Raw genomic sequence first — 55,922 nt, forward strand, 5'->3', positions numbered from 1 at the left:
GCCTCGGCGCAGCCGGGCCTGCCCGGTGTCGCGGCGGAGGAGGCCCCGGCCGCCCCGGCGAAGCGCCGGCCCGGCCGGCCGCGCAAGGTGAAGGTGGAGGACACCCCCGCCGAGCCGTCCAGCGGCGAGTAGATTTCCGATCCGAACCGAAAGCCCGGCACTCCGCCGGGCTTTCGTCGTTTCGGGGAACCGCGCCGCCGGACCTCCTGTTGCTCAGGTATCCCCATGAGATCCTCCAGGAGGACCGATCATGCGCAAGACTTTGATGGCCGCTGCCTCCGCCGTCGCCCTGTTGGCCTTGCCGGCCATCGCACAGACGACGACGCAGCAGCCTTCTGCCACTACGACCGCACCGGCCACCCCGTCCACGACCGCGCCGTCGGCGGCGACCTCCGGCAGCACGGTTCCGGAAGGTCAGCAGCAGCTTCCGGAGTCGCACATCCTCGGCTCCGACCTGATCGGTGCCAGCGTCACCAATACCAATGGCGATTCGATCGGCAAGACCTCGGATGTGCTGGTCGACAAGAGCAGCAAGACCGTAGATGCCGTGGTGATCGATGTCGGGGGCTTCCTCGGCATCGGCTCGAAATCCGTGGCCATTCCGCTTGACAAGCTGACCATCGGCGCCCGGCCCGATGAGGGTGTGAGAACGGCCATGACCAAGGAGCAGCTGGAAGCGCTGCCCGCCTTCGAGGGCCGTAAGGCCGAAGCGCCGCCGCCGGCGGCACCGGCCACCGGCACCACGGGCGGGACCACCGGCACCACCGGCTCGGGCAACTAATACGCCCGGCTGATTCGCCGCCGGCAGGGGCGGTGAAAGAGCCACCCCGTCGGTCCGGGAGAGATCCCGGCGGCGGGGTGGTCTCGTTTTGGGGTGGCCCTCACCGCACCCGGAACAGCGGCACCAGCGGCTCGCAGCGCAGCGCGGCCCGCACCCGCTGCTGGCCGATCGCCGCCGACAGCAGGGCGAACACCTCGTCATAGATCGTCAGCACGCGGTCGACATCGGTCCGGCTGTGGGCATAGCTCATATTGTGGCTGCCGAGCGAGAGCAGGCCGCGGGCGAAGATCTCCTGCAGCCACAGGGTCTTGATCTCGAAGGCGCTGGCGTCCGGCTGGTCCTTGATCAGGAGGAAAGTCCAGGACGGATGGCCGGACAGCGACAGCACCTCGCCCAGCTTGTGCCGCTCGATCAACGCCGCCGTGCCGTCGCGCAAGGCCGTGCCCAACTCGGCCATATGCCGGGTCACCGGCTCGCGCACCACCTTGTCCAAGGTGGCCCGCGCCGCTGCCAGCGACAGCGTCTCGCCGCCCATGGTGAAGGAGAAGAAGATCTCCTCCATCTCCATCATCAGCTCGCGCCGGCCGCACACCGCCGACAACGGATAGCCGTTGGCGATGCCCTTGCCCAAGGTGGTCAGGTCGGGGGTGACGCCGAACAGCTCCTGCGCGCCGCCATTGGCGACGCGGAAGCCGGTGATGGTCTCGTCGAACACCAGCACCGCGCCGTGCCTGGTCGCCCGCTCGCGCACCCCTTGCAGATAGCCCTCGGCCGGGAAGGCGACGTTCATCGGCTCCATCACGATCGCCGCCACGGCATGCTCGTCCAGCAGCCGGTCCAGCGCCGCCAAGTCGTTGTAGAGGAAGGTGTGGGTCAGGGCGCGGGTCGATTCCGGCACGCCGCGGTTGCGGGCGGTGGCACCGATATACCAGTCCTGCCAGCCGTGATAGCCGCAGACCAGAATGTGGTCGCGGCCGGTGTAAGCCCGCGCCACCCGGACCGCGCCGGCGGTGGCATCCGACCCGTTCTTGCCGAAGCGCACCATCTCGGCCGACGGCACGATCGCCACCAGCCGCTCCGCCACCTCGGCTTCAAGCGGACTCGACAGGCTGAAGATTGTGCCGTGGTCGACTTGCGCCTTGACCGCGGCGGTGACGTCCGGGTCGTTGTAGCCCAGCGTCACCGACGCCAGGCCGTTGATGAAGTCGATGTATTCGTTGCCGTCGACGTCCCACAGCTTGCTGCCCTGGCCGCGGGCGGCGAAATAAGGCGACACGCCGAGCGGATACTGCGTGATGCTCTTGCTGAAGGTCTGGGCGCCCAGCGGGATGGTCTGCCGGGCCCGGTCGAGCATCGCCTCGGATGCCGCATAGCGTTCTGCCACTGTGGTCCTCACGGTTTGGTGGCGTCCTGGGCGAGCGAGCGCTCCAGGCCCTCGTTCCGCCGGTGGGCGCGGTTGAGCGCGGCGATCTCGGGATGCGCCGCCACGAAAGCCAGGATGTCCTCGGTGCCGAAGGCCGGGTTGGCCGGGTACAGCGCGGCATAGACCGCCCGCACCATCGCCAGGTCCTCCGGCGTGTCGACGGTCCAGCGTTGGTCGGACAAGTCGGTGTCGCCGACCAGGCTGCCGAGGCGGAACCGCTCCGGCCGCGTGTAGATGAAGCGGGTGACGTGCTCGCGTTCGGACGGCAGGGTCGCCTCGCGCCACGCCGTCTCCAGCACCTCGGCGCGCATCACCTCGGCGTCCAGCCCGTCGGGCCAGCGCGGCGTCAGCGTGTTGCAGGAATGGTCGTAGCCGCCAGCGACATGCAGCTCGACCAGCCGGTCGATCAGCCCCGGGTCGATCAGCGGGCAGTCGCCGGTCAGGCGCACGATCTGGTCCGCGCCCTGCCCTGCTGCGGCGGCGTGGAAGCGGTCCAGCACGTCGTCCAGGCTGCCGCGGAAGCACTCGACGCCGATCCGGCCGGCCAGCTCGGCCAGCGCGTCGTCGGCGGCATCGGTGCTGGTCGCCAGCAGCAGCCTGTCGAGCGTCCGGCAGCGCCGCAGCCGTTCGACCTGCCGCGCCAGCATCGGTTCGCCGAGCAGGTCGGCCATCACCTTGCCGGGCAGCCGCGACGAGGACATCCGCGCCTGCAGGATCGCCAGCACCGTCATGTCCGCTCCCAGTAGCTCTTGTCGTCCAGGATGAAGCGCCCTTCCGCCCGGGTCCAGCCGGCGCGCGCGAAGGGCTCCGCCTCGACCGCGGTCAGGCGGCGGAGCCCAAGCTGCTCGAACGCCAGGCGGGCCGCCAGCGCCACCGCCTCATCCTGCCAGGCACCGGGCATGTCTCCCGCATCCTGCAGGGTCAGGACGGCCTCGCCCGCGGCTCGGTCGACCGGGCCGATCCGGACGGCACCTCGGGAATCGCCGCCCTCCTTCGGCTGTACCGCCAGCACCATGGTCTCGCCGGAGGCTGCCGGCCGCAGCGCCACGGCGGTGCCGGTCAGGATCGCAGCCGGGCGGTTGCCGGAGGGCCACAGCGCCGGGTTCAGCACCAGGTCGTCGATCGATCGCACCGGCGCCGCCAGCGGCGGGGCTGCGGCCGCGGCCCGGATGATGCCGGCCAGCTCCTCCGGCCGGGTCACGCCGACCAGGGCGGTGCCGATCTCCGGCCGCCCGATCACCGCGCCCAGCGCCGCGGCCAGCGGCTCGGCGCCTGAAGCGGCGACGGCGTCGCGCCAGCGCCCGACCAGCGCCGCGGCCTGTGGCGAGACGCCGGCGGCACGGCCGGGCGGGGCCAGCAGCAGCCCCTGCAGGAAGACCGACCGGGCGTGCAGCTCGATCCCCCGCTGCGCCAGCGCGGCCAGACGCGGCGGGCCGATGCGGCCGTCCACCGCATTCCAGGGCAGCTGCACGATGTCGACCGGATAGCGGTTCAGCACGGCGTCGAGCTGCCCGGCGCTGTAGATCGAGGCGCCGATGCGCTCGACCTCGCCGGCCCGCTTCAGCTCTGCCATCGCCGCCCACAGCGCCGGGCCGCCGGGCCGCAGCAGGTCGTTGGCGTTGTGGGTCAGCAGGCCGGCCAGCCGGTCGCGGCGCAGCTTCGTCCGCGACTGGGCGAAGGCGTCCAGCACGGCGTGCCGGATGTCGCCGTCATCGCGCAGCCCGGCCAGATGCGGCGTCTTGGTGACGATGCGGAAGCGGTGCGCCGCCGGCAGCACCTGGCCCAGCACCTGCTCGGCGCTGCCGTAGGCCGGGGCGGTGTCGAGCACGCCGATGCCGGCTGCGGCCGCCGCCTCCAGGATCGCCGCCACATCCTCGGGCGGACAGATGCCGCGGTCGTTGGCGATGCCGTAGTCGAGCCCGAACTGGGCGGTGCCGAGGCCGAGTGCCGCGGCGCCGCGCCAGGGAGGCGAGGCGTGCGGTGCGGCGCTCAAGATTCGGCCAGGCGGCGTCTCGGCGCGGCCCCGTCGCTCTCGCCCGCCAGGACGCCACGCTCGAACGCCTCGATCTCAGCCTTGTACAGCGGCAGCTCGCGGTCCAGGAACTCGGCGAGCCGGCTGGCGAAGCCGTGCTTCGGCATCGCCTTGACCAGCCGCAGCATGGCGTCGTTGCCGGGCCAGAGCTGGCCGCCGCGCCGGGTCCTCAGCGCCGCGTAATCCTCGTACAGGCAGCTGATCATCACTGCGTTGTCGACGGTCTCGCGGCCCTTCACGAAGCCGCGCCGCATCACGCCGTCGGTGAAATAACCCAGCAGCTCCAGCCACTGGTTCCAGCGCGCCAGGCCGGGATGGGCCTGGCCGGCCCAGATCCGGTCCAGCCCCATGCGCTGGAAGGCATGCTCGGTCACCCGCGCCATGGCCTCCAGCTGCACCAGCTGGCGGCCTGGCGGCGCCTTGCCGACCACCAGCGAGATCTGGGCCGAGCGGGCGATCCAGTCGATCGCCGACAGCGAGATGATGCCGTAGAGCGGCCCGCCGCCCTTGCCGCAGATCAGCACGGCGAAGCGGTCGCGCTTGCGGATCGATTCGAGGAAGCTGCGCTGGTCCTCGACATGGTTCGGGTAGATGCCCTGGGACAGCCAGCGCGTCGTCCGGGCGTCGTTGAACCAGTCGGCCCAGCCGTCGGTGATCGCCTGCTCGGACGGGACGCAGAGATCGACGGTCTCGCCCTCGATGAACGGGGAATAGCGCGGCGTCTCATCCGGCATCCGGCCGAATCCTCCTGCTGCTCAGCGGTCGCACGTGCTGGGGTTGCGCGCGCGCGGGCCGGCCCGGCGCCTGCCGGAAATCCCTTGGCTCTGGCGCAGCACATTCTGCAAATCGGCGATCCGCAATCGGTGGTCGAAACTTGGCTAACAGCAGCGAACAACCCGCCGGTCCTGTCAAGGGGAACCGGCAGCAAAAAGGCGCATCCCGAAGGATGCGCCTTATGCCTCGACAGGTGGCCGGGCGGCCGCTCAGCTCTTCTTCAGCTCGGCCTCGAGCTCCGGGATCAGCTTGAACAGGTCGCCGACCAGGCCGTAATCGGCGACCTGGAAGATCGGCGCCTCCTCGTCCTTGTTGATGGCGACGATGACCTTCGAATCCTTCATGCCTGCCAGGTGCTGGATCGCGCCGGAGATGCCGACCGCGATATACAGGTCCGGCGCCACCACCTTGCCGGTCTGGCCGACCTGGTAGTCGTTCGGCACGTAGCCGGCATCGACCGCGGCGCGGCTGGCGCCGATGGCGGCGCCGAGATGGTCGGCGATGCCCTCGAGGATCTTGAAGTTCTCGGACGAGCCCATGGCGCGGCCGCCCGAGATGATGATCCGGGCCGAGGTCAGCTCCGGCCGCTCGGACTTGCTCAGCTCCTGGCCGACGAAGCTCGACAGGCCGGCATCGGGCTTGGCCTCGACCGCCTCGATCGCGGCCGACCCGCCCTCGGCCGCCGCCGCCTCGAAGGCGGTCCCGCGCACCGTGATCACCTTGATCGGGTCGCTCGACTGCACCGTGGCGATGGCATTGCCGGCATAGATCGGCCGCTCGAAGGTGTCCGGCGAATCGACCGAGGTAATCTCGGAGATCTGCTGCACGTCGAGCAACGCTGCGACGCGCGGCAGCAGGTTCTTGCCGGCGCTGGTCGCGGTCGCCAGCACATGGCTGTAGCCCTTGGCCAGGTCGGCCACCAGCGGGGCCACGGTCTCGGCCATCTGGTGCTCCAGCGCGGGAGCCTCGGCCAGCAGCACCTTGGCGACGCCGGCCACCTTGGCCGCGGCCTCCGCCGCCGGGCGGGCACCGGCGCCTGCGACCAGCACATGGATGTCGCCGCCGATCTTCTGCGCCGCGGTGACGGCGTGCAGCGTGGCGGCTTTCAGCGTGGCGTTGTCGTGGTCGGCAACGATCAGGATCGACATGTCTTTGTCCCCGCCCCTCAGATCACGCGTGCTTCGGTCTTCAGCTTGGCCACCAGCTCCTGCACGCTGGCGACCTTGACGCCGCCCTTGCGCTTCGCCGGCTCGACCACCTTCAGCGTCTTCAGCCGCGGCGCGGGGTCGACGCCCAGATCGGCCGGGGTCACGGTGTCCAGCTGCTTCTTCTTCGCCTTCATGATGTTCGGCAGCGAGGCGTAGCGCGGCTCGTTCAGGCGCAGGTCGGTGGTGATGATCGCCGGCAGCTTGACCCGGATGGTCTCCAGCCCGCCATCGACCTCGCGGGTCACCAGCGCGGCGCCGTCCTCCAGCACCAGCTTCGAGGCGAAGGTCGCCTGGCCCCAGCCCAGCAGGGCGGCCAGCGCCTGGCCGGTCTGGTTGGCGTCGTCGTCGATCGCCTGCTTGCCCAGGATCACCAGCTGCGGCTGCTCCTTGTCGACCAGCGCCTTCAGCAGCTTGGCCACGGCCAGCGGCTGCAGCTCGACATCGGTCTGCACCAGGATGCCGCGGTCGGCGCCCATGGCCAGCGCGGTGCGGATCGTCTCCTGCGCCTGCTGCGGGCCGATCGACACGGCGATGACCTCCGTCGCCTTGCCGGCCTCCTTGGCGCGGATCGCCTCCTCGACCGAGATCTCGTCGAAGGGGTTCATCGACATCTTGACGTTGGCCAAGTCGACGCCGGACCCGTCGGCCTTGACCCGGACCTTGACGTTGAAGTCGATCACCCGTTTGACCGGGACCAGGATCTTCATCGGCTCGCACTCCATCGGACGGCGCTTTTCGCGCTGCAGAAAGACGCTTTTAGTGCCCGCGGACGGGATCGGCAACCGGCCCGGGGCAGATAGCGGACAGAGGCCCGATTTTCAGGCCCGGGGTCCATCCGGTCCGCGACGGTTTGTGCTCCGCCGCCGACGGCGGGCCGATTACGGCTTCGGCTGGCCGGGGTCGAAGGTCGGCCCGCCCATACAGGGCGCGACGATGTCCGAGCATTGGGCGGTGCGGAGGTAGCCGCCCGAGGTGCGGTAGCGGACCTCGGCGACCCGGCCGTCGACCAGAGTGAAGGTGGCCTCGCAATAGTTCGGGTCCAGCGCGCTGGTGCCGATCTTCTGGCCGACGCCGGAATTGACCGGCTCGATGCCCATGCCGCTTCCGGCCGAGCCGCCGAAGGCGCCGATGCTGGCGGCCTCGTCCGCGGCCATGCCGGCGCTCTGATAGGTCAGGTAGTGGGTGTTGCCGCTGCTGCGGCTGCGGGACGGCGCGCCGGCGCAGGACAGGAGGCGGGCCTCGCTCAGCCCGACCAGGTCGTTCTGAGCCGTCAGCGCCTGCTGCTGCCGGGCCTCGCGTTCGGAGCAGCCGTTGAGGACGAGGAAGGCGATCCCGGCCAGGACGGCGTGGCGAAGGGTCATGAGGCAACTCCCGAGAAACGAACGACAGGGTGCGGCCACGATAGCACGCCGGGCAGGATCGCAACCTTGTTCGTGCCGGTCAGAGCTGTTTCGAAATTCTCTGGGCCATGTCCTGCGGCGACAGCTGCGGCGGCAGGATGTCCAGCACCTGCCAGTCCGGCCCCATCATGTAGATGAAGGCGGAATGGTCCATCGAATAGGCGCCGTCCTTTTGCGGCGCTTTTTTATAATAGACGCGGAAGGCTTTGGCCGCCTGAGCGATCTGCCCGGCCGAGCCGGTCAGCCCGACCATGCGGGGGTGGAAGGCCTGGGCGTACAGCCCGACCACCTCGGGCGTGTCGCGCTCCGGGTCGACAGTGACGAACACCGGCACCACCCCCTCGGCCTTCGGCCCCAGCGTGTCCAGCGCCGCCGCCATGGTCGACAGCTCGGTCGGGCAGACATCGGGGCAGTTGGTGAAGCCGAAGAAGACCAGCGCGTCCTTGCCGGCGAAATCCTTCTCGGTGACCGGCTTGCCGGCCTGGTCGACCAGCGCGATCGGGCCGCCGACCGACCCGAACCCCTGGCCGACGACGCCGCGGCTACCGGGGGGGCCGAGCCAGAAGGCCACGGCGGCGGCGATGGCGATCGCCGGCACCGCCAGGGCCAGGATCCGCAGGATCCGCTTCGTCCACATCTCGACCGGCCTTCCCCCGTGAGTCATTGTCCGCCGTCATAGGCGCTGCGCCCTTCCGGTGGAAGCGCGCGCGGCGTCGCAGAACGGACGGACGATATCATGGCGGACAAGGTGCAGCCGGGTGCGGCCGGCGGCGATGCGGATGCGGAAAGCGGCTCGGTCGGCGACGACAACCGCGGCCGGGCCCTGGTGGCGCTGGAGATCATGCGCCGGCGCGGCCTGATCGACCCGGCCACCTACGAGGCGCGGAAGCGGGAGATCGAGGAAGGGTAGGTTGGGGCGCGGCCGCGAGCGCAGGTCTTCGACCTGATCCCCTTGCTGTCATTGCCGGGCTTGACCCGGCAATCCAGAAGATGTCGATATCCTCTGGATGCCCGGGTCAGGCCCGGGCATGACAGTATGGGTTAGGGATTACCCAGGCTAACAACCTAGCCCATCAATACCGCCAGCAGCACCGGCAGGGTCAGCAGGCTGATGATGGTGCCGACGACGACGGCGCCGGCCACCTCCTCCACCGGGCCGCCGTAGCGGGCGGCGAACAGGTAGTTGAACACCGCCGGCGGCATCGCCGATTGCAGGATCAGGATCGCCGCGGCCGGCTGCGGGATATCGGCCAGCCAGACCACGCCGTATCCGGCGGCGAGGCCCAGCACCAGGCGCAGCCCGGCCAGCCACAGCGCATGGCCCAGATTGGCGATGCGCAGGCTGGCCAGCGACACACCCAGCGCGATCAGCATCAGCGGCAGGGTGACGCCGCCCAGCAGCTCGGTCGCATTGGCCAGCCAGCGCGGCGTGTCGATGCCGCCGGCGGCGAAGGCGATGGCCAGCAGGATGGCGTAGATCGTCGGCGTCTTGAGGATCTCGGTCCAGCGGCTGTGGCCGGAGGCGCAGGAGACGCCGACGGTGAACTGCAGCAGCGTCATCGCGGCGGAGAAGGGCAGGGCCAGCGCCAACCCCTCGTCACCGAAGGCGAAATAGGCGATCGGCAGGCCGAGATTGCCGGCATTCGGCAGCATCACCGTCGGCAGCAGCGGCCGCACCGTCCGGCCGGTCGCGTACAGCGCCAGACCGCCGACCAAGCCGCAGGCGAAGACCGACAGCATGGCCAGCCCGGCCTGGCCGATGATCTCGCCGGCCGGGACGTGAAACCTGGTCAGGGTCGAGAACACCAGGCAGGGCGATCCGACATAGGTCACCAGCCGGGTGACGAAGCCGAGGTCGAAGGGGTGGCGTGACCGGGCCCAGACATAGCCGACCCCGGCCGAGGCCACCACCGGCGCCAGCACCGGGATCAGGGCGGCGATCATCGCGATCATCGCCGTCATCGCGTGATCGCGACCGGGCCGCCGGTCGCCTCCAGGCAGCGGCGCACGGCCAGCGCCATCACAACGCCCAGCCAGGCGCCGGCGACGATGTCGGCCGGATAGTGCGAGGTGACGACCACCCGGCTCAGCGCCACCAGCCCGCCCAGCAGGGCTAAGGCCCAGCCCCAGCGCGGGAACAGGATCCACAGCGCGGCCATCGCCGTGGCCATGGTCTGGGCGTGGCCGGACGGGAAGCTGTTCGAGAACAGGTCCCAGCCGAAGGGGTGCGGCACGAAGGCGTCCTGGCGGAACAGGTGGCGCGGCCGCGGCCGGCCGATCGCCGCCTTCATCAGCCAGTTGGTCAGGGTCGTGGCGACCAGCGCCGCCAGCATGAAGCCGAAGCCGCGGGCCTGCCGCAGCCGCCGCGCCCGGACATCGCCATAGGCGGCCAGGAAGGCGGCGAAGCGGTATCCGAGCCAGCCCAGGATCGCCAGCGCGTACCACCAGATGCCGAGGCCGATATCGGTGAACACCTTCACCGCGGCGATGATCTCGGAGCCGCGATGCGCCTCGAACCACAGCGCCGCCGGGCGGTCGGCGAAGGCGACCAGCAGCAGGCAGACGACGGCGACGGCCAAGCCGCTGGCCAGGATTGGCCGGCCCCCAACCGCGCGTCTCGCCGCGATGTTCTCGGATCGACCCACTGCCCCTCCGGATTCGTCCGTCGTTTACGACGAACCGCGGCCTCCACAAACGGCAATCCGGGCATCCGAGGGTCCCGGTTCTGTAATCTCTGTCGATGAACGTGGTTTACGGATATTGATCCACAGAGAAACGTAATATCTAGTGATGCCCAACGCCGCGACGTGAATGAACAGGAGCACAGCATGGGCGACCTCGACCTCCGACCGATCGCCGGCCGCATCGGCGCCGAGATCCGCGGCTTCCGCCTCTCCGGCGACCTCGATCCGGTCGCCCTCGATGGGCTGCGCGCGGCGCTGCACCGGCACAAGGTGATCTTCCTGCGCGGCCAGGATCTCGACGATGCCGGGCAGGAGGCCTTCGCCCGGGCGCTGGGCGACCCGGTGGCGCATCCGACCCAGCCGGTGGCGACCGGCGCCGACTTCCTGCTCGAGCTCGATTCCGCCCGCGGCCAGCGCGCCAACTCCTGGCACACCGACGTCACCTTCGTCGACGCCTACCCCCAGGCCTCGATCCTGCGCGCGGTGGTGGTGCCGGAGTTCGGCGGCGACACCATCTGGGCCAACACGGCGACCGCCTATCTCGACCTGCCGGCGCCGCTGCGCGGCCTGGCCGACCAGCTCTGGGCCCTGCACAGCAACGACTACGACTATGCCGCGTCGCATCCGGAGGCGACGCCGGAGCGGCTGCGCTACCACCGCGACGTGTTCGCCTCGACCGTCTATGAGACCGAGCACCCGGTGGTGCGAGTGCATCCGGTGACCGGCGAGCGCACTTTGGTGCTGGGCCATTTCGTGCGCCGCTTCCTCGGCCTCTCGGCCAATGAATCGGCCCAGCTGTTCACCACGCTGCAGGCCTATGTCACCCGGCCGGAGAACACGGTGCGCTGGCAATGGCGGGYCGGCGACGTGGCGATCTGGGACAACCGCGCCACCCAGCACTACGCGGTCAACGACTATGGCGACCAGCGCCGCGTGGTGCGCCGCGCCACCATCGCCGGCGACATCCCGGCCGCCCTCGACGGCCGCCGCAGCACCACCCGGGTCAAGGCGGTGCGGGAAGCGGAGGCGGCTGCGGCAGCCTGAGGAGACGCGTAGCCTCTTCCGCCAGCGAAACCTTTTCACAACACCCATCCCTTGCCGTCATTGCGAGGAGGCGAAGCCGACGAAGCAATCCAGGGGCCGGTGCGTGCGACCCCTGGATTGCTTCGCTGCGCTCGCAATGACGGTGTTGGGAATTCCGAAAAGGTCCCGCTTGCGGGAGAGGCAATTTAAGGCCCTGCGACCAGCCGTCGCTTGCCCCATCCCCTCCAGGGGGATAGGTTATTCTCATGAGCCATGCCAACAATCCCGAGATCCTCGGCCGGCTGAAGCGGGCCCAGGGGCATCTCGCCGCCACGCTGCGCATGGTCGAGGCCGGCGAGGACGGCCTTGCCATCGCCCAGCAGCTCCAGGCCGTGGTCAAGGCGGTGGAGAAGGCGAAGACAATGCTGATCCTCGACCATGTCGATCACTGCGTCGCGCATCTGGCGAACGGAGCCGAGGGCCGTGACGCTCGCCTCGCCTCGCTGCGCGAGATCACCAAATATCTGTGAGAGCATCGAGACCATCATGTGCTGTCGCGTCGCCGTCGAACGGGTCTATCGCGAGCTCTGCGCCCGGGCCGAACCGCCGGAATGGGCCTTCGAGGCCGCGCTGACCCTGTATCGCCACAACCATCCCGAGGTGCCGGTCGCGGTGGCCACGCGCGACGTCTGCGACTGGACCGGCCACCCGGCCATGCTCCTGCTCCACTGAACCCCCGGGAGGCGGCGATGCACAGCCATTCCCTCGACGACTGGCGTCACGACCATCTGTTCCTCGGCGCAGACCACGCCCGCAACGAGCGCCGCACCCGCTGGGTGGTGATGCTGACCGCGGCGATGATGGCGGTCGAGATCGCGGGCGGCCTCGCCTTCGGCTCGATGGCCCTGCTCGCCGACGGGCTGCACATGGCGACCCATGCCGGGGCGCTCGGCGTCGCCGCGCTGGCCTATCGCTATGCCCGCCGCCATGCCCGCGATCCGCGCTTCGCCTTCGGCACCGGCAAGCTGGGCGATCTCGCCGGCTTCGCCAGCGCCCTGGTGCTGGCAGTGGTGTCGATCGGCATCGGCTGGGAATCAATCGTGCGCCTCTTGAACCCGGTCGCCATCGCCTATGACGAGGCGATCGCCATCGCGGTCGTCGGCCTCGCCGTCAACATCGCCAGCGCCTGGCTGCTGCATGATGGCGACCATCACGGCCACGGACATCACGACCATCACCATTACGGGCATCACGATGCCCATGATCACGGCCACCACCACGATCACGGGCACCATGCCCATGACCGCGACCACAATCTGCGAGCCGCCTATTTCCATGTGCTGGCCGATGCCGTGACCTCGGTCGGCGCCATCCTCGGCCTGCTCGCCGGCCGGTTCTACGGCTGGGCCTGGATGGATGCGGTGATGGGCATCGTCGGCGGCATCATGATCGCGCGCTGGTCCTGGGGCCTGCTGCGCGATTCGGGGGCCGTGCTGCTCGACACCGTGCCCGATCCGGGCCTGGCCGACTCGATTCGCGATCGGCTTGAGACTGGGGGCGACCGCATCGCCGACCTGCATCTCTGGCGTGTCGGCCCCGGCCACGCCGCCGCCATCGTCGCCCTGGTCAGCGACCGGCCGCTGCCGCCGGCACAGTACAAGGCCCGGCTCGGCGGCCTGCCCGGCCTGTCGCATGTCACGGTCGAGGTGAACCGCTGCGAGCACGCCGCCGCGTGATGCGGCTGCGGCGGATTGCCGTGGCGCCTTCCGGCCGCACTGCAGCCATCCTGCCGGTCCTGAGATGAGGAGATCGATGGTGCGCCGCCTGCCGATCGTCGCTGCCGCTGCCGCTTTGGTGCTGACCGCGCCGCTCGCCCGAGCCCGGGCCGAGGTGGCGGCCAATCAGGAGGCCGGCACCGCCGCCTTGTCCGACCGGCTGGCCTTGACCGCCCTGGTGCAGTCGCTGCGTGCCGGGCTTGGCGCCACCGACAGCGCGACCCTGTTCCTGGAGGATTGGTGCGGCCGCTACGGGCTGGCGCCGACGGCCAAGATCGTGGCGAAGCGCGTGCCCGGCGAGGTGCCGCTGACCGAGGCGCAGCGCCAGGAGCTGGAGATCACCGACGCGGCCGAGCCGGTGGTGTATCGCCGGGTCCAGCTGGTCTGCGGCGACCAAGTGCTGTCCGAGGCCGACAACTGGTACCTGCCGAACCGGCTGACGCCGGAGATCAACGCGACGCTGACCGGGACCGACACGCCCTTCGGTCGCGCCATCCGGCCGCTCGGGCCGTCGCGCCGGACCCTGTCCTCGACCGTGCTGTGGCAGGCCCTGCCGGAGGGGTGGGAGCGGATGCCGTCGGCGCAGCTGGCCGGCTGGGCCGCCGCGGCGCCGGCCCCGGCTTATGATCCAACGGCCGCGCTGTTCGAGAACCGCGCCATCGTGCTGCGCCAGGACGGCAAGCCGATCTCCGAGGTACGCGAGACCTACAAGATGCCGCTGATCGCCTTCCGCTTCCGCTGAAACGCAGAAGCCCGGCTGCGGGAGCAGCCGGGCTTCGCGTCGATCGGTCGTTCGGCCGGCCTTACTTGACGTCCGCCGCGACCTGCAGCTTGACGATCTTGTCCGGGTTGGCCGGCGGCTCGCCGCGCTTGATCTTGTCGACGAACTGCATGCCCTCGACCACTTGGCCCCAGACCGTGTACTGGCCGTTCAGGAAGCTGCCGTCGGCGAACATGATGAAGAACTGGCTGTCGGCGCTGTTCGGGCTCTGCGCCCGGGCCATGCCGAGGGTGCCGCGCTTGAACGGCGTCTGGCTGAACTCGGCGTCGATCTTCTGGCCGGAGCCGCCCATGCCCGTGCCGGTCGGGTCGCCGGTCTGGGCCATGAAGCCCTCGATCACGCGGTGGAAGACGATGCCGTTGTAGAAGCCCTGCCGCACCAGCTCCTTGATCCGGGCGACATGCTTGGGGGCGAGGTCGGGGCGCATCTCGATCACCACCCGCTCTGTACCGGCCTGATCCAGGTCGAGATAGAGGGTGTTTTCGAGGTCGCGGGCCGAAGCCCCTTGGGTGATGGCCATGGCGAGGAGAAGACTCCCGAGAAGTTGCAAGAAACGCGTCATGCGCTGGGCGCTCCGGACGGGTCGCGAAAGGTGGCCAGAAACAAGCACGGGTCGCGCTCCGGGGCAACCCGGTGCGGCATGCGGCCCCGATCCAGGCCCTCACGGCGCGGGCGGCAACGGCAGCCGGCGGCTGTCCTTGATGGTGTCGAGCACGATGCGCGAGCGGATGGCGGAGACGCCGTCGATCCGCATCAGGCTGTCCATGATGAAGCGCGACAGGTCCTTCAGGTCCGGCGCCACCACGCGCAGCTCGTAATCGGCGTCGCCGGTCACGGCGCAGCATTCAACGATCTCCGGATGGCGTTGCACCGCCTCGCGGAAGGCTTCCGCCGTGAAGGCGCCGTGCTTCTCCAGCGTGATCGAGATGTAGGCGGCGACCGACAGGCCGATGCGGTCGGGATCCAGCAATGCCGCATAGCCGCGGATCACCCCGGTCTCCTCCAGCCGCTGCAGCCGCCGGGCGCATTGCGACGGCGACAGCAAGACCCGCTCGGCCAGGGCGATGTTGCTCATCCGGGCGTCGTCCTGCAGCGCCGCCAGGATCCGCCAGTCGAAGCCGTCCAGCGCGTCCGTCGCCATCTCCGGGCATCCTTGCCGTGACTGATGCGCGAATCGCGCATGCCGCGGACCATACGCCGGGCCGCCATCCTCGTCAGCCCGGCGGCTCGGCATGGTTCCGTTCCCCTTGGGTTCTCATCGGGGCGTGCCTACATCTTGCGACACGGGACGCGCCGGCCGGCGCCGTCCCTTCCGCTCCCGAGGTCCTGCCATGCCCGGCTATGAAACCCGCTTCCTCCTCGACGCCTCGGCGCCGGGGACCGAGGCCTCGACCCCTTCCTCCACTCCTGCAGAGGCCGCCGCGCTCGACGCCTATTCCCGCACCGTGATCGACGCCGTGCGTGCCGCGGCGCCTTCGGTCGTGCACCTTCGTGTCTCCGGCAAGGGGCCGGACGGCGCCCTGGTGCCGCAGGGCAGCGGCTCCGGCGTGATCTTCACCCCGGACGGCTTCGTGCTGACCAACAGCCATGTGGTGCATGGTGCCGTGTCGATCACTGCTACGCTCAGCGACGGCCGCAGCGTCGTCGCCTGGCCGGTCGGCGAGGACCCGGACACCGACCTCGCGGTGCTGCGCCTGCATGACAGCGTGCCGGGCTGGGCCCCGCTCGGTTCCTCCGCTTCGCTGCAGGTCGGCCAGTTGGTGGTCGCCATCGGCAACCCGCTGGGCTTCGAGGCGACGGTGACGGCCGGCGTGGTCAGCGCCCTCGGCCGGTCGCTGCGCGGCCGGTCCGRCCGGCTGATCGACGGCGTGCTGCAGACCGACGCGGCGCTGAACCCCGGCAACAGCGGTGGCCCGCTGGTCGACGCGCTCGGCCGGGTGGTCGGCATCAACACCGCGATGATCGCCGGCGCGCAGGGCCTGTGCTTCGCCATCGGCAGCGACACCGCGCTGGTGGTGGCGTCGGAGATCATCCGCCACGGCCGGGTGCGGCGCGCCTCGCTCGGCATCGCCGCGCAGACCATCCGGCTGCCGCGGCCGATGCAACTGGCGCTCGGCCTGCCGGCCGCGGGCGGGGTGCGGGTGGCGGAGTTGCTGCCCGGCGGCGCCGGGCCGCGGCGTTGCGCGTCGGCGACGTGATCCTGGCGATCGACGGRCATCCGATCGACGGCGTCGATGCGCTGCACCGGCTGCTCGGCGTGGATCGGGTCGGCGTGGCCACCGCGCTGCGCCTGCTGCGCGATGGCGGGGCGCGGGAGGTGTCGGTGACGCCGCGCGAGCGGACGGGCTGACCGGCCTTATTCCAGCTTTGTCGCCATGGTGACGCCGTAGCCCAGGATGCCGCCGCCGGCAATCACCACCGCCGGGATGTCGTGGCCCTCGATGTTCCCGAAGTCCTTCTCGCGGGTGTAGAAGCCGGCGCGAGCGTATTGGGCGTCATAGTACTCGCCCAGCCGCTTGGCATAGGCCAGCTGCTCCGGGCCGTCGGTCGGCTGCTTGGCTTGTTCCTGGATGTAGCTCTGCAGCGCGACATTGACCTCGCGCTGCGAGGCGATGGCCGTGCCGGGATATAGCTTCACCCGCTCGGCCATGAAGCCGGCGGCCTTGGCCTCGGCCGCGTCGTTCTGCTCCGCCGACACCCGCTTCAGCCCGTCCCAGGCGTCGGCCAGGTCCGGCCAGGCCATGCCGGCTTGGCGGTACAGGCTCTTGGCCTCGCCGGGGTTGCGGGCCTCGGCGGCCTTGGCCTGGGCCAGCAGCGCCTCGCCGCGACTCTGGTCGAAAGCGGCTTCGCCCTGGACGGCGCCGCTCTGCAGCACCGTCGGCGGCAACGCAGGCTGATACGGCTCGGCGGCGCAGGCGGCGAGAGCGAACAGGGCCAGCGGGGTGAGAAGGCGCAGATGCATGGCGCATCCATAGCGCAAAGCGGCGCGCGCCGCCACGGACGCGTCAGTAGCCGCGCGGCGGCTTCAGGCCGCAGCCGCGCAGGATCAGCCCGGTGACGTGCCGGCCGGCGACCAGGAAGACGTCGTCATCCATCGCCTCGCGCCCCAGCACGGCCCGGATCTGGGCCTCGAAATCGGCATAAGTCTGGGTTGCGGCCCACAGGGTGAAGACCAGGTGCCGGGGGTCGACCGGCGCCATCCGGCCGGCGGCGATCCAGCCCTCGATCACCCGCGCCTTCTCGTCGATCGTCCGCTTCAGCTTGCCGGACAGGTAGTCGGCGACCTGCGGCGCGCCGTGGATGATCTCGTTGGCGAACACCTTCGACGCCAGCGGTCGGCTGCGCGACCAGCGCATCTTGTCGCGGATATAGGCGGCCAGCGCCTCGGCCGGGTCGCGCTCGGGCACCAGATGGTCGAAGGCGTCGACCCACAGGTCGAGGATGCGGGCCAGCACGGCGCGGTACAGCGCCTCCTTGGTCCCGAAATAATAATGCACGTTGGCCTTCGGCAGGCCGGCGCGCTCGGCGATGCCCTGCATGGTGGCGCCGGAGAAGCCGGCTTCGGCGAACACGCCCTCGGCGGCGTCCAGGATCTGCGCCTCGCGGGCCCGGCGCAGGCGGCTGCCTGCGCTCGGCCGCGGCACCTCCAGGCCGGTGTCGTCCGGCGATTCCAGCATCTCGGCATCGGTCATGCCGGCATCATCGGCCGGATGGCCGGCGCCGTCGATAGGTCAGCGTGCCGGTTCCGCCGCCCCTGGGCGGGGCGGCGCAGCCGGTTCGGACTCACCCCGCCCGGCCAGCGCGATGCCGGCGACGATGAAGACGCTGCCGGCCAGGGCGGCGGCCTGCGGCACCTGACCGAGGATCGGCCAGGCCAGCAGCGTCGCCACCACCGGCTGGCCGTAGCCGGCGATGGCCGAGAAGCCGGCGTCGAGCGTACGCAACGCCTTGGCGATCAGGATCTGCGAGGCGAAGCCGATCAGCGCCTGGGCCGCCAGGTTCAGCCAGCCGGACGCCTCCTGCGGCAGGATCCGGTCCTGCAGCAGCGCCACCGGCAGGGCGCCCAGCGCGGCGCCGACCAGGGTCCAGAAGGTGACGGTGGCGGCGCTCTGCCGCCGGCACAGCGCCGCCGAGATCAGGAAGCAGACGGCGTAGAACAGCGCGGCCAGCAACGCCATGCCGTTCCCCAGCAGGTCGCCGCCGGCGGCGCCGCGGGCCCCGGCCAGGATGGCGATGCCAAGGAAAGCGACCAGCCCGCCGCCGACCACCCGCCCGTCCGGCCGGCGCCGCCACCACAGCGCGGGCAGCAGCGCCACCAGCAGCGGGTAGATCATCACCAGCAGCGTCGCCTCCATGACGCTGGTGCGCACGATCGAGGCGTTCCACAGCACCAGGTCGGCAGCCAGCATCGCCCCGGCCAGCAGGGCCAGGCCGATGTCCCGCGCCGGCATGGCGGGCGACCGCCAGGCCAGGATCGCGGCCGGGACGCAGCTCAGCGTCAGGCGCCAGAAGGCGGTCGCGGCGGGATCGACCGGGCTCAGGCGGATCAGGATCGGACCGATCCCCGACAGGCCGACGCCGGCATAGAGCGGGCCGAGGGCGTTCCAGCGCATCGTAACCACCTTTCTGGTGTTTGCTGGTAACGATATGGGTCTCGCTGAAACCTGTCAAAGTGGCTATGCTGGTTTCATGTCATCGGACCAGCCGTCGCCTCCCGAGCTGCCCCTTGTCGGCGGGTTCGCCTGCCTGGATTTCTGCAACACGCTGTCCGGCTGGGGCGGGCCTGGGCCGCGGGAGCGGGCCGGCGACCCCGCCGCACTGGCCGCCTGGTGCGCGCGGGCCTTCGGCGAGACGCCCCAAATCGACCGGGAGGAGTGGTCGCGGCTGATCCGGCTGCGCGCGGCGCTGCATGCGGTATTCGACGCCATCGCGCTCCAGGTCGAGCCGCCTCCCGAAGCGGTCGCCCTGTTGGAGCACGAGGTGGCGGAGGCGGCGGCTCGCCGCCGGCTGATCGTCACCGCGGCCGGCGGCGCCTGGCAGGATGAGCCTCCCGTCGACGGTGCGGCGGTGCGACATCGCCTGGCCATGGACGCGCTCGACCTGCTGCTGCGGGGCGAGCCGGCGCGGCTGAAGCGCTGTGCCGGCCATGACTGCGCCTGGCTGTTCTATGACCGCAGCAAGAACGCCAGCCGCCGCTGGTGCCTGATGGCCGATTGCGGCACCACCGACAAGGTCCGCCGCTTCCGCCAGCGGCAGCGGTCCGGGGCTTGAGACCGGCCTGTCAGCCTATTCGGCGGTACAGGCCCGGATAGTCCAGCACCAGCTCGTTGGCGTCGGTGCTGATTTCGGCGGTGAAGCCGCTGCCGTCCAGCGATTCGTATCGCCAGCGCCGCAGCGCCAGCGCGGTGTAGCGCTGCGAGGCGGCGAAGGGCGTCAGGTCCGGCAGCGGCAGATACGCCACCTTGATCTCGGCCGATTCGCCGGGCCCAAGCCTCAGCCGCCGGATCGGCAGCGTGTTGGTGAAGGGTGTCGCCACCAGGTCGACATCGATGCAGCCGTCCAGCTGCGGCAGCGGCGTGCCGTCGCCGGTGGTCCAGGTGCCGCCGCCATCGGCCAGGAGGCGCAGCCGCCGGTCCCCGGCATGGTCGGTCACCGCCACCGACCGCACCCGCCATTCGGCGTCCATCACGATGGTGTAGGTCAGCGCCCACTCCACCCCCTCATCGCCGCCGATCACCACGCTGTCGGCCTGGATCCAGGCGCCGCTGCGGTGCAGCCGCAGATGCTCCAGGCCGACGCCTTCGGCCGGAGCCCACCGGACATGTCGATCCATGCGCCGTCTCCCGTGCGCTTGTTCCTATCGTTCTCGAAACGTTCCTAGCATGATTCGGTTCCCCGCAACAAACGAGACTGATACTGATTCTCAATTCAAAATAGAGTTGACCATTTGGTCAGGTTCTCGATACCGTCTCGCTTCAGGAGAGGCGGGGCCGCGGGCGAGAACCGGAAAATCCGGGCGCGGCGCCAAGTCATGACGGACGGGATCGACAGGCGGAGCGCCGGTCGGGCCGGCCATCGGAGGCTGGGAATGACGACGGGATCCGACATCGTGGCCGAGCGCCTGGGCGCCGACCGCATCGCCGAGGAGTTCGCGGAGATCCATCCGCCGCTCGACCGGCGCACCGCGCTGATCGAATCCAGCCGCTGCTATTTCTGCTACGACGCACCCTGCATCGAGGCCTGCCCGACCGGGATCGACATCCCGGCCTTCATCAAGGGCATCGCCACCGACAATGTGAAGGGCGCGGCGCAGGCCATCCTGAGCGCCAACATCATGGGCGGCATGTGCGCCCGGGTCTGCCCGGTGGAGGAGCTGTGCGAGGACGCCTGCGTCCGCAATCACCAGGAGGAGAAGCCGGTGGCGATCAGCGCCCTGCAGCGCTACGCCACCGACCATGTGTTCCTGCGCGGCGAGCAGCTGTTCAGCCGCGCGCCGTCGACCGGCAAGCGCATCGCCGTGGTCGGCGCGGGCCCGGCCGGCCTCGCCTGCGCCCACCGCCTCGCCATGCTCGGCCATGACGTGGTGGTGTTCGAGGCCAAGGCCAAGGGCGGCGGGCTGAACGAATACGGCCTCGCCGCCTACAAGATGGCCGATGATTTCGCCCAGGCCGAGCTGGCCTATATCCTCGAGATCGGCGGCATCGAGATCCACACCGGCATGGCGCTGGGCCGCGACATCTCCTTGAGCGAGCTGCGCCGCGACTACGACGCCGTGTTCCTCGGCCTCGGCCACAACGCCGTTAACGCRCTGGGCTGCGATGGCGAGGCCCTGGCCGGGGTGGAAAGCGCGGTCGACTTCATCGCCCGGCTGCGCCAGGCGCCGGACAAGCGGACGGTGCCGGTCGGCCGCCGCGTCGTCGTGATCGGCGGCGGCAACACCGCGATCGACGCCGCGACCCAGGCCAAGCGGCTGGGGGCGGAGGAGGTGACGCTGGTCTACCGCCGCGGCGCCGAACAGATGTCCGCCACCTGGAAGGAGCAGGACTGGACCCAGGTCAACGGCGTCACTGTCCGGCACTGGGCGCAGCCGCGCCGTATCCTGGGCTGGCCGGCCAATGGCCGCGGCCCGTCGGTGAAGGAGGTCGAGTTCGAGCACACCCAGCTCGACGTCCAGGGCCGCCTGACCGGCACCGGCGACCGCTTCACCGTGCTGGCCGACCAGGTCTTCACCGCCATCGGCCAGTACCTCGTGCCCTCGGCCTTTGCCAATGAGGCCGAGACGCTGGACATGGCCGGCAACCGCATCGCCGTGAATGAGGAGCGGCAGACCTCGCTGTCCGGCGTCTGGGCCGGCGGCGACTGCGTGCCCGGCCAGGACCTGACCGTCAGCGCCGTGCAGGACGGCAAGCTGGCGGCGCTGTCGATCGACCGGGCGCTGCGGCGCTGAATGTGCTACATTGGTAGTGCATTCGGAGGAGCGATGCCATGAGCGACGGATCCAGCACCACCATCACCCTGCGCGAGGCCAATCAGGGCTTCGCCGAGATGATCCGCGCGGTCGAATCCGGCCAGGAATTCGTCATCACCCGCCGCGGCGAGCCGGTGGCACGGGTGGTGCCGGTGTCGCGCCGGCGCGTCCTGACACCGTCCCAGCAGGCGGCGCTGGAGCGCACGCGGGCGCGTATGGCGCAGGGGTTTGAACTGGGTGGGTGGCCCGGCCGCGATGCCATCTATAATGAGCGAGACGATGAGCTGGCGCGCAGGCGCGCTGAGAGCAGGCGTGGCGAGAAATGAGTCATCGCTTCTCGCTCGACGCCAACGTCCTGTTCTACGCGATGGACCGGACCGATCCAGTCAAGTACCGCCGAGCGGTCGATATCGTCGGCCGCTCGGCGGATGCCGATTGCGTCATGACGCTTCAGACGCTGGGAGAGTTCTTCCACTCGAGCTCGCGCAAGCGGCCGGGCGAACGCACCACGATGGCTGAACAGACCCGGGATTGGCTGGAGCTGTTTCCGATCGTCGCGTCGACGCCGAAGCTGCTGCCCCAGGCTTTGCAGTTGGTCGAGCAGGGACAGGCATCGTTCTGGGACGCGATGCTGGTGGCAACCGTGGCCGAAGCCGGCTGCACCACGCTGCTGAGCGAGGACATGGCGGACGGCGTGGCGCTGGGCGGTGTCACCGTGCGCAACCCGTTCCGGGGCGACCGGCTGCCGGATGAGATCGAGGCGCTGTTGACGGTTTGACCCGGCCGGCGCCGCCGGTCGGACGAGATGCAAACGGCCGTAGAGCCGGGGAACACCAGCTGGAGGCTGTCATGGCCGATCTGAGCAACAACTTCGTGGGGATCCGCTCCCCGAACCCATACTGGCTGGCCTCGGCGCCGCCGACGGACAAGGAGTACAACGTCGTCCGTGCCTTCCGCGCCGGCTGGGGCGGGGTGGTGTGGAAGACGCTGGGCGAGGACCCGCCGGTGGTCAACGTCTCCTCCCGCTACGGCGCCGTCAGCTACAACGGCACCCGGGTCGCCGGCCTGAACAACATCGAGCTGATCACCGACCGGCCGCTGGAGCTGAACCTGCGCGAGATCAAGCAGGTCAAGCGCGACTGGCCGGACCGGGCGATGATCGTGTCGCTGATGGTGCCGTGCGAGGAGCAGAGCTGGAAGTCGATCCTGCCGCTGGTCGAGGACACCGGCGCCGACGGCATCGAGCTGAATTTCGGCTGCCCGCACGGCATGTCCGAGCGCGGCATGGGCTCCGCCGTCGGCCAGGTGCCGGAATATGTCGAGATGGTCGCGCGCTGGTGCAAGCAGTACACGCGCATGCCGGTGATCGTGAAGCTGACGCCGAACATCACCAACATCCTGGGGCCGGCCCGGGCGGCCAAGCGCGGCGGCGCCGACGCGGTGTCGCTGATCAACACCATCCAGTCGATCGTGTCGATCGACCTCGACCTGATGGCGCCGACGCCTACCGTCGACGGCTTGGGCACCCATGGCGGCTATTGCGGCCCGGCGGTGAAGCCGATCGCGCTGCGCATGGTCGGGCAGATCGCCCGCGACCCGGAATGCCAGGGCATGGCGATCTCGGCGATCGGCGGCATCTCGACCTGGCGCGACGCGGCGGAGTTCATGGCGCTGGGCGCCACCAACGTCCAGGTCTGCACCGCGGCGATGACCCACGGCTTCAAGATCGTCGAGGACATGTCGTCCGGCTTGGCCAACTGGATGGACCAGAAGGGCTATGCCGGCACCCGCGCCTTCCAGGGGCTGGCGGTGCCGAACTTCGTCGAATGGCAGGACCTGAACATCAACTTCAAGTCGGTCGCCAACATCAACCAGGACGCCTGCATCCAGTGCGGCAAGTGCTACATCGCCTGTGAGGACACCTCGCACCAGTCGATCTTCAAGCTGCGCACGCCGGAGGGCGCACGGCGCTACGAGATCAACGAGGAAGAGTGCGTCGGCTGCAACCTGTGCATGCATGTCTGCCCGGTCGACGACTGCATCACCATGGAGACGGTCGACACCGGCCGGCCCTATCTGAACTGGCAGCACCACCCCAACAACCCGATGCGCAAGGACGCTGCCGAATAACCCTCGCAGTTGATGCAATTTGGCATCGTCGGCTCGGAAGCGATCGGTCATGATGGCGCCCTTCCGATCATTCGATACGAAAAGAAGCGAGGGGAATGATGGCTGTTATGCGACGCGCGGTGCTGGTGGGGATCGTGGCCGCGGCGCTCGCCGGATGTGCCGGCAAGGAGATGGTGTCCGGACCGGTGGCGGAGGCGAAGATCGACGATTTCGCCGGCTCCTGGATCGGCTCGAGCCAGCAGGAGGTGCAGCGGGCCTCGGCGGTGATCGTCGAGCCGCGGACCGATGGCGGCTTCCGGCTGTTCTGGCGCAATGTCCAGGCCGGCGAGGGCACAGACGGGCTGGAGTTCCGCGAGCGCGAGCTGGTCTTCCAGTCCTCGACCCGGCCGAACTTCTGGACCGCCACGGTCCCGGCCGACCGCGCCTATGCCACCGCCAGCCTGTCGGGCCCGACCCTGACGGTCGAGGTCGTCGGCACCACCCAGGATGGCAAGGTCGAGCGCCAGCTCTATCGCCGCACCCTGGTCGACACCACCCATCTGAAGCTGGCCTACACCCGCGAGGTGGCGGGCCAGCCGGCCTCCACCATCGAGGGCGAGTTCATCCGCAAGCCGGCCTGATCGAAGGATCGGGCCCGAGGACGTGACGATGCAGCAGAATATCCAGATCGACCCGCAGCGGCTCTGGGACGCGATCATGGAGACCGCCGAGCTCGGCAAGACCCCGAAGGGCGGCGTCAGGCGCCTGACCCTGACCGACCTGGACAAGCAGGTGCGGGACTGGTTCCGGACTCAGTGCGAGGCGGTCGGCTGCACCGTCACGGTCGACGAGGTCGGCAACATGTTCGCCCGCCGGCCGGGCCGGGATGAGTCGCTGCCGCCGATCTGCATCGGCAGCCATCTCGACACCCAGCCGACGGGCGGCAAGTTCGACGGCATCCTCGGCGTGCTGTCGGGGCTGGAGCTGCTGCGCACGCTGCACGACACTGGCTACGAGACCAACGCGCCGATCGAGGTGATCAACTGGACCAATGAGGAAGGCTCCCGCTTCGCCCCGGCGATGCTGGCCTCCGGCGTCTTCGCCGGGGTGTTCACCAAGGAGTACGCCTACAGCCGCGAGGACCGCGACGGCCAGCGCTTCGGCGACGAGCTGGACCGGATCGGCTATCGCGGCCCGGTCCCGGTCGGGCAGCGCCAGCTCGGCGCGCATTTCGAACTGCATATCGAGCAGGGGCCGATCCTCGAGAATGAGGAGAAGGTGATCGGCGTGGTCACCGGCGTGCAGGGCATGCGCTGGTACGAGGTGACGGTGACCGGCCGCGAGAGCCATGCCGGATCGACCCCGATGCGGCTGCGCCGCGACGCGCTGCGCGGCGCCGCCCGGATGATCGAGGCGGTGATCGCGGTCGGCGACGCCACCGCGGATGCGGTCGCCACGGTCGGCTTGGTCGAGGTCCGGCCGAACAGCCGCAACGTCATCCCGGGCGAGGTGTTCTTCACCATCGACTACCGCAACCCCGACGATGCGAAGATCGGGATGATGGAGAAGGAGGCGCGGGCGGCGATCGACCGGATCGCGGCCGAGCTGAAGCTGGAGGTCAAGGTCGAGGCGATCTGGGATTCGCCGGCGGTGAAGTTCGACCCGGCCTGCATCGACGCGGTGGAGAACGCCGCCCGGGCCAACGGTTTCAGCCATCGCCGCATCGTCTCCGGCCCCGGGCATGATTCGGCCTATATCGCCCGGGTGGCACCGACCGCGATGATCTTCGTGCCGTGCCGCGAGGGCATCAGCCACAACGAGGAGGAGAGCATCGAGTTCGACCATGCCGCCGCCGGGGCCAATGTGCTGCTGCGCGCCGTACTCGACTACGACCGCTCGCTCGAACAGAAGGCGGCCTGAGGCATGGCGGTGTCGGCGGTCCGACAGTCTCCGCGGACGGATTCCGCCGCGCCGCCGGTGGTCGAGGCCCGGCGCCTCGGCCTGACCTTCCAGACCGCCGACGCGCCGGTGGTGGCGCTGCAGGATGTCGACCTGACCATCGGCGAAGGCGAGTTCGTGTCGCTGATCGGCCCGTCCGGCTGCGGCAAGACCACGCTGATGCGGGTGGTGGCCGACCTGGTGCGGCCGACCTCCGGCTCGGTCACGGTGAACGGCATGACGCCGGAGCAGGCGCGGCTGGCCCGGGCCTATGGCTATGTGTTCCAGGCTCCGGCGCTGTATCCCTGGCGCAATGTCCGCCGCAATGTCGAGTTGCCGCTGGAGATCATGGGCGTGCCGGCGGCGGAGCGGCAGGAGCGGGCGCGGGCCGCGCTCGGCACCGTCGGGCTGGGCCAGTTCGAGAAGAAGTTCCCGTGGCAGCTCTCCGGCGGCATGCAGCAGCGCGTGTCGATCGCCCGCGCGCTGGGCTTCCAGCCGAAGCTGCTGCTGATGGACGAGCCCTTCGGCGCGCTCGACGAGATCACCCGCGACAACCTCAACGTCCATCTGCTGGACCTGTGGAACCGCAGCAACCTGACCGTGATCTTCGTCACCCATTCGATCCCGGAGGCGGTGTTCCTGTCCTCCAAGATCGTGGTGATGTCGCCGCGGCCGGGCCGGATCCTCGACGTGATCGACAGCGACCTGCCACGCCAGCGCGACCTCGACATCCGCGAGACCCCGGAATTCCTCGCCATCGCCCAGCAGGTCCGCGAAGGCCTGCGGGCCGGGCACTCCTACGAATGATCCCCCAGGTCCAGCGGGATTGTTGTCTCTCCTTCCCGGGCCTGACCCCAGGGCATTCACACATCTTCAGATCCGCAAGACAGACGTCGACATCAGAGGGCGTTGCCTCTCCCGCTTGCGGGAGAGGTCGGACATCCGAAGGATGTCCGGGTGAGGGAACGGCTCGGTCTTGCCGAAGGTGTGGCCTCGCCACAAGCGAGCGGGTGATCCGCTCATATCCTGGGTGCGGCTGCTCCGGGGGATCGCGGCCGCAGGCCCTCACCCGGAGCCGCTTCGCGTCTCCGACCTCTCCCGCAAGCGGGAGAGGCAAAGCAAAAGACCGGCTTCTGGGTGGAGCCCCATGACCGCCCTGGCCCAATCCCTGCCCGCGCGGCCCGGCACCTGGGCGCGGCTGAAGGGCGGGCGGGCGTTGCCGCTGGCGACCGTGCTCGGCGCCTTCCTGGTCATCTGGTATCTCGGGTCGTTCTGGCTGAACGCGCCGCAGGCGGTGGAGCGTCTGAACCGCGCCGGGCCGGACTGGACCACCACGCAGTTCTTCGACGCGATCTGGAAGCTGGACCGGCCGCTGCTGCCGACGCCGGACCAGGTCGCGACCGATCTGTGGGGCAGCACCGTCGGCCGGCCGGTGACCAGCAACCGCAGCCTCGTCTACCACGCCTGGGTGACGATGAGCTCGACCCTGGTCGGCTTCGTCCTCGGCACCCTGCTCGGCATCCTGCTCGCCGTCGGCATCGTCCATGTGCCGACGCTCGACCGGTCGCTGATGCCCTGGGTGATCGCCAGCCAGACCGTGCCGATCCTGGCGATCGCGCCGATGATCGTGGTCGTGCTCGGCAATATCGGCCTCACCGGCGTGGTGCCGAAATCGATCATCTCGGCCTATCTCAGCTTCTTCCCGGTCACCATCGGCATGGTCAAGGGCCTGCGCTCGCCCGACCCGCTGCAGCTCGACCTGATGCGCACCTACTCCGCCCGGGGCGCCCAGGTGTTCTGGAAGCTGCGCTGGCCGGCGGCGGTGCCGTTCCTGTTCCCCAGCCTGAAGATCGGCATCTCGCTGGCCCTGGTCGGCGCCATCGTCGGTGAGCTGCCGACCGGCGCCCAGGCCGGCATCGGCGCCCGGCTCCTGACCGGCTCCTATTTCGGCCAGATGATCCAGCTGTGGTCGGCGCTGGTGATGGCGGCGCTGCTGGCCTTGCTCTGCGTCTTCGCCGTCACCCTCACCGAGCGCGCCGTGATCGCCAGCCGCGGAGGGCGGGGATGAGCGCGCGGGTGCTCTGCAGCCTGGGCTGGCTGCTCCTGGCGGTGATCCTGGCCGGCTTCGTGCTGTGGTGGATCGGCGATGGCGGCGTGTTCGCATCCGGCACCGTCTGGATCGCCCTGCCGATCGTGGCGGCCGTGGCCGCGGCCTGGATGGCGCTGCACGGCCTGTCGCCGGTGCCCGGCCGGGCCGCCGGCATCGCCGTGCCGATCCTGTTCGGCGCCGTGCTGCTGTGGCTGTGGCAGGTGCTGGTCACCGGCTTCCAGGTGCCGCAGATCCTGCTGCCGGCGCCGTCGCAGATCGGGGCGCGCTTCGCCGCCAGCACCGACACGCTTTGGGTCGATTTCGTCCAGACCTTCATCCGCTCGGCCATACCGGGCTTCTTGATCGGCTCCGGCGCCGGCTTCCTGACCGCGGTCGCGATCGACCGGTCGCCCTTCCTGCAGCGCGGGCTGCTGCCGCTCGGCTCCGCCGTCTCGGCCATGCCGATCGTCGGCATCGCGCCGATCATGATCATGTGGTTCGGCTTCGACTGGCACTCCAAGGCCGCCGTGGTCGTGGTCATGACCTTCTTTCCGATGCTGGTGAACGCGCTGGCGGGCCTCGAGGCCGCCGGCGCGATGGAACGCGACCTGATGCGCTCCTACGCCGCCAGCTATTGGCAGACGCTGCGCAAGCTGCGGCTGCCGGGCGCGCTGCCCTTCATCTTCAATGCGCTGAAGCTGAACGCCACCCTGGCCCTGATCGGCGCCATCGTGGCCGAGTTCTTCGGCACCCCGATCTACGGCATGGGCTTTCGCATCTCGACCGAGGTGGCGCGGCTGAACGTCGACATGGTCTGGGCCACCATCCTGGTCGCGGCCATCGCCGGCTCCGCCTCCTACGGGCTGCTCGCGCTGGTGGAGCGGGCGACCACCTTCTGGCACCCTTCGATGCGGGAAGCGGAACGCTGAACAAGATCCAACGAACGGGAGAGGCTTCAATATGAAAAAAATCATTCTGGGACTGGCCGCGATTGCAGCTCTGGGCTTCGGCCCGGCGCAGGCGGCGGATCCCTTCACCATCCAGCTGAAATGGGTCACCCAGGCCCAGTTCGGCGGCTATTACGTTGCCGCCGAAAAGGGCTTCTACGCCGATGAGGGGCTGGAGGTCACGATCAAGCCGGGCGGGCCGGACATCGCGCCGCCGCAGGTGATCGCGGCGGGCGGCGCCGACGTCATCGTCGAATGGATGCCGGCGGCGCTGGCGGCGCGCGAGAAGGGCGTGCCGCTGGTCAATGTGGCGCAGATCTTCAACCGCTCCGGCATGATGCTGACCTGCAAGAAGGAAAGCGGGATCAAATCGCCGGCCGACTTCAAGGGCAAGACCCTCGGCGTCTGGTTCGCCGGCAACGAATATCCGTTCCTGTCCTGGATGGGCAAGCTGGGCCTGTCGACCTCGGGCTCGAACCCGGACGTCAAGGTGCTGCGCCAGGGCTTCAACGTCGACCCGCTGCTGCAGAACCAGGCGGCCTGCATCTCGACCATGATCTACAACGAGTACTGGCAGGTGATCGACGCCGGCGTGCCGGAGAAGGACCTGATCACCTTCTATTACGAGGACCAGGGCGTGGCGACCTTGGAGGATGGGCTGTACGCCCTCGACTCCAAGCTCAAGGACCCGGCCTTCGTCGACCGGCTGGGCAAGTTCATCAAGGCGTCGGCCAAGGGCTGGGCCTATGCCAAGGCGCATCCGGACGAGGCCGGCAAGATCGTAGCCGAGGCCGATGCGTCGGGCGCGACCACCGACGCGGTGCAGACCCGCATGGCCGAGAACATCGCCAAGCTGATCACCGTGTCGGACGACAAGATCGGCTGGCTCGACCCCGAGGCATACAAGCGCACGGTGCAGGTGCTGCTGTCGAGCAAGAGCGACCCGGTGATCACCAAGGACCCGGGCGACGCCGCCTGGACCCACGCCGCCTGGGACAAGGGCATGGGCAAGTAGGCATGGCAGCGGCGGGGCGCCAGACCGTCCCCGCCGCAACCCGCCGCTACAGCACGAAGTCGCTGGCGATGAGGCCGATGGCGCCGGTGAGTTGGATGTGGAAGTCCGAGACGCCGTCGCCGTTGATGTCGCCGGCGATGGTGGTGACGGTGCCATCGGAAGAGTAGCGCAATTGGCCGGCCACGCCCGAATAGAGGGCGGTGCCGATGAAGGTGAAGGCTTGGTGGCCCGGCTCCGCGGCGACCGCATCGAACTGCGACAGGTCGATCTTGTCGCCCTGGAATCGGCTAAAATCGGTGATGCGGTCGGCGCTGGTGCCGACAAAGCTCTCGAACATGTTGATGTATATGAAGCGATCGGCCCCGGTGCCGCCGGTCAGCATGTCCTTGTTGTTGCCGCCGTTCAGCGTGTCGGCGCCGGCGCCCCCGGTCAGCGTATCGTTGCTGTCGCCGCCCGCCAGCGTGTCGGCGCCGGTGTCGCCGATCAGTACGTCGGCGCCGAGCCCGCCGCTCAGCACGTCGTCGCCCTCGTAGCCATTCAGTGTGTTGGCGCCGCCACTGCCGGTGAGGGTGTCGCCGGCCATGCTGCCGCTGACGTTCTCGATCGAGATGAAGACGTCGCCTGCGGCGCCGCCACCGCCCGTCCCGGCCGCGAGATCGACCGTCACGGCGACAGCCGACCCCCAATAGGTGACCAGGTCGGTATCATTGCCGCCGTCAAAGCGGTCGGCTCCGTCCTCGCCGCGAAGGATGTCGTAACCGCTGCCGCCATAGAGTTTGTTGTCGCCGGCGTTGCCGGTCAGCCTGTCAGCCCCGCTGGTACCTTCCAGGTTTTCGATATCGTTGGCAACGGTGTCGCCCTGGGCCTGGCCGCTCCAGGTCAGTCCGCCAATGGTCACGATCACGCCGACGAAGGTGCCCGCATAGCTGACGACATCCTCGCCATCGCCACCGGAGAGCGCGTCGGCTCCGGCCCCGCCGATCAGCCGGTCGTCGCCGGCGCCGCCCGAGAGCGTGTCGTCACCATCCAGGCCCACCAGCATGTTGTTCGCGGCGTTGCCGGTGAGGATGTCGGCATAAAGCGAGCCGGTCACGTTTTCGATGTCGCCGGCGATGAGATCGCCTTGCGCATCGCCGCCGGAGCCGGTTCCGCCGATGGTCACCGTGACGGCTGCAGCGCTTTCCTGATAGAAGATCGCATCGACCCCGGCGCCGCCGGAGATCGTGTCGGCCCCCGCCCCGCCATAGAGGCGATCGTTCCCCTCGCCGCCGGAAAGGGTATCGTTCCCGGCTTCGCCATAGAGATCATCGAAGCCGTCTCCGCCGTCGAGGATATCGTTGCCGCCATAGCCGTATAGATCGTCGGACTCTCCATGGCCGTAGATCTGCTCGGCATCGTCCGATCCATGGATGGTGTTTCTGAAATCGTCCCCGTCGATGCGGCCTGGCATGGTTCCTCTCCCTTTGTTGCAGGGAAGACCGGTGCCGGCAGGGCCGGCACCGGTTTCCTGACCGCTACAATACGAAGTCGGCCGCCTGCAGTGCAAAGGCGCCGGTCAGCTGGATGTGGAAGTCCGAGACGCCGTCGCCGTTGATGTCGCCGGCGATGGTGGTGACGCCGGGGGCGGTGATGGCGGCGCGCAGCTCGCCGGCATGGTGGGTGAAGGCGCCGCTGCCGATGAAGCTGAAGCCCTGGTCGCCGGCAGCCGCGGTGTTGGCGTCGATTCCCGCCAGGTCGATCCGGTCGGCCTGGGCATGGCTGAAATCGGTGATCCGGTCGGCATTGGCCCCGACCACGCTGTCGCCGACGGCGGTGAACTGGAAGCGGTCCGCCCCGGCGCCGCCGGTGAGGGTGTCCTTGCCGCCCCGGCCGACGAGAAGGTCGTTGCCGTTCCACCCCTGCAGGACATTGGCGCCGGCATTGCCGTAGAGCTGGTCCCAGCCCTGGCCGCCGGAGAGGTTCTCGATGCCGAACAGGATGTCGCCCTGGGCTTCGCCGCCGGTGCCGAGGCCGCTGGCCAGGCTGACCACGACTCCGGTGGTGGCGCTGTAGTAGCTCGCCGTATCGATACCGGCACCGCCGTCGAGGCGGTCGGCCCCGGCGCCGCCGCGGAGCACGTCGTCGCCGCCCCAGCCCGTCAGGGTGTTGGCGCCGGCGTCGCCGGCGAGGGTGTCGTTGGCCTGGCCGCCGGTGAGGTTCTCGATCCCGGTCAGGACGTCGCCCTGGGCTTCGCCGCCGCTGGCGGTGTGGGCGCCCAGATCGATCGAGACGCCGGTGGTGGCGTAGTAGTAGCTGGCGGTGTCGATGCCGGCGCCGCCGTCGATCACATCCGCCCCGGCGCCGCCGCGAAGCACGTCGTTGCCGTCCAGCCCCTGCAGCGCGTTGGCGAAGGCGTTGCCGACCAGGCTGTCGCCGCCCAGGCTGCCGATGGCGTTCTCGATGCCGGTATAGGTGTCGCCCTGGGCCTCACCGCCGCTGCCGACGCCGGATTGCAGGTTCACGGTCACCGGGCCGGTGGTGCCGGAATAGGTCACGGTGTCGCTGCCGGCGCCGCCGAAATACCGGTCACTGCCGGTGCCGCCCCGGAGCAAATCGTTGCCGGCGCCGCCGACGAGGCTGTCGTCGCCGCTGCCGCCGGAGAGCGTGTCGTTGCCGTTGCCGCCGAACAGGACGTCGCGATAGCCGGTGCCGGTGATTGTGAGGGCCGCGGCCGAGGTGTTGAAGATGAAGTTCGCGGCGGTCAGCTGGGCGATGGTGGTGTTGCCGATGCGGATGCTCTCGGACCAGCTGTCGTAGCCGAGCTCGATGACGACATCGCCGCCGTCCTGGCTCATGAACGGCGTCAGGCTGGCCAGGTCGGCGACCTTCAGGAAGGACAGGTCGATCTTGTCGCCGCCGGCGCCGGCGGTGAAGTCGGCGATCCGGTCGTCGCCGAACTCCCGGGTGTCGTATTTGAAGGTGTCGCTGCCGGTGCCGCCGCGCATCACGTCGTCGCCACTGCCGCCGATGAGCGTGTCGCTGCCGGCACCGCCGACAAGGCTGTCATTGCCGCTGCCGCCGCGCAGGATGTCGCTGGCATTGCCGCCGAACAGGACGTCGCGATAGCCGCTGCCGGTGGCGTCGACCACGGTGGCCGAGCTGTTGAAGACGAAGTTCGCGGCGATCAGCTGGTCGATCGTGGTGTTGGCGATGCGGATGCTCTCGGACCAGCTGTTGTAGCCGAGGGTGATGACGACATCCGCGGCGTCCTGGGTCATGAAYGGCGTCAGGCTGGCCAGGTCGGCGACCTTCAGGAAGGACAGGTCGATCTTGTCGCCGCCGGCGCCGGCGGTGAAATCGACGATGGTGTCGTCGCCGAACTGCCGGGTGTTGTAGACGAAGGTGTCGCTGCCGGTGCCGCCGCGCAGCGTGTCCTCGTCGCCGCCGCCGTTGAGCGTGTCGCTGCCGGCACCGCCGACGAGGCTGTCATTGCCGTTGCCGCCGCGCAGGATATCGTTGGCGTTGCCGCCGAACAGGACGTCGCGATAGCCGCTGCCGGTGGCGTCGACCACGGCGGTCGAGGCGTTGAAGACGAAGTTCGCGGCGATCAGCTGGGAGATGGTGGTGTTGGCGATGAGGATGCCCTCGGACCAGCTATTGTAGCCGAGATCGATGATGACGTTGCCGGCGACCTCGGTCATGAACGGCGTCAGGCTGGCCAGATCGGCGACCTTCAGGAAGGACAGGTCGATCTTGTCGCCGCCGGCGCCGGCGGTGAAATCGCTGAGGGTATCGTCGCCGAACTGCCGGGTGTCGTACTTGAAGATGTCGCTGCCGGTGCCGCCGCGCAGCGCGTCGTTGTCGCCGCCGCCGGTGATGGTGTCGTTGCCGGCGCCGCCCGTGAGGGCGTCGTTGCCGTTGCCRCCGCGCAGGATGTCGTTGGCGTTGCCGCCGAACAGGACGTCGCGATAGCCGGTGCCGGTGGTGTCGACCACGGCGGACGAGACGTTGAAGACGAAGTTCGCGGCGAGCAGCTGGTCGATGGTGACGTTGGCGATGCGGATGCTCTCGGACCAGCTGTTGTAGCCGAGGTCGATCACGACATCGCCGGCATCCTCGGTCATGAACGGCGTCAGGCTGGCGAGGTCCGCGACCTTCAGGAAGGACAGGTCGATCTTGTCACCGCCGGCGCCGGCGGTGAAGTCGGTGATGGTGTCATCACCGAACTGCCGGGTGTCGTATTTGAAGGTGTCGCTGCCGGCGCCGCCGGTGAGCGTGTCGTCGCCGCCGCGGCCGATGATGAGGTCGCTGCCGGCTCCGCCGGTGATGGTGTTGGCGCTGTCGTCGCCGATGTAGTCCGCCATTGCTTGGTTCCCCTTCTTTTACGGTTGGATCGCAGGCCCGCCGCGCGGCTTCAGCGTTGGAAGCCGGGCATGACGGCGCCGTCGGGCACCCTTCGTCGAAGGCCGCCCCGTCGCTCGCTCCCGATCGCGGGAGTGAGGGAATTCGGTTGTCCTGGGTGGGCGGCCGGAATTACCGGCCGCGAATGGTCACAGCAGGAGGTGGAAGGACCTCAGGCGAGCCTGGCTTCGGCCTGCCGGCGACCGGGACGCAGTGGCCATCAGTGTGCCCGACATGGCCGGTCCGACTGCGACACGCCCCGCTTCGGTTCCGTGAAGGACATCCAAGCTGCTCCCCACCTTATACAGCATTTGATGCAAATCGGACTGTACCGCGGCTGTTCTCGTCCCGGCAACCCGCGGTGATGGCCGCCGATCCCGTCGGCACGGCCATCCGATGCTCCGGTCGGGTGGCCGAACGGGCCCGACATGCCGCCGGCAGACTGCCCTCGACGACACCGTCCGCACTAGGAATCCGGACCGTGTCGCCACTGCGCGCTTACCATCCTGGATATCGGCAGATGGTGGCGCGAATGTGTCGCCAGAGGTAGATTGTCGTCCTAATCCGACATTTTGGCCAACATCGCCGGATGGCAATCAGGACGCCGATCCATGACTACAAGGCGAAGTCGGACGCCTGCAGCGAGACGGCGCCGGTCAGCGTAATGTGGAAGTCGGAGACGCCGTCACCGTTGAGGTCGCCGGCAATGGTGGTGACGCCCCCGCCGACGGTGAAGCGCAACTCGCCGGCATGGCGGGTGAACAGGCTGGAGCCGATGAAGCTGAAGCCCTGGTCTCCAGCCACGGCCGAATTGGCGTCGATCGCCGCCAAGTCGATCTTGTCCAGCTGGGCCCGGCTGAAATCGGTGATGCGATCGGCATTGGCGCCGGTCCCGCTGTCGCCGGACGCGATGAAGGCGAAGCGGTCGGCGCCGGCGCCGCCGGTCAGCGTATCCTTGCCTGCCCCGCCGCGGAGCACGTCGTTGCCGCCCCAGCCCTGCAGCGCATTGGCGCCGGCATTGCCGATCAGGGTATCGGCGTTCTGGCTGCCGGCCACGTTCTCGATCGACACCAGGATGTCGCCCTGGGCCTCGGCGCCACCGATTGCGCCGGTGGCCAGGTTCACGCTGACCCCAGCCCAGCTGTTGTAGTAGCTGGCGGTGTCGCTGCCGGCACCGCCGTCGAGGCGGTCGGCCCCGGCGCCGCCGCGAAGCGCGTCGTCGCCGCCCCAGCCCTGCAGGATGTTGACGCCGGCGTTACCCGCGAGGGTGTCGTTGAATTGGCCGCCGGTAAGGTTCTCGATCGAGACCAAGCGATCACCCTTGGCTTCGCCGCCGCTAGCGATCCCGGTGCCCAGATCGATCGAGACGCCGGTGGTGGCGTAATAGTAGCTGGCCGCGTCGTTGCCGTCGCCGCCGTCGAGCACATCCGCCCCAACGCCGCCGCGAAGCACGTCGTTGCCGCCCTGGCCCTCCAGCCAGTTGGCGCGGGCATCGCCGATGAGGATGTCGTTGGCCTGGCTGCCGTCGACGTTCTCGATCGAAACGAGGATGTCGCCCTGGGCGTCGCCGCCGCTGCCGACACCGGCGGCCAGATCCGCCGTGACCCCGACGCTGCTGGTCTCGTAGCTGGCAGTGTCGGTACCGGCACCGCCGTCGAGGCGGTCGGGCCCGACGCCGCCGCGGAGCAGGTCATTGCCGTCCCCGCCCTGCAGCGTGTTGGCGCTGGTATTGCCGATCAAGGTGTCGGCCGCCTTGCTCCCGGAGATATTCTCAATCGAGACTAGGATGTCGCCCTGGGCGTCACCGCCGCTGACCAAGCCGGTGGACAGATCCACAGTGATCCCGGCCCAGCTATCGTCGTAGCTGACGGTGTCGCTGCCTTCACCGCCATCGATGCGATCGGACCCGTTGTAGTCGAGGATTGTGTCGTTGCCGACGCCGCCGTCGATTCGGTCGTTCCCATAGTAGTCAGAGATCGTATCGTTGCCGGCACCGCCGACGATGCGGTCGTTCCCATAGTAGTCAGAGATCGTGTCATTGCCGGCACCGCCGTCGATGCGGTCGTCTCCTCCTTCATAGCTGTCATAGATCGTGTCGCTGCCGGCACCTCCAAACAGGACGTCGTTGGAGTAGGTGCCGTCGATGGTGAGAGGGCTGGTTGACGTTCTGAAGATGAAATCGGCGTTGCTCAAGCTGCTCAGGGCGACGTTCTTGATGCGGATGATTTCGGGGCCCCAACTTTCAGAGCCGAAGGTGATGACGACGTCGTTGCCGTCCTGGTTCATGAAGGGCAGGAGTCTGCCGAAATCGTCGACGTGGAAAAAGGTAAGATCGATCCTGTCGCCGTTAGCGTCGAAGTCGACGATTGTATCGGCGCCGAACCGGCGCAGGTTGAAGACGAAGACATCGTCGCCGGGGCCACCGACCAGGCTGTTGTCGGCACTGCTGCCGATAATCGTGTCGTTACCGGCACCGCCGAACAGGACTTCGTGCTCGTAGTCGTAGCCGGTGCCGATGACAGTGAGAGGGCTGTTCGAGGTGTTGAAGATGAAATCCGCGGTGCTCAGGCTGCCCAGGGAAACGTTCAGGAGGCGTATGCTCTCGCCGAAGTCGCTGAAGGTGATGACGACGTCGTTGCCCTTCTGGGCCATGAAGGGCAGGAGGCTGGCGATATCGGCGATGTGAAGAGCGAACAGATCGATCCTGTCGCCGTTGGTGTCGAAGTCGGCGATCGTGTCGTAGCCGAACTCGCGCTGGTTATAGATGAAGACATCGTTTCCGGTGCCTCCCATGAACCAGCTGCCACCGATGAGACGGTCGTCGCCGCCACCGCCGACGAGAGATCCGAAACCTGAGATAAGATCATTGCCGTTGCCGCCGAACAGGACGCCCTCGCTATCAGGGGAACGGGTAACGACGAGCCACGTGGGCGACGTGTTGAAGATGAAATCATCGTCGCTCAAGCTGCTCAGGGTGACATTCTTGAGGCGAATGGTTTCACTATACAGGCTCCAGGAATCGCGGGCGGGTTCAAGGATGATGACCACGTCGGTGCGGTCCTGGACCATGAAGGGCCGCAGGCTGGCGAGATCGGCGACATGGAGATAGGACAGATCGATCCTGTCGCCATTGATGTCGAAATCGGCAATCGTGTCGTCGTTGAACTCGCGGCTGTTGTAGACGAAGACGTCATGACCTGCATTGCCGACCAGCCAGTCGTCGCCGGTGCCGCCGATGATGCGGTCGTTGCCGGCGCCACCGATGAGGGTGTCGTTGGTACCGCCACCTGAAATCGTGTCGTTGCCGGCGCCGCCGAACAGGACGTCGCGCTGGTCGGTGCCTGTGACGGTGAGGGCGCTGGCCGACGTGTTGAAGACGAAATCGGTGCTGCTGAGGCTGGACAGGGCGATGTTCTTGATGCGGATGCCTTCGGTATAGCCGTCATGGCCGAGGCTGATGAAGACGTCGTTGCCCTCCTGGCGCAGGACGTGCCACAGGCTGGCGAAATCGGCGACATGGAGATAGGAGAGGTCGATCCGGTCACCATTGGTGTTGAAGTCGGTGACGATGTCGTAGCCGAACCCCCGCGTGTCGTAGACGAAGACGTCGTTGCCGGCGCCTCCGGTCAGCGTGTCGTCGCCGCCGCGGCCGGTGATCCGATCGTCGCCGGTGCCGCCTATGATGGTCTCGCCCGCATCGGTTCCAATGTAATTCGCCATTGCGTCTTCCCCCTCCCGCAATTCGATCGACTATCCGCCAAACGGCACTCGCCTTCGCACGATGGCGAAGGCGTGGGCCCAATCTCTCATCTCCTATGGGGTCGCCGGTCCTGCCGTCGGCACAACCGCAGCCTCAGCCGCCGCGTTCGAGCCCGGTCATGACGTGCAAAATGTCTCTCCCCCCACCCGATGTGAAGTTTGTCTCAAATCTCGGCGGTCGGCAATTCGCTGAATTGAGACCCTGTCGCGTCGCCCGTCAGGCCCGGCCTGCCCGGTGCAGGGCGACGCCGGCCATCACCAGGGCGATGCCGGTCAGGTCCCGGGTCGAGGGGATCTGTCCCAGCACCAGGATTCCGATCCCGGTGGCGGTGGCGGGCAGCAGCGACAGCATCAGTGCGAAGCTGGCGCGCGGCAGCCGGGCCATGGCCAGCAGGTCGCAGACATAGGGGATGACCGAGGAGGCGATGCCGACCCCGATCCCGGCCAGCAGCAGCACCGGGTCGGTCAGCGCCGGCAGGGCCGGGCCCAGCCCGAACGGGGTGATCGCCACCAGCGCCGCCAGCATAGCCGCCGCCAGCCCATCGATGCCGTCGGCCCCGGCGATGCGATGGGCCAGCATGATATAGGCGACGAACAGCGCGGCATTGGCGAAGGCCAGGGCATAGCCCAGAACGTCGCCCTCCAGCCGGATCTGGGTCAGCATCGCCACCCCGGCCGCCGCCACGCTCAGCGCCACCAGGTTGCGCCGGCTGCGCAGCCCGGCCGCGGCCAGGCCGATCGGCCCCAGGAACTCGATGGCGCCGACCGTGGCCAGCGGCAGCCGGGCGATGGCCAAATAGAAGCAGGCGTTCATCGCCGCCAGCACCAGGCCGAGGCCGACAAGCGTCCAGCGATCGGCGCGGCTGCTGCGCCGCCACAGCCGCCAGGGCCGGCGCCACAGCGCGAACACCAGGGCGGCGGTGGCGATGCGCAGCCAGGCGACGCCCAGCACCTCGACCGCGCCGAACAGCAGCACGGCGCAGGCCGGCCCGAGATAGTGGAACACGGCGCTGACGACGAAGAACAGCTGCGGCGGCAGCCGCTGGGCCAGCGGTAGGGCGGCGGAGGTCTCGGGCGTCGACATGGCCGCAAGATTTGCATGCGCCGGCGCTGCGGCCCATGGTCGGTCGAAGCCCCGTGCCATCATCTGCCTTCGTTCCGAAGGGAGTTCGTCGAATTGGCCTTCCAGGTCTCGCCGCTGCTCGCCGACGAGCGCAACCTCGCTTTGCTCCGCCTGCTGCAGGCCGAGCCGCGGCTGGGCGTGGCCGAGCTGGCCCGGCGGATCGGCATGTCGGCGCCGGCGGTGCGCGAGCGGCTGCTGCGGCTGGAGGAGGCGGGGGTGATCCGCGGCTGGCGGCTGGAGCTGGAGCCGCGGGCGCTCGGCTATCCGCTGACCGTGTTTGTCCGCATCCGGCCGATGCCGGGGCAACTGCCGAAGATCGCCGAGCTGGCGCGGGCGATGCCGCAGGTGGCGGAGTGCCACCGCATCACCGGCGAGGACTGCTTCATCCTGAAGGTGCATGTCGAGGCGATCGAGACGCTGGACCGGCTGCTCGACCGCTTCCTGGCGCATGGCCAGACCACCACCTCGATCGTCCAGTCCACCCCGGTGCCGCCGCGCGACCCGCCGCTCCCGGGATAGGGCCCGGCGGGCCGGCCGGGGCTACAGCCGGGGTTACAACCCCCGGCGCGAGCGCAGGGCGGCGACCAGCGTGCCGTCGTCGAGATAGTCCAGCTCGCCGCCCACCGGCACGCCATGCGCCAGGCGGGTGATGCTGGGGCCGGCGCCCTCCAGCTTCTCGGCCAGGTAATGCGCCGTGGTCTGGCCGTCGACCGTGGCGTTCAGGGCCAGGATCACCTCGGTCACCCCTGGCTCGCGGGCGCGGGCCAGCAGGCGCGGGACCGACAGGTCCTCCGGCCCGATGCCGTCGATCGCCGACAGCGTGCCGCCCAGCACGTGGTAGCGGCCGCGGAAGGCGCGGGCCCGCTCCAGCGCCCACAGGTCGGCCACCTGCTCGACCACGCAGATCACCCCGGCGTCGCGGGCCGGGTCGCTGCAGATCGGGCAGGGGTCGACGGTGTCGAGGTTGCCGCAGACCGAGCACGGCACGATCGCCGTGGCCGCCGCGTCCAGCGCCTCGGCCAGCGGGCGCATGACGGTGTCGCGGTGGCGCAGCAGATGCAGCGCGATCCGGCGCGCCGACCGCGGCCCCAGCCCCGGCAGCCGCGCCAGCAGGTCCATCATGGTGGCGATCTCGCCGCTCATCCGCGCTCCACTCCCGCCGCCCTCCCGGGCATCGATCCTATCCGACGGACTTTCTAGCACAGCAGGCGAAACCGAACCCGTCGCGATCGCACCGAGGCGCCTTGAACGGCATCGCCGCTTCGCCTATAACCGACGGCGCGCGGGTGTAGCTCAATGGTAGAGCAGAAGCTTCCCAAGCTTACGACGAGGGTTCGATTCCCTTCACCCGCTCCAGCCTCCCGATCACCGCCGCCCGATCTTTCATGACCGTCCCGCGCCCGCGGCCGGTTCCGCTCGCCTCCGCCTCCGCCTAAGCTTCCCGGCGGCACCGACCGAAGGGGAACCATGCCTGACGCGACCAAGGCCGCCGATCCGGCGCAGGAATGCCTCGACTTCCTGGCCCGGCACCGCGACATCCGCTTCGTCGACATCCTGCTGACCGATGCCTGCGGCGTGCAGCGCGGCAAGCGCATCCCGAGGGCCGAGCTGGAGCGGATCTGGCGCAACGGCCGCTACATGCCCGGCTCGATCATCAGCCTCGACATCACCGGGGCGGATGTCGAGGAGACCGGCCTGGTGTGGGAGGACGGCGACGCCGACCGCACCGCCCGCCCGATCCCCGGCACGCTGGTGCCGGTGCCGTGGAAAGCCGAGCCCTCGGCCCAGGTCCTGCTGACCCTGTTCGAGCTGGACGGCGCGCCCTCTGCCTACGACCCGCGCCAGGTGCTGTCCCGGGTGGTGTCGCGGCTGGCCGCCGACGGCCTGCATCCCGTGGTGGCGGTGGAGCTGGAGTTCTACGTCTTCGACGAATCCTGGCGCGAGACCGGGCGGCCGATCCCGCCGCGCGGCGCCAGCACCGGCAAGCAAGCCTATGGCATGGCCGATCTCGACGAGCTCGGCGACTTCCTGGCCGATCTCTACGCCTGCTGCGAGGTCCAGGGCCTGCCGGCCGACACCGCGATCAGCGAATACGCGCCGGGCCAGGTCGAGATCAACCTGAAGCACCGCGCCGACGCGCTGCGGGCGGCCGACGACGCCATCCTGTACAAGCGGCTGGTCCGCGCCGTGGCCCGGCGGCACGGCATGGAGGCCACCTTCATGGCCAAGCCCTATGCCGGCGAGACCGGCAGCGGCACCCATCTGCACATCAGCCTGGCCGATGAGGACGGCGGCAACCGCTTCGCGGCGGAGGGCGGTGACGACCTGCTGCGCCACGCCATCGGCGGCATGGGGGCGACGATCCGCGACGGCATGCTGGTGTTCGCACCGAACGCCAACTCCTACCGGCGGTTCCAGACCCTCAGCTATGCGCCGCTTGCCCCGACCTGGGGCGTCAACAACCGCACGGTGGCGCTGCGCGTCCCGATCGGCCCGCCGGCGGCGAAGCATGTCGAGCATCGGGTGGCCGGCGCCGACGCCAACCCCTATCTGGCGCTGGCGGCGGCGCTGGCCGGGATGCATCGCGGCATCCTCGACCGGCGCGACCCCGGCCCGCCGGTGACCGGCAACGGCTATGGCACCCCGGCCTCGGACATCCCGCCGAACTGGCTGGATTCGATCCGCGACTTCCGCGCCTCGGCCCTGATGCGCGACTATCTCGGCGACGCCTTCGTCGACGCCTTCGCCAAGATCAAGCTGGCCGAATACCGCCGCTTCCACAGCCAGGTGCCGCCGCTGGATTTCGATTGGTACGTCAAGGTGGTGTGAGGACGGACACTCGGCCAAAGAACGGATTGCCCCCCGCAGGCGAGACCTTTTCACAGCGCCCATCCCCTCACCGTCATTGCGAGGAGGCGAAGCCGACGAAGCAATCCAGGGGCCAGTGCGAGCGGCCCTGGATTGCTTCGCTGCGCTCGCAATGACGATGTTGGGGATTCTGAAAAAACCTCGCAAACGAGAGAGGCCACGGAAAGGTGGCCCCTTCAGATGAGGGGCCAAGCCCTCACCACCCGCAGCTCTGGCCCTTGTTCTGCTCGGTCAGCCAGTCGTTCAGGGGCGTGAAATACTCGACCACCGCGCTGGCGTCGGTCTTCCGCTCGCCGGTGAAGGCCTCCAGCTCGTCCGGCCAGGGCTTGGACTGGCCCATCTCCAGCATCGCGTTGAAGCGCTGGCCGACCTGCTTGTCGCCATAGACCGAGCAGCGGTGCAACGGACCGGTCCAGCCGGCCTGCTGGCAGGCGGCGCGCTGGAACTGGAACTGGTAGATCGCCGCCAGGAAGTACCGGGTGTACGGCGTGTTGCCCGGGATGTGGTACTTGGCGCCGGGGTCGAAGGCGTCGGCCGGGCGCGGCCCCGGCGGCACCAGCCCCTGGTATTTCAGCCGCAGCGCCCACCAGGCGTCGTTGTACTGCTCCGGCGCCGCCTTCCCCGCGAACACCTCCCAGCGCCAGCGGTCGACCAAGAGGCCGAAAGGTAGGAAGGCGATCTTGTCGAGCGCCATCTTCAGCAGGAAGGGGATGTCGCCCTCGGCGCCCGGCACCTTGTCCAGCAGGCCGATCTGCTTCAGGTAAGTCGGAGTCAGCGCCGACAGCCCGACGAAATCGCCGATCGCCTCGTGGAACCCGTCATTGGCCCCGTTCTTGAACAGGTAAGGCTGGTCCTTGTAGGCGCGCTGATAGTAGTTGTGCCCAAGCTCGTGATGGACGGTGTAGAAATCCTCGCCGTTCACCTTGGTGCACATCTTGATGCGGACATCGTCGCGATCATCGAGGTCCCAGGCCGAGGCGTGGCAGACGACGTCGCGCCCCTCCGGCCGGACGATCTGCGAGCGCTGCCAGAACGTCTCCGGCAAGGGCGCCAGGCCCAGCGAGGTGTAGAAGGCCTCGCCGGTCTTCACCATCCTGGTGGCGTCGTAGCCGGCATCGACCAGCAGCTTGTCCAGGCTGTAGCCCGCGGCCTCGTCCTTCGGCGCCACCAGGTCGTAGATGTTGCCCCAGGACTGGGCCCACATGTTGCCCAGCAGGTCGGCGCGGATCGGGCCGGTCTTCGGCTGCACCGAATCGCCGTATTTCGCGTTCAGCCGGCCGCGGACATAGCAGTGCAGGTTCTGGTAGAACGGCTCGACCTGGCCCCACAGCCGGTCGGTTTCGGCCGCGAACTCATCGGCCGGCATGTCGTCGCCGGACCGCCACAGCGCGCCGGTGTCGGCATAGCCCAGCGCCGTCGACCCCTCATTGGCCAGCGCCACCAGCCGGGCATAGTCCGGCCGCATCACCGGCGAGATGCTGTGCCAGCCCTCCCACACCGCCCTGGTCTCGGCCGGGTCGCGTGAGGCGGCCAGGATGTCCTCGGCATCGCTCAAGGTCAGGGTCTTGTCCTGCAGCTGGAATTCGCCGGTCGAGTAGGTGGAATCGAGCTTTGTGCTCAGCGTCGCCAGCTCGCGCGCGGCGCCTGGCCGGTCCGGCGCCGGCAGCACCAGGTTGCGCTTCAGGATGTCGAGCTTGCGCCGCGTCACCGGGTCCAGCGTGACCGCGTCGAAGCGCGAGGCCTGCTGGGCATAGGTGCTGGTCTTCTCGGTCCACTCGCCATTGGCCTTGGCCTCGAGCCACTGGGTGTCGTCGGTGATGAAGGTGGCGCGCACCCAGGACGCCTTGTTGAGGTATTCGCTGGTGGCGGCCAGGTCGGCCTCGGCCTTGTCGACGAAGGCGCGGGCTTCGTCGGGGGTCTGGGCCGGGGCGGCGATGCCCCACAGCAGGGCGGCCGCGGCGGTGCCGGCGGCCAGCGGGCGGGATCTCATCGGGACGGTCCCCCTATGCATTGAATTTTATGAGAAATTGCCGGCCTTCTCCCCATGGCCGGACCGATTGCGGCCATGGAAGGATGGCCGGGACTCGCCTGTCAACCGCGGCGTAGGAGTGGTGCCCTAGGCCTCAGAACGGCCAGGCCGCCGACACCGCATTCGACACCCCGCGCCGCAACGCCTGGATGCCGGTCTCGACATGGCGCGAGGGATGCACCCGGTTGGTCAGCAGGGTCCAGGCGTGGCCGCGCTCCAGGTCAAGCCACAGCGCCGTGCCGGTGAAGCCGGTGTGGCCGATCGTGTCGGGCGAGCACAGCGACCCGCCGGACCAGCCCTCGTGCCGCACCTGCCAGCCCAGGCCGTGCGGATGGTCCCCGACGCGCAGCATCTCGGCCACCGTGGCCGGGCGCAGCACCTCGCCCGCCAGGAAGGACCGGGCGAAATCCAGCACCGCGGCGGCACTGCCGAACAGCCCGGCATGGCCGGCCAGGCCGCCCAGGGCATAGGCGTTCTCGTCATGCACCTCGCCGCGCATCACCCGGCCGCGCCAGGTGCAGCGCTCGGTGGCCACAGCGCGGGCCGGGCCGGGGCTGGCGGCGAAGTCGCCGGGAGGCAGCAGGTCGCGCAGCGGCTTGTCCCGCAGCCGCTCGACCAGGATGCCCAGCAGCACGTAGTTGACGTCGGAATAGGTCTCGGGCCCCGCCGCCCAGTCCTTCTGCAGCACCAGCGCCTTCAGCGTCTCCGGGTCGCTGCCCCAGGTGTACAGCGGCTCCACCGCCGGCAGGCCGGACCGGTGGGACAGCAACTGCCGGATGGTGGCCTGCCGCACCCAGTGCTCGGGCTGGTACTGGCGCAGGTCGGGCAGGTGCAGCACCAGCGGGTCGGCCAGGTCGATCCGCCCCTGCTCGACCAGCCGCAGCACCTCGGTCGTCGTCAGGATCACCTTGGTCAGGCTGGCCAGGTCGAACAGCGCGTCTTCGGTCAGGGCCGCGCGCTCCGGCACCAGCGCGGCGTGGCCGCCGGAGCGGATCGTGCGGTCGCCGTCGCGGGTCACCAGCCCCAGCACGGCGCCGGGGATGCGGCCGGCATCGATCGCTTCATCGGCCAGGGCGAAGGCGGCATCGGCCGCGGCGGCGAGGGTCATTCGAGGGAGTCCAGGGCGAAACTGCTCACCCCTATTGTCATGCCCGGGCTTGACCCGGGCATCCAGGGCTTTTTGACAAGTCCCGTCCGTATTGGCCCCTGGATCGCCGGGTCAAGCCCGGCGATGACAGAAGTGAGTGCGCCGGGCTCCATCACGCCGCCCGGCTCAGCGGCCGGTGCAGCACGCCGCCGGTCATCGGCCGGGGCACGCCGGTGGTGGTCGGCAGGCTCAGCGGCAGCCCGTCCAGCGAGCGCACGGCGAGGAAGGCGAAGGCCTGGGCCTCCAGCGCGTCGCCGTCCCAGCCCACCGCCTCGACCGGGTCGACCGGCACGCCGAGCGCCTGCCGCAGCCCGTTCATCAGTGTCGAGTTGTGCCGGCCGCCGCCGGTCACCAGCCAGCGCCCGGGCGCGGCAGCGAAGTGGCGGCGCGACGCGGCGACCGAGGCGACGGTGAAGGCGGCCAGGGTGGCGGCGCCGTCGGCCAGCGACAGCCCGTCCACCGCCGCCATCGGGAAGTCGTTGCGGTCCAGCGATTTCGGTGGCGGCGCGTCGAAATAAGGGTTGGCCAGCAGCGCCGAAAGACGGTCCTGCGCCACCGTGCCCGAGGCGGCGATGCGGCCGTCCTCGTCGTAGCGCGCGCCGGTGTGGCGCTGCACCCAGTCGTCGATCATGGCGCTGGCCGGACCGGTGTCGAAGGCGGTGATGGCGCCCCCTTCGATCACCGTGACATTGCCGACCCCGCCGAGATTCAGCACCGCCAGCGGCCGCGGCAGGTCCTTGGCCAAAGCGGCGTGGTACAGCGGCGCGAAGGGCGCGCCCTGGCCGCCGGCGGCGACGTCGGCGGAGCGGAAATCGTTGACGCAGGGGATGCCCATCGCCGCTGCCAGCCGGGCGCCGTCGCCGAGCTGCCGGGTGAAGCGCCGCTCCGGCCGGTGCAGGATGGTCTGGCCGTGCATGCCGACCACGTCGACCRCCTCCGGCTTCAGCCCGGCCTCGTCCAGCAGGCGGCGCACCGCGGCGATGTTCAGGTCGGTGACCGCGGCGGCCAGCTCGTCCAGCGCCTCGTGCTCGGCCCGCGCCGGGTCGCGCGCCACCGCCAGCAAGGCGTCGCGCACCGCGTCGGTGTAGGGCGTGGTCGAGGCCGCGCCGCAGGCGAAGACGGTCTCGCCGTCGGTCTCGATCACCGCCACGTCGACCCCGTCCATCGAGGTGCCGCTCATCAGGCCGATCGCGGTGCGCCGGGCTCCTGGCATGGTCTTCGCCTCCTCGCTCGATTCGTCTCCGACGATAGCGCCGAATCGGGCGGCGCGCGAAGCGGGGAAGGTTCCCAACGGCGTTGACCTCGTTCGGCGAACGCGCCTTACTGGCCGCAAATCGACAGGGGAGGCTGAAGATGGGGCGGATGATTCGGGCATCGCTGGCGGCGGCCTTGGCGCTTATCGCGCCGATGGCCTGGGCGCAGACGCTGGAGGTCGCGACCGACCAGTCGCCGGTCGGGCTGGACCCGCATGTCGCCACCTCCTTCGCCACGGTGCTGGTCAACGGTGCGGTCTATGAGGGCCTGACCTCGATCGACAAGGACCTGAAGGTGGTGCCGGAGCTGGCCGAATCCTGGACCGTCTCACCCGACGGGCTGACCTATGTCTTCACCCTGCGCCAGGGTGCGAAGTTCCATGACGGGTCGCCGGTGACCCCGGCCGATGTCGCCGCCAGCTTCGCCCGGGTGCGCGACCCCAAGACCGGCTCGCCCTATGCCAGCCGCATCGACATGGTGAAGGAGGTCAAGCCGACCGGCGACCGCCAGGTGACGGTGACGCTGACCACGCCCTCGGCCCCCTTCCTCGCCAACCTGCCGCAGATCTCGATCGTGCCGGCCGCAGCCGCGACCGGCGGCATCGACCTGCAGCGCAAGACCGACGGCACCGGCCCGTTCACGCTGAAGGAATGGGTGCCCGACACCTATCTGCTGCTGGCGAAGGTGGACGGCTATTGGGAGCCCGGGCTGCCGAAGCTCGACGCGGTCAAGATCAACATCGTGCCGGAGGCCTCGACCCGGCAGGTCGGCCTGTCCGGCGGCACCTATCAGCTGCTGCCGAATGTCGACCCGGCCACGGCGGCGACGCTGCAGGGCACGCCCGGCGTCACCCTGCTGGAGACGACCGACCTGTCCTACACGCTGGTCGGCATGAACGTGTCGAAGCCGCCCTTCGACAACCCGAAGGTGCGCGAGGCGCTGAACACCGCGATCGACCGGTCGCAGATCGTCGAGGCCGCCTATTTCGGCAAGGGGCAGCCCGGCGGGCCGTTGTCGCCCGCGCTGAAAGACTGGGCGCTGCCGGTCTCGGACTTTCCCTGCTACGCCGCCGATCCGGAGAAGGCGAAGGCGCTGCTGGCCGAGGCCGGCGTCACCCTGCCGCTGAAGGCGGAGCTGAAGGTGCTGGGCTCGAACCAGCTGGTGGTCGACGTCTCCCAGGTGGTGCAGGCCCAGCTCAACGCCGCCGGCTTCGAGGTGGCGCTGAACGTGCAGGAGCAGGGCACCTTCATCCAGGACTGGCGCAACTCCAACTTCCAGCTCTTCGCCTCGATCAACGGCGGCGTCGCCGACCCGGACGGCTACCTGTTCCGCACCTTCCGCACCGGCGGCTCGACCAACGTGTTCAAGTACTCCGATGCCGAGGTCGACAAGCTGCTGGATGAGGGGCGGACGACGCTGGACCCGGCCAAGCGCAAGGCGATCTACGCCGACCTGCAGAAGCGCCTGGCCTGCGACGGACCGATCGCGCATCTGGCCTTCGGCCAGCTGTTCACCGCGGTGCGCGACGGCGTCACCGGCTACGAAATCACCGGCAACCGCTCCACCCGCTCGCTGCGGCAGACGGCGCTGGAGAAGTGAGGATGCACGGCGCTGCTCCCGTCTCTTTCCTGTCATCCTCGGGCTTGACCCGAGGATCCAGGGGCGGCTGGAGCGGCTCTCTGTGGCCCCTGGATTGCCGGGTCAAGCCCGGCAATGACAGGGAAAAAATGCCCTGCCATCGTCCTGGTGAGGCGCCATGGCCCGTTTCCTGACCGGGCGGCTGCTCGACCTGCTGGTGGTGCTGTTCGGAGTCTCGGTCGTCGCCTTCCTGATGATCCGGCTGATCCCGGGCGACGCGGTGCAGATCATGCTCGGCGCCAACAGCGAGGTGACGCCGGACCGGATCGAGGCGCTGCGCCAGCGCCTCGGCCTCGACCAGCCGCTGGTGACCCAGTATCTCGCCTGGCTCGGCGGCCTGCTGACCGGCGATCTCGGCACCAGCCTGTGGACCGGCCGGCCGGTCCTGGAGGAGATCACGGCCCGGATCGGCGTCACCATCGAGGTCACGCTGCTGGCGCTGGCCGTCTCGGTGGCGCTGGCGGTGCCGGCCGGCTGCCTGATGGCGTATTTCCGCAACTCCGCCCGCGACTACCTGGTGCGGGTGGTCACCATCGCCGGCGTCACCGTGCCGTCCTTCTGGCTCGGGGCCCTGCTGATCTACCTGTTCCACGGCGTGTTCCCGGCCTTCCCGGCGATCGGCTTCGTGGCGCTGGCCGACGACCCGGTCGGCAACCTGCAGCGCATGCTGCTGCCGACCATCGCCCTGGCCGTGCCGGTGCTGGCGTCGCTGTCGCGCATCGTCCGCTCGGCCATGCTCGACGCGCTGGGGCAGGACTACATCCGCACCGCCCGGGCCAAGGGGGTCAGTGAGCGGGCGGTGGTGTTCGACCACGCCTTCCGCAACGCCATGATCCCCTTCGTCACCGCGCTCGGCATCTCCGCCGGCTATCTGTTCGGCGGCGCCATCGTGGTCGAGCAGGTCTTCGCCCTGCCGGGCCTCGGCCGGCTGATGCTGGGCGCGATCGCGGAGCGCAACTACCCGCTGATCCAGGCGGCGATCCTGCTGGTCACCGCCGGATTCGTGGTCGTGAACTTCGTCACCGACATGCTTTACGCCGCGCTCGACCCGCGGATCGGCCTGCGATGACGGCACCCCTCCCGGAAACCCTGGCGCCGCCGTCGCGCCGCCGCATCCCGGCGCCGCGGCACCCGCTGGTCTGGATCGGCGGGGCGCTGGTGCTGCTGCAGGTCGGGGCGGCGCTGCTGGCGCCCTGGCTCGCGCCGGACGACCCGCTGGCCCAGCATGTGATCCGGCGGATGAAGCCACCCAGCGCCGCGGCCTGGCTCGGCACCGACCAGTTCGGGCGGGACGTGCTGTCGCGCATCCTCTACGGCTACCGCGCCTCGCTCGCCGCCTCGGCCAGCGCGGTGCTGCTGGCGCTGCTGGTCGGCGGCACCCTGGGCGTGGCCGCGGCCTTGCGTGGCGGCTGGCTCGACCGCGCCGGCATGCGGCTGATGGACATCCTGTTCGCCTTCCCGATCATCCTGCTGGCGATCGGCATCGTCGCCGTGCTGGGGCCGGGGGCGACCACCACGGCGCTGGCGATCGGCGTGGTCTACATCCCGGTCTTCGCCCGCCTCTTGCGCGGGCCGGCCCTGGTGGTGGCCGGCAGCCAGTACGTGCTCGGCGCCCGCGCCATCGGGGCGGGGGAGGGGCGGGTGCTGTGGCGCCACGTGCTGCCCAACCTGGCCAGCGTCATCCTGGTGCAGGCCAGCCTGGCCCTGTCCACCGCGATCCTGGTCGAGGCCTCGCTGTCCTTCCTGGGCCTCGGCACCCAGCCGCCGACGCCGTCGCTCGGCCGCATGCTGGCCGAGGCGCGGAGCTACCTGCTGCTGTCGCCCTGGGATTCGATCTTCTCCGGCCTTGCCATCCTGTTGGCGTCTTTCGGCTTCAACCTGCTGGGCGACGGGTTGCGCGACGCGCTCGATCCCAGGCTGCGGGGCAGTTGACGATGGGTGACATCAGGACGATGGCGGCGGTGACGGTCCGGCCGCCGGCGGCGGCGGACCTGCCGGCCGTGGCGCAGGTCGCCTGGCGCAGCACCCGCGCCGCCTTCGAGCACATCCTCCCGGCCGCGATCCTGGACCGCAAGCGGCCGGAGGATTTCGCCCGCCGCTTCGCCGCCCGGCTGCCCGACCTGCGTATCGCGGTCGACACCAAGGGCACGCCGCTCGGCTTCTCGCTGATGACCGGGTCGCATCTCGACATGCTGTTCGTCGACCCGGCGGCGCAGGGCCGGTCGGCCGGCACCGTCCTCCTGGCCGACGCCGTGGCGCGCGGGTGCCGGACGCTGGAGAGCTTCGCCCACAACCGGCTCGCCCGCGGCTTCTACGAGGCCCGCGGCTTCCGCCTCTGCCGCTCCTACCGCAGGCTGTATGAGGGCATCGAGATGCCCTTCGTGCTCTACGCCCTGGCCGAGGGATGACGGGCAGCGTTGCCGGAAACGCATTGCCCGATCGTCGTTTTGCCGATAAGTCTTGGGGCCGTCGTCCTCCCGGGCGGCCCCGTGGTGATTTGAGCCGACCGGCTTGCGGCCACGTTAAACTCCGCTAAAAGGTCGGTTGCGCGCAGGTCCCGCACGCACCGCCTCCCGGTCGGGTCGAGGAGGAGGTCGAGATGGATCGATACGAAGCCCCCAGCGAAGACGAATTCGGCCCCGAGACCGTGCTGGTCCGCGGCGGCACGCGACGAACGCCCTATGGCGAGACCTCCGAGGCGATCTTCCTGACCTCGGGCTTCGTCTATGACAGCGCGGCTGCGGCCGAGGCGCGCTTCACCGGCGACGATCCCGGCTTCGTCTATTCCCGCTACGGCAACCCGACGCTGGAGGTGCTGGAGACGCGCCTGGCCCTGCTGGAAGGGGCGGAGGGCTGTCACGTCACCGCCAGCGGCATGTCGGGGGTGTTCACCGCCCTGTTCTGCCATCTGCGCGGCGGCGACCATGTCGTGGCCAGCCGGGCGCTGTTCGGCTCCTGCTTCTTCATCCTCAACGTCATCCTGCCGCGCTACGGCATCACCACCACCTTCGTCGACGGCGCCGACCTCGCGGCCTGGGAGGCGGCGATGCGGCCGAACACCCGGGCGGTGTTCCTGGAGACGCCGGCCAACCCGACGCTCGATCTGGTCGACGTCGCCGCGGTGGCGAAGATCGCCCATGCCGCCGGCGCCAAGGTGTTCATCGACAACGTCTTTGCCACCCCGCTGGGACAGAAGCCGCTCGAGCTCGGCGCCGATGTGGTGATCTACTCCGCCACCAAGCACATCGACGGCCAGGGCCGGGTGCTGGGCGGCGCGGTCCTCGCCGACAAGAAGTTCCTGACCGACGACTTCCTGCCCTATTACCGGCACACCGGCCCGGCGCTGTCGCCGTTCAACGCCTGGGTGCTGGTGAAGGGGCTGGAGACGCTCGGGCTGCGGGTCGAGCGCCAGGTCGCCAGCGCCCACCGCCTGGCCCGGCTGGTCGAGGCGCATCCGGCCGCCCGTTCGGTGCGCTACCCTTGGCTGGAAAGCCATCCGCATCACGAACTGGCGAAGCGCCAGATGAAGAACGGCGGGACGCTGGTCTCCCTGGACCTCGGCAGCAAGGCGGCGGCCTTCGCCTTTCTCGACGCGCTGCAGCTGGTCGATATCTCGAACAATCTCGGCGACACCAAGTCGCTCGCCACCCACCCGACCACCACCACCCACCGGGCGATGGAGGCGGCGGACCGCGCCGCCATGGGCATCACCGACGGGCTGGTGCGGCTGTCGATCGGCCTCGAGGGCATCGAGGACCTGGAGCGCGACCTGTCCCGTGCCTTGGACGCGGCGAAGCACGCCGGCTGACGGTATGGGGGTGAGGCACGGCGCCGCGCCCCGCTCATCCGGCGACCGGATTCCGGCTCTGCCGCGTTGAGGCGGACGAAGGGGGATCTCGATCCCTGGAGTTCGCATGATGAGATGGAAGCTCGCCTTGGCCGCGATGGCCGGGCTGGCGCTGACGGCCCTGACGGCGACGGCCGCCGATGCCGCGCCGGGCTACACCACCGCCCCGGCCCGGCTGCGCGCCGGTCCGGGCGCCGACTACCCGACGGTGGCGCGGCTGCGGCCGGGCGTGCCGGTGCAGATCTTCGGCTGCGTCGATGGCTGGGCCTGGTGCGACATCGGCGTCGGCCCCGACCGCGGCTGGGCGAATGGCCGCTTCCTGGCGGCGGATGTGCAGCATCGCCGCCGGGTCATCGTCGAGGCCGCGCCGGTGATCGGCGTGCCGGTGATCCGGTTCGACGCCGGCCCCTACTGGGACAACTATTATCGCGGCCGGCCCTGGTACCACGACCGCGGCCGCTGGGCGCATTAAGCCGGATCGGAAGTCCGGTCGTCCTGCGGAGTTGTTGCCTCTCCCGTTTACGGGAGAGGTCGGAGACGCGGAGCGGCTCCGGGTGAGGGCTCTTTGTCGAGGCCCGGGCCAGCCCTCACCCGGTCGTCCTGCCGACGCCCGACCTCTCCCGCCAGGCGGGAGAGGCAATCGGTGTGCTTGAGCCGAAGTAGTTGCGTTCTGGCAGCCAAAGTGAAAGGGCGGCTCCCGCAGGAGCCGCCCTGTTTCATTCGGCCGGCGTGCTTGGCGCCTCGGCCCGCGGCTTCGGCGCGATCGAGCCGCCCAGCAGCTTCTCATGCACCCATTCGCGGACATGCTGCAGGGTGACGTACAACATCGGGATCAGGAAGATGCCGATCGCCGAGGCCGCGATCATGCCGCCGAACACCGAGGTGCCGACACCGCGCCGGCTGGCCGCGGCCGCGCCCGCCGCCGTCACCAGCGGCACCAGGCCCAGAATGAAGGCGAAGCTGGTCATCATCACCGGCCGGAAGCGCAGCCGGGCGCCCTCGATCGCGGCCTCGGCGATCGACGACCCCTCCTCGCGCTTGGCTTTGGCGAATTCGACGATCAGGATGCCGTTCTTGCTGGCCAGCGCGATCAGCACGACGATGCCGATCTGGGCGTAGACGTCGTTCGACAGGCCGGCGATCCAAAGCGCCGCCATGCCGCCGACGATGCCGACGATGACCGACAGCAGCACGCCGATCGGGATCGACCAGCTCTCGTACAGCGCCACCAGGAACAGATAGGCGAACAGCACGGCGAGGCCGAGGATGAAGCCGGTCTGGCCGGCCGCCTCCAGCTCCTGCAGCGCGGTGCCGGTCCATTCGAAGCCGTAGCCGGCCGGCAGGGTGGCGGCCGATGCCTTGGTCATCGCCGCCAGCGATTCGCCCGAGCTGAAGCCCGGCGCGGCGCTGCCCAGGATGTTCACCGCCCGATAGTTGTTGTAGCGGGTGATGAACAGCGGCCCGAGCTGCTGCTGCGCGTCGACCAGTGACCGCATCGGCACCATCTGGCCGGTCGAGGAGCGGACATAGATCCGGTAGATGTCGTCGACCGTGCGGCGGTCGTTGGCCTCGCCCTGGGCGATCACCTGCCAGGTGCGGCCGAACAGGTTGAAGTCGTTGATGTAGAAGCCGCCCAGCGTCGCCTGCAGCGCGTTGAAGATGGCGCTGACGCCGACGCCGAGATTCTGCGCCTTCTCGCGGTCCAGGTTCAGGAAGATCTGCGGCGTGTTGGCGTTGTAGGAGGTGAAGACCTGGGCCAGGCCCGGCGTCTGGTTGGCGGCCACCACCAGCCCCTGCGCCACCGCCGCCAGCTCGTTCGGGCTTTTGCCCTCGAGATCCTCGAGCTGGTACTGGAAGCCGCCGGCGGTGCCCAGGCCGATGATCGGCGGCAGGTTCAGGGGGATGATCAGCGCGTCGCGGACGCCTGCGGTGCGGATCGCCACCTGGCGGATCACGTTGAACACCGTGATCCCTTCCTTGACCCGCTCGTCGAACGGCTTCAGCGCCACCACCAGGAAGGCGGCGTTCGGCTCGGCCAGGCCGTCGATGAAGCTGCGGCCGACCACGCCGGTGATGTCGGCAACGCCGGGGATGTCCCTGACCAGCGCCTCGACCTGCTCGGTCACCTGGGTGGTGCGGCTGATCGCGGCGGCGGCCGGCAGCTTCATCTCGACGAAGAACAGGCCCTGGTCCTCGTCCGGCAGGAAGCCGGTCGGGGTGGCGCTGTTGAGCAGCCAGGCCAGGCCGCCGAAGGCCGCGATCAGCGCGATCGACAGCACCGCCATCCGCACCAGCCGGGCAACGATCCAGGCATAGCCGTCGCGCACCTTGTCGATGCCGCCGGACACCCGGCCCATGACCCGGCCGTACAGCCCCGGGCGGTGGCCGGGCCGGTGCGGCTTCAGGAACACGCCGCACAGGGCCGGGCTCAGCGTCAGCGCGTTCAGGGCCGAGATCAGCATCGCCACCGACACGGTAACGGCGAATTGCGAGTACAGCTCGCCGGTGATGCCGGGGATGAAGCCGACCGGCACGAACACCGACAGCAGTACCAGGGTGATGGCGATGATCGGCGCGGTGATCTCGCGCATCGCCAGCTTGGTCGCCTCCTTGGCCGGCAGCCCGGTCTCGGCCATCACCCGCTCGACGTTCTCGACCACGACGATGGCGTCGTCGACGACGATGCCGATCGCCAGGATCATCGCGAACATCGAGATGGTGTTGGCGGAGAAGCCGAAGGCCAGCAGCACCGCGAAGGTGCCGACCAGCGACACCGGCACCGCGATGATCGGGATCAGCGTGGCGCGCAGGTTGCCGAGGAACACGAACACCACGATCGCGACCAGCACGAAGGCTTCCAGCAGGGTCTTGATCACCTCGCCGATGGTCTCGGTGACGAAGACGGTGGTGTCGTAGGTGATCCGGTAGTCGACGCCGGCGGGGAACCGCTCTTTCAGCCGCTCCATCTCCGCCCGCACGCCCTCGGCCGCCGAGACGGCGTTGGAGCCGGGCGACTGGTAGATGCCGATCACCGCGGCCGGCGCGCCGTTCAGCCGGGCGGTGGTGTCGTAGGACTGGGCGTTCAGCTCCAGCCGCGCCACGTCCTTCAGCCGCACCACCGACCCGTCCGGGTTGGCGCGCAGGATGATGTCCTCGAACTGCTTGACGTCGGTCAGCCGGCCCAGGGTCTGCAGCGTCACCTGGATCTGCTGGTTGTCCGGCATCGGCTGGGCGCCCAGGCGGCCGACGGCGGCCTGCACGTTCTGGCCCTGCACCGCGGTGACGATGTCGTTCGGGGTCAGGCCGAAGCTGGTCAACTGATCGGTGCTGTACCAGATCCGCATCGCGTAGTTCAGGGTGCCGAACAGCGACGCCTGGCCGACGCCGCTGACGCGGGCCAGCGAATCGACCACGTTGATGATCGCGTAGTTGTTCAGGAACAGCGCGTCCTGGCTCTTGTCCGGCGAATACAGGGTGACCAGCTGCAGGATCGCCGAGGACTGCTTTTTCACCGTCAGTCCCTGGGCCGTCACCTCGCTCGGCAGCTTCGGCTCGGCCAGGGCGACGCGGTTCTGGACGTTGACGGTGTTGATGTCCGGGTCGGTGCCGACGGCGAAGCTGATGGTCAGCGAGTACGAGCCGTCGCTGCCGCTGGTCGACGACATGTACAGCATGTTGTCGACGCCGTTGACCTGGGCCTCGATCGGCTGCGCCACGGTCGATTCGACCACCGCGGCGCTGGCGCCGGGATAGGCGCCGCTGACCGACACCTGCGGCGGCACGATGTCGGGGAACTGCGCGATCGGGATGCTGCGGATCGCGATCAGCCCGGCCAGGGTGATGACGATCGCGATGACGATCGCGAAGCGCGGGCGATCGACGAAGATCGAGGACAGCATCGGGTCACTTCCCCGCCGGCTTGGCCGGCGTTGCGTCGGCTGCCGCAGGGGCGGGGTTGACCTCCTGGCCCGGCCGCACCTTCTGCACGCCGTCGACGATGACGACGTCGCCGTCGTTCAGCCCCTGCTGCACCACCACGTCGGCGCCCTGGTTGGGGCCGGTGGTGATGTGCTTGGCGGCCGCCTTGTTACCCTCGCCGACCACCAGCACATAGCTGCCGGTCTGGTCGGTCAGGATCGCGCGCTGCGGGATGACCAGCGCCTCGACCGGGTCTTTCCGCTCCGCCGTCACCCGGGCGTACTGCCCGTCGGTCAGGATCCGGTTCGGGTTCTGGAACACCGCCCGCACCATCAGCGTGTCGGTGTTCTGGTCGACCTTGACGTCGGTGAAGTCGATCTTGCCGGTCTGCGGGTATTCCGACCCGTTGGCCAGGGTCAGCTTCACCACCACGTCCTGCGGCTCGACCCTGCCGGACCCGCTGGCCTGCTGCACGTCCTGGATGAAGCGGTCGCTGACCGGGAAGACGACGT

The 55,922-nt window shown here is 69.4% G+C and carries 54 protein-coding genes, 1 tRNA gene and 1 riboswitch (1 of these 56 running past the window's edge); of the genes, 29 read left to right on the plus strand and 26 right to left on the minus strand.

Annotated elements, in window-relative coordinates; all coding sequences use genetic code 11:
* Positions 1-250: 250 nt before the first annotated feature.
* Positions 251-781 (plus strand): PRC-barrel domain-containing protein, encoded by a 531-nt coding sequence (locus AB4Z01_RS12355; protein ID WP_441693905.1) that lies wholly within the window; start codon positions 251-253, stop codon positions 779-781.
* Between the two features lie 100 nt (positions 782-881).
* On the opposite strand, the gene AB4Z01_RS12360 is transcribed toward AB4Z01_RS12355, so the two are convergent.
* From AB4Z01_RS12360 to AB4Z01_RS12395, 8 genes are all read right to left on the minus strand, one after another.
* On the minus strand, positions 882-2,165 hold the full coding sequence (locus tag AB4Z01_RS12360) for an aminotransferase class III-fold pyridoxal phosphate-dependent enzyme (protein WP_441693908.1): 1,284 nt from the start codon (positions 2,163-2,165) through the stop codon (positions 882-884).
* A gap of 8 nt (positions 2,166-2,173) precedes the next feature.
* Entirely contained in the window at positions 2,174-2,935 is a 762-nt protein-coding gene (locus tag AB4Z01_RS12365) for a cytidylyltransferase domain-containing protein (RefSeq protein ID WP_441693910.1), read from the minus strand.
* The gene (locus AB4Z01_RS12370) at positions 2,932-4,197 is read right to left on the minus strand and encodes an aldo/keto reductase (RefSeq protein ID WP_441693913.1); all 1,266 of its coding nucleotides are present in this window, start codon (positions 4,195-4,197) and stop codon (positions 2,932-2,934) included. Before AB4Z01_RS12370 ends, AB4Z01_RS12365 begins: the two co-directional genes overlap by 4 nt.
* Entirely contained in the window at positions 4,194-4,970 is a 777-nt protein-coding gene (locus AB4Z01_RS12375; protein ID WP_441693915.1) for a GNAT family N-acetyltransferase, read from the minus strand. The genes AB4Z01_RS12370 and AB4Z01_RS12375 overlap by 4 nt, the downstream gene beginning before the upstream one ends.
* 249 nt (positions 4,971-5,219) lie before the next feature.
* Positions 5,220-6,158 (minus strand): electron transfer flavoprotein subunit alpha/FixB family protein, encoded by a 939-nt coding sequence (locus AB4Z01_RS12380; RefSeq protein WP_441693918.1) that lies wholly within the window; start codon positions 6,156-6,158, stop codon positions 5,220-5,222.
* A gap of 17 nt (positions 6,159-6,175) precedes the next feature.
* Positions 6,176-6,925, minus strand: a complete 750-nt coding sequence (locus AB4Z01_RS12385; protein ID WP_441693921.1) for an electron transfer flavoprotein subunit beta/FixA family protein — start codon at positions 6,923-6,925, stop codon at positions 6,176-6,178.
* 171 nt (positions 6,926-7,096) lie between these two features.
* Entirely contained in the window at positions 7,097-7,579 is a 483-nt protein-coding gene (locus AB4Z01_RS12390; protein WP_441693923.1) for a hypothetical protein, read from the minus strand.
* Positions 7,580-7,658: 79 nt separating this feature from the next.
* The gene (locus AB4Z01_RS12395) at positions 7,659-8,255 is read right to left on the minus strand and encodes an SCO family protein (protein WP_441693926.1); all 597 of its coding nucleotides are present in this window, start codon (positions 8,253-8,255) and stop codon (positions 7,659-7,661) included.
* Positions 8,256-8,354: 99 nt separating this feature from the next.
* Between AB4Z01_RS12395 and AB4Z01_RS12400 the strand changes: the two genes are divergently transcribed.
* Positions 8,355-8,528: a hypothetical protein gene (locus AB4Z01_RS12400; RefSeq protein ID WP_441693929.1), complete on the plus strand. Its 174-nt coding sequence runs from the start codon at positions 8,355-8,357 to the stop codon at positions 8,526-8,528.
* A 155-nt stretch (positions 8,529-8,683) separates the two neighbouring features.
* Here AB4Z01_RS12400 and AB4Z01_RS12405 read toward each other — a convergent pair whose 3' ends face one another.
* Entirely contained in the window at positions 8,684-9,580 is an 897-nt protein-coding gene (locus tag AB4Z01_RS12405) for an AEC family transporter (RefSeq protein ID WP_441693932.1), read from the minus strand.
* Complete coding sequence (locus tag AB4Z01_RS12410) at positions 9,577-10,197, minus strand: phosphatase PAP2 family protein (RefSeq protein WP_441693935.1); 621 nt, start codon at positions 10,195-10,197, stop codon at positions 9,577-9,579. Before AB4Z01_RS12410 ends, AB4Z01_RS12405 begins: the two co-directional genes overlap by 4 nt.
* Before the next feature lie 249 nt (positions 10,198-10,446).
* Between AB4Z01_RS12410 and AB4Z01_RS12415 the strand changes: the two genes are divergently transcribed.
* The 5 genes from AB4Z01_RS12415 (at position 10,447) to AB4Z01_RS12435 (ending at position 13,842) form a co-directional block, all read left to right on the plus strand.
* Entirely contained in the window at positions 10,447-11,346 is a 900-nt protein-coding gene (locus tag AB4Z01_RS12415) for a TauD/TfdA dioxygenase family protein (RefSeq protein ID WP_441693938.1), read from the plus strand.
* 245 nt (positions 11,347-11,591) lie between these two features.
* Positions 11,592-11,855: a metal-sensing transcriptional repressor gene (locus AB4Z01_RS12420; protein ID WP_088153075.1), complete on the plus strand. Its 264-nt coding sequence runs from the start codon at positions 11,592-11,594 to the stop codon at positions 11,853-11,855.
* Between the two features lie 16 nt (positions 11,856-11,871).
* Complete coding sequence (locus AB4Z01_RS12425; protein ID WP_429225060.1) at positions 11,872-12,057, plus strand: hypothetical protein; 186 nt, start codon at positions 11,872-11,874, stop codon at positions 12,055-12,057.
* 17 nt (positions 12,058-12,074) lie between these two features.
* Positions 12,075-13,061 carry a CDF family Co(II)/Ni(II) efflux transporter DmeF gene (dmeF, locus tag AB4Z01_RS12430; protein ID WP_441693941.1) on the plus strand — a complete coding sequence of 329 codons (987 nt, stop codon included), beginning with the start codon at positions 12,075-12,077 and terminating at the stop codon, positions 13,059-13,061.
* Between the two features lie 76 nt (positions 13,062-13,137).
* Positions 13,138-13,842, plus strand: coding sequence for a hypothetical protein (locus tag AB4Z01_RS12435; RefSeq protein ID WP_441693944.1), 705 nt, complete (start codon positions 13,138-13,140; stop codon positions 13,840-13,842).
* A gap of 61 nt (positions 13,843-13,903) precedes the next feature.
* On the opposite strand, the gene AB4Z01_RS12440 is transcribed toward AB4Z01_RS12435, so the two are convergent.
* A complete protein-coding gene (locus AB4Z01_RS12440; RefSeq protein WP_441693946.1) occupies positions 13,904-14,401 on the minus strand; it encodes a peptidylprolyl isomerase in 498 nt (165 codons plus the stop codon).
* Between the two features lie 141 nt (positions 14,402-14,542).
* Positions 14,543-15,022, minus strand: coding sequence for an Lrp/AsnC family transcriptional regulator (locus AB4Z01_RS12445; RefSeq protein WP_441693948.1), 480 nt, complete (start codon positions 15,020-15,022; stop codon positions 14,543-14,545).
* A gap of 190 nt (positions 15,023-15,212) precedes the next feature.
* On the opposite strand from AB4Z01_RS12445, the gene AB4Z01_RS12450 reads away from it, so the two are divergent.
* Positions 15,213-16,079 carry a trypsin-like peptidase domain-containing protein gene (locus tag AB4Z01_RS12450; RefSeq protein ID WP_441693951.1) on the plus strand — a complete coding sequence of 289 codons (867 nt, stop codon included), beginning with the start codon at positions 15,213-15,215 and terminating at the stop codon, positions 16,077-16,079.
* Positions 16,061-16,231: a PDZ domain-containing protein gene (locus tag AB4Z01_RS12455; protein ID WP_441693954.1), complete on the plus strand. Its 171-nt coding sequence runs from the start codon at positions 16,061-16,063 to the stop codon at positions 16,229-16,231. The genes AB4Z01_RS12450 and AB4Z01_RS12455 overlap by 19 nt, the downstream gene beginning before the upstream one ends.
* Positions 16,232-16,237: 6 nt before the next feature.
* Here the strand turns inward: AB4Z01_RS12455 and AB4Z01_RS12460 are convergent, their stop codons facing one another.
* Genes AB4Z01_RS12460 through AB4Z01_RS12470 form a run of 3 tightly spaced genes read right to left on the minus strand, consistent with a single transcriptional unit; the run spans position 16,238 to position 18,494 of the window.
* On the minus strand, positions 16,238-16,843 hold the full coding sequence (locus tag AB4Z01_RS12460) for a hypothetical protein (protein ID WP_441693957.1): 606 nt from the start codon (positions 16,841-16,843) through the stop codon (positions 16,238-16,240).
* A 43-nt stretch (positions 16,844-16,886) separates the two neighbouring features.
* Positions 16,887-17,573 carry a TetR/AcrR family transcriptional regulator gene (locus tag AB4Z01_RS12465; protein ID WP_441693959.1) on the minus strand — a complete coding sequence of 229 codons (687 nt, stop codon included), beginning with the start codon at positions 17,571-17,573 and terminating at the stop codon, positions 16,887-16,889.
* A 39-nt stretch (positions 17,574-17,612) separates the two neighbouring features.
* Positions 17,613-18,494, minus strand: coding sequence for a DMT family transporter (locus tag AB4Z01_RS12470; protein WP_441693961.1), 882 nt, complete (start codon positions 18,492-18,494; stop codon positions 17,613-17,615).
* Positions 18,495-18,570: 76 nt separating this feature from the next.
* On the opposite strand from AB4Z01_RS12470, the gene AB4Z01_RS12475 reads away from it, so the two are divergent.
* A complete protein-coding gene (locus AB4Z01_RS12475; protein ID WP_441693963.1) occupies positions 18,571-19,152 on the plus strand; it encodes a CGNR zinc finger domain-containing protein in 582 nt (193 codons plus the stop codon).
* Between the two features lie 10 nt (positions 19,153-19,162).
* On the opposite strand, the gene AB4Z01_RS12480 is transcribed toward AB4Z01_RS12475, so the two are convergent.
* A complete protein-coding gene (locus tag AB4Z01_RS12480) occupies positions 19,163-19,714 on the minus strand; it encodes a putative glycolipid-binding domain-containing protein (RefSeq protein ID WP_441693965.1) in 552 nt (183 codons plus the stop codon).
* Between the two features lie 255 nt (positions 19,715-19,969).
* Here AB4Z01_RS12480 and AB4Z01_RS12485 point away from each other — a divergent pair, with 255 nt between their 5' ends.
* The 10 genes from AB4Z01_RS12485 to AB4Z01_RS12530 all read left to right on the plus strand — a co-directional run bounded on the left by AB4Z01_RS12485 (position 19,970) and on the right by AB4Z01_RS12530 (position 29,447).
* Entirely contained in the window at positions 19,970-21,328 is a 1,359-nt protein-coding gene (locus AB4Z01_RS12485) for an NAD(P)-dependent oxidoreductase (protein ID WP_441693968.1), read from the plus strand.
* Between the two features lie 38 nt (positions 21,329-21,366).
* Entirely contained in the window at positions 21,367-21,675 is a 309-nt protein-coding gene (locus AB4Z01_RS12490; protein ID WP_441693970.1) for a type II toxin-antitoxin system Phd/YefM family antitoxin, read from the plus strand.
* Positions 21,672-22,127: a PIN domain-containing protein gene (locus tag AB4Z01_RS12495; RefSeq protein WP_441693973.1), complete on the plus strand. Its 456-nt coding sequence runs from the start codon at positions 21,672-21,674 to the stop codon at positions 22,125-22,127. Before AB4Z01_RS12490 ends, AB4Z01_RS12495 begins: the two co-directional genes overlap by 4 nt.
* 71 nt (positions 22,128-22,198) lie before the next feature.
* Positions 22,199-23,479 carry an NAD-dependent dihydropyrimidine dehydrogenase subunit PreA gene (preA, locus tag AB4Z01_RS12500; protein ID WP_441693976.1) on the plus strand — a complete coding sequence of 427 codons (1,281 nt, stop codon included), beginning with the start codon at positions 22,199-22,201 and terminating at the stop codon, positions 23,477-23,479.
* Positions 23,480-23,577: 98 nt separating this feature from the next.
* Entirely contained in the window at positions 23,578-24,099 is a 522-nt protein-coding gene (locus AB4Z01_RS12505; protein WP_441693979.1) for a hypothetical protein, read from the plus strand.
* Positions 24,100-24,127: 28 nt separating this feature from the next.
* Positions 24,128-25,378 (plus strand): Zn-dependent hydrolase, encoded by a 1,251-nt coding sequence (locus tag AB4Z01_RS12510; RefSeq protein ID WP_441693981.1) that lies wholly within the window; start codon positions 24,128-24,130, stop codon positions 25,376-25,378.
* A 3-nt stretch (positions 25,379-25,381) separates the two neighbouring features.
* A complete protein-coding gene (locus tag AB4Z01_RS12515) occupies positions 25,382-26,203 on the plus strand; it encodes an ABC transporter ATP-binding protein (protein ID WP_441693983.1) in 822 nt (273 codons plus the stop codon).
* Between the two features lie 340 nt (positions 26,204-26,543).
* On the plus strand, positions 26,544-27,464 hold the full coding sequence (locus tag AB4Z01_RS12520; protein WP_441693986.1) for an ABC transporter permease: 921 nt from the start codon (positions 26,544-26,546) through the stop codon (positions 27,462-27,464).
* Positions 27,461-28,414, plus strand: coding sequence for an ABC transporter permease (locus AB4Z01_RS12525; protein ID WP_441693989.1), 954 nt, complete (start codon positions 27,461-27,463; stop codon positions 28,412-28,414). Before AB4Z01_RS12520 ends, AB4Z01_RS12525 begins: the two co-directional genes overlap by 4 nt.
* A gap of 31 nt (positions 28,415-28,445) precedes the next feature.
* The gene (locus tag AB4Z01_RS12530; RefSeq protein ID WP_441693992.1) at positions 28,446-29,447 is read left to right on the plus strand and encodes an ABC transporter substrate-binding protein; all 1,002 of its coding nucleotides are present in this window, start codon (positions 28,446-28,448) and stop codon (positions 29,445-29,447) included.
* A 46-nt stretch (positions 29,448-29,493) separates the two neighbouring features.
* Here AB4Z01_RS12530 and AB4Z01_RS12535 read toward each other — a convergent pair whose 3' ends face one another.
* From AB4Z01_RS12535 to AB4Z01_RS12550, 4 genes are all read right to left on the minus strand, one after another.
* Positions 29,494-30,993 carry a calcium-binding protein gene (locus AB4Z01_RS12535; RefSeq protein ID WP_441693995.1) on the minus strand — a complete coding sequence of 500 codons (1,500 nt, stop codon included), beginning with the start codon at positions 30,991-30,993 and terminating at the stop codon, positions 29,494-29,496.
* On the minus strand, positions 30,962-33,790 hold the full coding sequence (locus AB4Z01_RS12540; RefSeq protein ID WP_441693998.1) for a beta strand repeat-containing protein: 2,829 nt from the start codon (positions 33,788-33,790) through the stop codon (positions 30,962-30,964). The genes AB4Z01_RS12535 and AB4Z01_RS12540 overlap by 32 nt, the downstream gene beginning before the upstream one ends.
* Before the next feature lie 652 nt (positions 33,791-34,442).
* Positions 34,443-37,547: a calcium-binding protein gene (locus AB4Z01_RS12545; protein WP_441694001.1), complete on the minus strand. Its 3,105-nt coding sequence runs from the start codon at positions 37,545-37,547 to the stop codon at positions 34,443-34,445.
* Between the two features lie 256 nt (positions 37,548-37,803).
* The gene (locus AB4Z01_RS12550; protein ID WP_441694004.1) at positions 37,804-38,670 is read right to left on the minus strand and encodes an EamA family transporter; all 867 of its coding nucleotides are present in this window, start codon (positions 38,668-38,670) and stop codon (positions 37,804-37,806) included.
* Between the two features lie 93 nt (positions 38,671-38,763).
* On the opposite strand from AB4Z01_RS12550, the gene AB4Z01_RS12555 reads away from it, so the two are divergent.
* Entirely contained in the window at positions 38,764-39,228 is a 465-nt protein-coding gene (locus AB4Z01_RS12555) for an Lrp/AsnC family transcriptional regulator (protein WP_342240563.1), read from the plus strand.
* A 33-nt stretch (positions 39,229-39,261) separates the two neighbouring features.
* On the opposite strand, the gene recR is transcribed toward AB4Z01_RS12555, so the two are convergent.
* Positions 39,262-39,852 (minus strand): recombination mediator RecR, encoded by a 591-nt coding sequence (recR, locus tag AB4Z01_RS12560; protein WP_441694008.1) that lies wholly within the window; start codon positions 39,850-39,852, stop codon positions 39,262-39,264.
* Positions 39,853-39,991: 139 nt separating this feature from the next.
* Between recR and AB4Z01_RS12565 the strand changes: the two genes are divergently transcribed.
* Both AB4Z01_RS12565 and AB4Z01_RS12570 read left to right on the plus strand, forming a co-directional pair.
* Positions 39,992-40,065: transfer RNA gene (locus tag AB4Z01_RS12565), tRNA-Gly, on the plus strand.
* Positions 40,066-40,176: 111 nt separating this feature from the next.
* Positions 40,177-41,538: a glutamine synthetase family protein gene (locus AB4Z01_RS12570; protein ID WP_441694010.1), complete on the plus strand. Its 1,362-nt coding sequence runs from the start codon at positions 40,177-40,179 to the stop codon at positions 41,536-41,538.
* Positions 41,539-41,773: 235 nt separating this feature from the next.
* Here the strand turns inward: AB4Z01_RS12570 and AB4Z01_RS12575 are convergent, their stop codons facing one another.
* The 3 genes from AB4Z01_RS12575 to AB4Z01_RS12585 all read right to left on the minus strand — a co-directional run bounded on the left by AB4Z01_RS12575 (position 41,774) and on the right by AB4Z01_RS12585 (position 45,966).
* Entirely contained in the window at positions 41,774-43,567 is a 1,794-nt protein-coding gene (locus AB4Z01_RS12575) for a M2 family metallopeptidase (protein ID WP_441694013.1), read from the minus strand.
* A 133-nt stretch (positions 43,568-43,700) separates the two neighbouring features.
* A complete protein-coding gene (locus AB4Z01_RS12580; protein WP_441694015.1) occupies positions 43,701-44,714 on the minus strand; it encodes a serine hydrolase domain-containing protein in 1,014 nt (337 codons plus the stop codon).
* A gap of 151 nt (positions 44,715-44,865) precedes the next feature.
* On the minus strand, positions 44,866-45,966 hold the full coding sequence (locus AB4Z01_RS12585; RefSeq protein ID WP_441694018.1) for an anhydro-N-acetylmuramic acid kinase: 1,101 nt from the start codon (positions 45,964-45,966) through the stop codon (positions 44,866-44,868).
* A gap of 140 nt (positions 45,967-46,106) precedes the next feature.
* Between AB4Z01_RS12585 and AB4Z01_RS12590 the strand changes: the two genes are divergently transcribed.
* The 6 genes from AB4Z01_RS12590 (at position 46,107) to AB4Z01_RS12615 (ending at position 51,964) form a co-directional block, all read left to right on the plus strand.
* A complete protein-coding gene (locus AB4Z01_RS12590) occupies positions 46,107-47,606 on the plus strand; it encodes an ABC transporter substrate-binding protein (protein WP_441694020.1) in 1,500 nt (499 codons plus the stop codon).
* Positions 47,607-47,763: 157 nt separating this feature from the next.
* Entirely contained in the window at positions 47,764-48,714 is a 951-nt protein-coding gene (locus AB4Z01_RS12595) for an ABC transporter permease (protein WP_441694022.1), read from the plus strand.
* A complete protein-coding gene (locus tag AB4Z01_RS12600; RefSeq protein ID WP_441694025.1) occupies positions 48,711-49,577 on the plus strand; it encodes an ABC transporter permease in 867 nt (288 codons plus the stop codon). The genes AB4Z01_RS12595 and AB4Z01_RS12600 overlap by 4 nt, the downstream gene beginning before the upstream one ends.
* A gap of 2 nt (positions 49,578-49,579) precedes the next feature.
* Positions 49,580-50,053 carry a GNAT family N-acetyltransferase gene (locus AB4Z01_RS12605; RefSeq protein ID WP_441694028.1) on the plus strand — a complete coding sequence of 158 codons (474 nt, stop codon included), beginning with the start codon at positions 49,580-49,582 and terminating at the stop codon, positions 50,051-50,053.
* A 71-nt stretch (positions 50,054-50,124) separates the two neighbouring features.
* A riboswitch (SAM riboswitch) is annotated at positions 50,125-50,201 on the plus strand.
* Between the two features lie 43 nt (positions 50,202-50,244).
* Positions 50,245-51,453, plus strand: a complete 1,209-nt coding sequence (gene metZ / locus AB4Z01_RS12610; RefSeq protein ID WP_441694031.1) for an O-succinylhomoserine sulfhydrylase — start codon at positions 50,245-50,247, stop codon at positions 51,451-51,453.
* Between the two features lie 106 nt (positions 51,454-51,559).
* Positions 51,560-51,964 (plus strand): SH3 domain-containing protein, encoded by a 405-nt coding sequence (locus AB4Z01_RS12615; RefSeq protein WP_441694034.1) that lies wholly within the window; start codon positions 51,560-51,562, stop codon positions 51,962-51,964.
* Between the two features lie 244 nt (positions 51,965-52,208).
* Here AB4Z01_RS12615 and AB4Z01_RS12620 read toward each other — a convergent pair whose 3' ends face one another.
* A complete protein-coding gene (locus AB4Z01_RS12620) occupies positions 52,209-55,391 on the minus strand; it encodes an efflux RND transporter permease subunit (RefSeq protein ID WP_441694037.1) in 3,183 nt (1,060 codons plus the stop codon).
* Between the two features lie 4 nt (positions 55,392-55,395).
* A protein-coding gene (locus tag AB4Z01_RS12625) for an efflux RND transporter periplasmic adaptor subunit (protein WP_441694039.1) crosses the window boundary here: on the minus strand, positions 55,396-55,922 show its final stretch. 643 nt of this gene lie beyond the right edge of the window; only the last 527 of its 1,170 coding nucleotides appear in the window; the start codon falls outside the window, past its right edge; its stop codon occupies positions 55,396-55,398.

The sequence above is a fragment of the Inquilinus sp. YAF38 genome, assembly GCF_052113205.1.
Lineage (GTDB): Bacteria > Pseudomonadota > Alphaproteobacteria > DSM-16000 > Inquilinaceae > Inquilinus.

Bases quoted from the DNA above. Each gene is read 5' to 3' on its own strand.
- AB4Z01_RS12480 (WP_441693965.1), bottom strand. From the start codon at position 19,714: ATGGATCGACATGTCCGGTGGGCTCCGGCCGAAGGCGTCGGCCTGGAG.
- AB4Z01_RS12475 (WP_441693963.1), top strand. From the start codon at position 18,571: ATGTCATCGGACCAGCCGTCGCCTCCCGAGCTGCCCCTTGTCGGCGGG.
- AB4Z01_RS12460 (WP_441693957.1), bottom strand. From the start codon at position 16,843: ATGCATCTGCGCCTTCTCACCCCGCTGGCCCTGTTCGCTCTCGCCGCC.
- AB4Z01_RS12570 (WP_441694010.1), top strand. From the start codon at position 40,177: ATGCCTGACGCGACCAAGGCCGCCGATCCGGCGCAGGAATGCCTCGAC.
- AB4Z01_RS12425 (WP_429225060.1), top strand. From the start codon at position 11,872: ATGTGCTGTCGCGTCGCCGTCGAACGGGTCTATCGCGAGCTCTGCGCC.
- AB4Z01_RS12515 (WP_441693983.1), top strand. From the start codon at position 25,382: ATGGCGGTGTCGGCGGTCCGACAGTCTCCGCGGACGGATTCCGCCGCG.
- AB4Z01_RS12525 (WP_441693989.1), top strand. From the start codon at position 27,461: ATGAGCGCGCGGGTGCTCTGCAGCCTGGGCTGGCTGCTCCTGGCGGTG.
- AB4Z01_RS12545 (WP_441694001.1), bottom strand. From the start codon at position 37,547: ATGGCGAATTACATTGGAACCGATGCGGGCGAGACCATCATAGGCGGC.
- AB4Z01_RS12615 (WP_441694034.1), top strand. From the start codon at position 51,560: ATGATGAGATGGAAGCTCGCCTTGGCCGCGATGGCCGGGCTGGCGCTG.
- AB4Z01_RS12465 (WP_441693959.1), bottom strand. From the start codon at position 17,573: ATGACCGATGCCGAGATGCTGGAATCGCCGGACGACACCGGCCTGGAG.
- AB4Z01_RS12375 (WP_441693915.1), bottom strand. From the start codon at position 4,970: ATGCCGGATGAGACGCCGCGCTATTCCCCGTTCATCGAGGGCGAGACC.
- AB4Z01_RS12510 (WP_441693981.1), top strand. From the start codon at position 24,128: ATGCAGCAGAATATCCAGATCGACCCGCAGCGGCTCTGGGACGCGATC.
- AB4Z01_RS12435 (WP_441693944.1), top strand. From the start codon at position 13,138: ATGGTGCGCCGCCTGCCGATCGTCGCTGCCGCTGCCGCTTTGGTGCTG.
- AB4Z01_RS12595 (WP_441694022.1), top strand. From the start codon at position 47,764: ATGGCCCGTTTCCTGACCGGGCGGCTGCTCGACCTGCTGGTGGTGCTG.
- recR (WP_441694008.1), bottom strand. From the start codon at position 39,852: ATGAGCGGCGAGATCGCCACCATGATGGACCTGCTGGCGCGGCTGCCG.
- dmeF (WP_441693941.1), top strand. From the start codon at position 12,075: ATGCACAGCCATTCCCTCGACGACTGGCGTCACGACCATCTGTTCCTC.
- AB4Z01_RS12495 (WP_441693973.1), top strand. From the start codon at position 21,672: ATGAGTCATCGCTTCTCGCTCGACGCCAACGTCCTGTTCTACGCGATG.
- metZ (WP_441694031.1), top strand. From the start codon at position 50,245: ATGGATCGATACGAAGCCCCCAGCGAAGACGAATTCGGCCCCGAGACC.
- AB4Z01_RS12385 (WP_441693921.1), bottom strand. From the start codon at position 6,925: ATGAAGATCCTGGTCCCGGTCAAACGGGTGATCGACTTCAACGTCAAG.
- AB4Z01_RS12405 (WP_441693932.1), bottom strand. From the start codon at position 9,580: ATGACGGCGATGATCGCGATGATCGCCGCCCTGATCCCGGTGCTGGCG.
- AB4Z01_RS12490 (WP_441693970.1), top strand. From the start codon at position 21,367: ATGAGCGACGGATCCAGCACCACCATCACCCTGCGCGAGGCCAATCAG.
- AB4Z01_RS12590 (WP_441694020.1), top strand. From the start codon at position 46,107: ATGGGGCGGATGATTCGGGCATCGCTGGCGGCGGCCTTGGCGCTTATC.
- AB4Z01_RS12395 (WP_441693926.1), bottom strand. From the start codon at position 8,255: ATGTGGACGAAGCGGATCCTGCGGATCCTGGCCCTGGCGGTGCCGGCG.
- AB4Z01_RS12470 (WP_441693961.1), bottom strand. From the start codon at position 18,494: ATGCGCTGGAACGCCCTCGGCCCGCTCTATGCCGGCGTCGGCCTGTCG.
- AB4Z01_RS12575 (WP_441694013.1), bottom strand. From the start codon at position 43,567: ATGAGATCCCGCCCGCTGGCCGCCGGCACCGCCGCGGCCGCCCTGCTG.
- AB4Z01_RS12420 (WP_088153075.1), top strand. From the start codon at position 11,592: ATGAGCCATGCCAACAATCCCGAGATCCTCGGCCGGCTGAAGCGGGCC.
- AB4Z01_RS12505 (WP_441693979.1), top strand. From the start codon at position 23,578: ATGGCTGTTATGCGACGCGCGGTGCTGGTGGGGATCGTGGCCGCGGCG.
- AB4Z01_RS12400 (WP_441693929.1), top strand. From the start codon at position 8,355: ATGGCGGACAAGGTGCAGCCGGGTGCGGCCGGCGGCGATGCGGATGCG.
- AB4Z01_RS12605 (WP_441694028.1), top strand. From the start codon at position 49,580: ATGGGTGACATCAGGACGATGGCGGCGGTGACGGTCCGGCCGCCGGCG.
- AB4Z01_RS12390 (WP_441693923.1), bottom strand. From the start codon at position 7,579: ATGACCCTTCGCCACGCCGTCCTGGCCGGGATCGCCTTCCTCGTCCTC.
- AB4Z01_RS12550 (WP_441694004.1), bottom strand. From the start codon at position 38,670: ATGTCGACGCCCGAGACCTCCGCCGCCCTACCGCTGGCCCAGCGGCTG.
- AB4Z01_RS12520 (WP_441693986.1), top strand. From the start codon at position 26,544: ATGACCGCCCTGGCCCAATCCCTGCCCGCGCGGCCCGGCACCTGGGCG.
- AB4Z01_RS12380 (WP_441693918.1), bottom strand. From the start codon at position 6,158: ATGTCGATCCTGATCGTTGCCGACCACGACAACGCCACGCTGAAAGCC.
- AB4Z01_RS12365 (WP_441693910.1), bottom strand. From the start codon at position 2,935: ATGACGGTGCTGGCGATCCTGCAGGCGCGGATGTCCTCGTCGCGGCTG.
- AB4Z01_RS12600 (WP_441694025.1), top strand. From the start codon at position 48,711: ATGACGGCACCCCTCCCGGAAACCCTGGCGCCGCCGTCGCGCCGCCGC.
- AB4Z01_RS12620 (WP_441694037.1), bottom strand. From the start codon at position 55,391: ATGCTGTCCTCGATCTTCGTCGATCGCCCGCGCTTCGCGATCGTCATC.
- AB4Z01_RS12530 (WP_441693992.1), top strand. From the start codon at position 28,446: ATGAAAAAAATCATTCTGGGACTGGCCGCGATTGCAGCTCTGGGCTTC.
- AB4Z01_RS12445 (WP_441693948.1), bottom strand. From the start codon at position 15,022: ATGGCGACGGACGCGCTGGACGGCTTCGACTGGCGGATCCTGGCGGCG.
- AB4Z01_RS12580 (WP_441694015.1), bottom strand. From the start codon at position 44,714: ATGACCCTCGCCGCCGCGGCCGATGCCGCCTTCGCCCTGGCCGATGAA.
- AB4Z01_RS12440 (WP_441693946.1), bottom strand. From the start codon at position 14,401: ATGGCCATCACCCAAGGGGCTTCGGCCCGCGACCTCGAAAACACCCTC.
- AB4Z01_RS12355 (WP_441693905.1), top strand. From the start codon at position 251: ATGCGCAAGACTTTGATGGCCGCTGCCTCCGCCGTCGCCCTGTTGGCC.
- preA (WP_441693976.1), top strand. From the start codon at position 22,199: ATGGCCGATCTGAGCAACAACTTCGTGGGGATCCGCTCCCCGAACCCA.